Here is a 54,340-nt window from a genome sequence, read left to right as displayed (position 1 = left end):
GCTGGCCACCGCGCAACCGTCAGGCATCCCGCCCGGCCCGCCCACCTGGGACTTCGGCCGGAACCTGGCGTACACGCTGATGACCGGATACGCGATGCGGATGGCGGCGGTCTTCACGGCCTCCATGTCCACGATCGGGCACCGCCTCGGGCTCCTGCCGCGGTGGCTGACCCTGCTGGGCTTCCTCACCGCGCTGACCCTGCTCTTCGTCTCGACGAACTTCCCCTGGTCCGAGCTCGTCTTCCCGGCCTGGTCGCTGATCATCAGCCTCCACATCCTGGTGGCGAACCGCCGGCCCCGGTCGGGAGCCCCGGCGGCCTCCTGACGCGGGGCCGGGTGCCCGCTGACGCGGGGCCGGGTGCCCGTGCGCCGGTCACCCCTTCGGCGGACCTCGGCGAGCGTCGTCCGGCCCGGTCTTCGATGCTGTGGCGTGGGGGGAGATGACCGCCGTCCGGCGGGTGCCGCCGAGCGGGTGGTGCCGTGACGGACCTGGCCCCGAAGGGGCGGAGCGTTGATGAGGCTTGTCGTCGATCTCAACAAGTGCCAGGGATACGCCCAGTGCGCGTTTCTCGCGCCGGATGTCTTCGCCATGCACGGCGAGGAGTCGCTCGTCTACGACCCACGGGCCGAGCAGGAGCAGCGGGAGAGGGTGGCGCGCGCCGTCGCGGCCTGCCCGGTGCAGGCGATCACGGCCGACGGACTGGACGAAGCGGGCGACCCGCCCGCCCGGCCCGGCGAGGAGGCGGCCCGTGATCGGTGACACCTTCCTCGACCGGCTCAGACGCGAGGGTCGGATCGTGATCGTGGGTGCCTCGCTGGCGGGCTTGCGGGCCGCCGAGACCCTGCGTGCCAAGGGCTTCGCCGGATCGCTCACCATGATCGGTGACGAACCGTACGAGCCCTACGACCGTCCGCCGCTGTCGAAGGCCGTCCTGCTGGGCCGGGCGTCTCCGCAGCACACCGAGTTGCCCCGGCGCCGGGAGATCGACGTGAAGTGGCGCCTCGGCGTCGCGGCGACCGGCCTCGACCTGCGGGCCAAGCGGGTGCGGCTGGCCGACGGGGACGAGGTGGAGTACGACCGGCTGCTCATCGCCACCGGCGTACGCGCCCGGCCCTGGCCGAAGGAGGCGGAGGCCCGGCTGGACGGGGTCTTCGTGCTGCGGACCCGCGACGACGCGGTCGGCCTGCAACGGCGGCTGAAGGCCTCGCCGCGCCGGGTCTTCGTCATCGGCGCCGGTTTCACCGGTTCGGAGATCGCCTCCGCCTGCCGGGAGCAGGGCATCGCGGTCACCGTGGCGGAGCGCGCCGGCGCTCCGCTGGTGGGCGCCCTCGGCGGGGTGATCGGCGCGGTGGCCGCGGAACTGCACCGCGAGAACGGTGTGGACCTGCGTACCGGTGTCATGGTCACCGCCCTGGAGGGCGACTCGGCGGGGCGGGTGCGGGCCGCCCATCTCTCCGACGGCACCGTCGTCGAGACGGATGTCGTGGTGGTCTCGCTCGGTGCGACCCGCAACACGGAATGGCTGGCCGGATCCGGGCTCGGGGCCGGCCCCCGGGGCATCGCCTGTGACGCGGGCTGCCGGGCCTTCGACTTCCGGGGCATCGTCACCGACGACGTCTTCGTCGCCGGCGATGTGGCGCGGTCCCCGCACCCACTGTTCAACTACCAGTTCCTGTCCCTCGAACACTGGGGCAACGCGGTCACGCAGGCCGAGGTCGCCGCGCACAACATGATCAGCGCCAGCGCCGAGCGGCGCCCGCACATATGGGTGCCCGCCTTCTGGTCGTCACAGTTCGGCGTGAACATCAAGTCGGTCGGGGTCCCGTCCATGGGCGAGCAGATCATGATCACGCAGGGGTCGCTCGCCGAGCGCCGTTTCATCGGGACGTACGGCTACCAGGGGCGCGTGATCGCCGCCGTGAGCTTCGACAACACACGCTGGCTGGAGTTCTATCAGCGGCTGATCGAGACGGGTGCGCCCTTCCCGCTGGAGTTCCCGACGGTGGACCGCCGTCCCGAGGGCCGGCAGCCGGTTTCGGCCGACTTCCCCGACCCGTCCCTGCCGACCCACGGCCCGACCGTGACCCTGAGCGGTTACTCGCCCGCCGACCGCCGGCTGGTCTTCACCCCGGGCCGCCACTGAGCGCCGGCCGGCGATCCGTCCCCAGCCCCCTCGGCCCCCACGCCCAAGGACCCCTCATGACGCCAGTCTCGCTCCTGCGCCAGATCACCGATTACGCCAACCGAGCCGACCCGTATCCGCTGTACAAGGAGCTGCGCAAGACCCCGGTGCTGCACGAGGAGGACGGCGGTCCCTATCTCGTCAGTTCCTACTGGGACATCGAGAGCCTGCTGCACGACCCGCGGATCAGCTCCGATGCCGCCAACCTCGCCGCCGCGGGCGCCGACGAGATGGGCGGGCCCGAGGCCACGGGACTGCCACCCAGCTTCATCCGGCTCGACCCCCCGGAGCACGATCGGCTGCGGCGCATCGCCAACCGTCCCTTCGGTCCGCCGCACAGCCCCCGCAAGACGGAGTCCATGCGCCCCGAACTCGCCGAGATCGTCTCCGGCCTGATCGACGGTCTGGGGGACGTGCGCGAGGTCGACCTGGTCGACGAGTTCGCCTACCCCTTCCCGGTGACCGTGATCTGCCGGCTGCTCGGGGTGCCGCGCGAGGACGAGCCGCGCTTCCGTGCCTGGGTCGACCCGATTGTCGCCGGCCTGGATCCGGACACGGGCAGGAACGACGCCGAACGCCAGAAGGCCGCGCAGGAGGCACGGCTCCAGCTGGGCATGTATCTGGCCGGGTTGGTGGAGCAGCGGAGCAAGGAGCCCCGTGACGACATGCTGTCCCAGCTGGTGACGAGCCATGGCCCGGACGGCCCGATGACGACGATGGAGGTGCTCAGCACCGCGGTGCTGCTGCTGATCGCGGGCCATGAGACGACGGTCAACCTGATCACCAACGGCATGCTCACCCTGCTGCGCCACCCGGAGGTCCTGCAGAGGCTGCGCGACGAGCCGGGCCTGGTCGTCAACATCGTGGAGGAACTGCTGCGCTACGAGCCGCCGGTGCAACTGGTGCCGCAGCGCACCTCCATCGCGGACATCGACGTACGCGGCATCACCATTCCCAAGGGCTCCAAGATCTGGCTCGTGCTCGCCGCGGGCAACCGGGACCCGGAGCGCTTCGAGGACCCCGACCGGTTCGACCCGGACCGCCGCGACATCCAGCACCTGGGCTTCGGCAGCGGCATCCACAGCTGTTTCGGCGCGCCGCTGGCCCGGCTGGAGGCGCAGATCGCCCTGTCCGAGCTGGCCCGCAGGCTCGACAACCCCCGTCTGGTCGAGGACCCGCCGCCCTACCGGCAGAACGCGGTGCTGCGCGGCCCGCGCCATCTCACCATCGGCATCGACGGTGTGCGCCCCTAGGGCCCCCGGACCGGGGCGCGGAGCCCTGCCGGGGGAACTGCGCGATCTGATCGAGTCCGGCCCCATGGCTCACCTGAGCACCATCAACGCCGACGGCAGCCCGCAGGTGACCGTCGTCTGGATCGGGCTGGACGGCGATGACGTCGTCAGCGGTCACATGGGCTGGTACCAGAAGCTGCGCAACATCGAGCGGGACCCGCGGGTCGTCCTGTCCTTCGACGCCCCGCGGGTGCCCGGCGCCTTCCTGAACGAGTACGCCGTACTGCGGGCGCACGCCACCGTGCGGCCGAGCGACCACACCTGGGACCTGCTCAACCGCCTGGCCAAGGTCTACGTGTCAGCCGAGGCGGAGTTCCCGGCGCCGAAGGGCCCCGGCTATGTGGTGCGCTACTCCGTCGAGCGCATCGGCGGCATCGGCCCCTGGGCGCCGGCCGCGCGGTGAGTCGCGGCCCGCCGGCCGCGTGCGTCAGTCGGTGTCGAACGTGTAGTGGGCCGTGTGGTCCAGGAGGTCGGCCGGGCGCACGTCGTTCCACGGCTTCATCGGCTCGTCGAGGTCGACGACGTCCGGTGTGCCGCGCACCGGCAGATAGCCGGAGCCCGGGTGCCGCCGCTGCCATTCGGCCCACAGCTTGTCGATGTAGGCGTGGTGCAGCCAGAAGACGGGGTCGTTGGGGGAGACCCCGGTGCCCATCTGGCCGCCCACCCACACATGGACGCGGTTGTGCAGGTTGACGCCCCGCCACCCCTCCAGATGGTTCCGGAAACCGTCCGAGGCACTGTTCCAGGGCGCCATGTCGTACGTGGACATGGCCAGCACCGAGTCGACCTCCGCCCGGGTCGGCAGCTCGCGTCCGCCGCCGCCGAGCGAGCGCCGCAGATAGGTACGGCCGTCCACGCGCACGGTGATCGGCCAGTTGCCGCCGGCCGCGGCGAACGGCCCGTCCATCACCCGCCCGTCGAGGCTGCGTCCGGTGCCGCCGAGGAAGTCGGGCGCCCACAGCGAGGAGCGCGGCGAGCGGTCGGTGGTCCAGTCCCAGTACGGCAGCGCGACCGAGGAGTCGACGGACTGCAGCGCCCGCTCGAACTCGATCAGGAATCTGCGGTGCCACGGCAGGAACGACGGCGAGCGGTGGCCCGTCCGCTCACCCGTGTCCGTGTCGCCGATGATGAAGGCGTTGTGGGTGGTGACGAAGGCGTCGTAACGGCCGCTGCGCTTGAGCGCCACGAGCGCGGCGACCAGCCGCCGCTTCTCGTCGGCCGTGAGGTTCGCCTGGTTCTTGCGTACGGTCATGTGCGGGAACTCTCCGGAAGTCCTGGGTACGGGCGGTCAGTTGAACGGGACGAGCGGGGCGCCCTGCAGCTCCACGACGGCGGCGCGTGCGGCGGCCCGGGGGCTCGGTACGGGCTCGTAGTGGTTGACCACACTGATCCAGCTGCCGTCCGCGTTGCGCATCACATGCAGTTCGACCCCGTCGATGAACACGCCGTATCCGGAGCCGTGATGATGGCCGCCCGCGGTCGGGCGCCCCTGTATCCGTCGGCCCTGGTACACCTCGTCGAAGGCCTCCGGCCCGCCGTGCTCGTGCCCGGAGGCGCCGCCGGGGGAGGGGTGCCCGGCGGCGGACGCCTGGGCAGCCTGTATCGCCAGGCCGGCGGTGGCGGTGACGGCGGCCCCGGCCACCAGGGCGCGGCGGCGGGTGAGTTCGGTCATGTGAAGCCTCCTGGGTCAGGAAGGGTGGACGACCCGTCCTGCCTATCCGCCGACCGGTGGGCCCCGGAAATCGCGGCGATCCGGTTGGCTGCGATCAGGACAACTGCCCACATGTCCTACAGAGTTGAACCAAGATGATCTTGCTGTGCGCGATGTCGGGAGCGCGCCGGACGGGGAAGTTCCGCCCCGTTGCCCGGTCCCGGAGCGGGATCTTTCGCGGTGGGCGCCCGGCTCGTGGCCCGGCTCACGTCCCGGACATGACGCGAACCGCTCCCCTCGGCCGCACGAGGGGGCTGCCTTCGGCCGCCGTCGTACGACGGGCGTGCCGCGGTGGGGAATCCTTGGGTGAATGGCCATTCACTCGATATGGTGAATTCCTATTCACCTGAATTTCCGCGCCGACCGCTGGAGCGCCCCATGGCCCCGATACCCGCATCGTCCGAAGGGTCCGTCGCCCCCGCGGGAGCGGTCGGGCGGACGGGAGTGCGGGACCGGCTGACGGTTCCCGTGCTGGCTCTCGGCGGCACCCTCATGGCCGTGATGCAGACGGTGGTCGTACCCCTGCTGCCCGACCTTCCCCGGCTCACCGGCGCCTCCGCCGGCACCGTCTCCTGGATGGTCACCGCCACACTGCTGTCCGGCGCGGTGCTGACCCCGGTGCTCGGGCGCGCCGGGGACATGTACGGCAAGCGGCGCGTGCTGCTGACCGCCCTCGGGCTGATGACACTGGGCTCGGTGCTCTGCGCGCTCTCGTCCGACATCGGCGTGCTCATCACGGCACGTGCCCTGCAGGGCGCCGCGGCGGCGGTCGTTCCGCTGTCGATCAGCATCCTGCGCGACGAACTGCCGCCCGAGCGCACCGGATCCGCGGTCGCGCTCATGAGCTCCACCGTCGGTATCGGCGCGGCACTCGGCCTGCCGCTGGCCGCGCTCGTCATCCAGTACGTCGACTGGCACGCCATGTTCTGGGTGACCGGCGGCCTCGGCGCCGCGGGTCTCCTCCTGGCCTGGTGGGCGGTGCGCGAGTCGCCCGTCCGGGCCCCTGGCCGGTTCGACGTCCTCGGGGCGCTGGGGCTCGCCGCCGGGCTGGTCTGCCTGCTGCTGGCCGTCTCACAGGGTGGCCAGTGGGGGTGGGGGAGCGCCAGGATCGTCGGCCTGTTCCTCTGCTGCGCGCTGATCCTGACCCTGTGGTGCCTGCAGCAACTGCGCGCCGAGCGGCCGCTGGTCGACCTGCGGCTGGCGTCCCGCCCACGAGTGGCCCTTCCGCACCTCACGGCCCTCCTGGTCGGCTTCGGCTTCTACGCCAACTCGCTGGTGACGGCCCAGCTCGTCCAGGCGCCCAGGGCCACCGGCTACGGGCTCGGCCTGTCCATCGTGGGCGGCGGTCTGTGTCTGCTGCCCGGCGGTGTGACCATGCTGCTGTTCTCGCCGGTGTCGGCCCGGATCTCGGCGGCACGCGGTCCCCGGGTCACCCTCGCCCTGGGCGCGGGCGTCATCGCCCTCGGCTACGCCGTACGCATCGCCGACAGCCGGGACCTGTGGATGATCATCGTGGGCGCATCCGTCGTGGCGACCGGTACGACGCTGGCCTACTCGGCGCTGCCCACGCTGATCCTGCGCGCCGTGCCGTCCGGGCAGACCGCCTCCGCGAACGGCGTGAACGTGCTGATGCGCACCATCGGCCAGGCCACGTGCAGCGCCGCGGTCGCCGCGATCCTGGTCCACCACAGCGGCCTCGTGGCCGGCACGCCCGTGCCCACGCTCCACGGCTATCTGCTGGCGTTCGCGGTGGCGGGTACCGTCGCACTGGTGGCCTGTGCCACCGCCCTCACCATCCCGGGGAGCGGCGCCGGCGGCATCCGCCGTCTTCGCGGGCGTACGGCGCCATCCCCCGACGAGGCGCTGGAAGGAGCGTGAGCACGGTGACCACGTGGCCCGCCACCGCCCCCACGGGCAGCCCCACCCAAGCAACCCCACCGACGGCACACGAGGTGCCGCCGGCTCACGGCGACGCCGAGACGACCACCGCACCTCCCACACCAGGCGCCCCGAACGCGTCCGCGGCGCCTGGCACCACCGCGGCGGACGCCCCCGCTCCCAGCCCGGCCGATACGCGGGACGCTCCCGCTTTCGGCCCCGTCGATACGCGGGACGCTCCCGCTTTCGGCCCCGTCGATACGCGGGACGCCCCCGCTCCACGCCCCCGCGACACGCCCCGCTCTCCCGGCCGCCGTGAGCCCCAGGAAGCCAGGCCTCCCGCCCGCCGTGACGCCGAGGTGACCAAGGCCGCCATCCTGCGTGCCGCCCGTCACCTGCTGGCCCGGCACGCCCACGCGGACATCACGCTCAAGGCGGTCGCGGACCGGGCCGGGGTCAGCCCGCCGCTGATCCTGAAGTACTTCGGCAACAAGGAGACGCTGTTCTCCCAGGTCATGTCCTTCGAGACGGACGCCGAAGCGCTGCTGGACGCCCCTCTCGAACGTCTCGGCCGGCACATGGTCCGTCACGTCCTGGTGAGCCAGACCGAACACGGCGCGGACCCCCTCCTGCGCATCGTGTTCGCGCCCCTGCACGGTGAGCAGGGCGACATCCTGCGCGCCAACTTCCGCACGCAGGTCGGCGACCGCCTCGCCGCACGCCTGAGCGGCCCCGACGCGGGCCTGCGCGCGGAACTCGCGGTGGGCACGCTGCTGGGCCTCGGAGTGATGTTCGGCATCGCGCGCGGTACACATCTGCGCGCCGCCGAGCTCGACGAGATCGTGGACCGCTGCGCACCGGTCGTCCAGGCGCAGCTGACCCCCTGACCCGGGTCAGTTCACGCCCTGCGGCCGGAACTGGATGCTGATCCTGGGCCCGGTCGCCCGTGAGGACTTGGGGATGGCGTGCTCCCATGTCCGCTGGCAGGACCCGCCCATCACGATCAGGTCGCCGTGCCCGAGCGGGCGCCTGATGGTCTCTCCGCCACCGCGCGGCCGCAGCGCGAGATCGCGGGGCGCGCCCACGGAGAGGATGGCGACCATGGTGTCCTGGCGTGCGCCCCGTCCGATCCGGTCCCCGTGCCAGGCCACGCTGTCGCGACCGTCGCGGTAGTAGCAGAGCCCGGCGGTGACGAACGGTTCCCCCAGTTCCGCCTGATAGTGCGCGGACAGGGCGTCGCGCGCCTCCTCGAGAACGGGGTGCGGCAGCGGATCGCCGGCGCGGTAGTAGGCGAGCAGCCGCGGCACGTCCACGGTGTGCTCGTACATCTGCCGCCGCTCGGCGCGCCACGGCACCTCGGCGGCCAGCTTCTCGAACAGCGTGTCGGCCCCGCTCAGCCAGCCCGGCAGCAGATCGATCCACGCTCCGGCACGGAGCGGGGTGCGGCGCAGCCCGTCGAGCGGGGCGAGCCGGAGGTCGTCGGCCTGGTCGAACAGCGAGCCCTGGAGATGCGGGGACATACCAGGCAGCGTACCCCCTGTTTCGAAAGTGTGTTCTGTTTACCGGTGGGGTGTCGGCGGCACGTGCGTGGCGTGCGTCAACTCCTTTGCTGCGAAGCAACCTTGGGGGCGTGGGTGACGTCCTGATCAACAACGGGCGGTCGCGCAGCCGGTCGGTGGACGAGCTCCCGGGCGGATGTCCGGGATGCTATACGCGCGATGTATAGGTGCTATGTATACGCGCGGTGTATACATGCCGTGTATACACCGCGTGCGCAGGCGCCGCGTGCACAGGCGCGGACAGCTGATCCGTCGGTGTGCCTCCCGTCGTTGACAGCCCCATCCCGCCGGCCGCGCCCGTACGTGCCGGTCGGCGGCAGACCGAAAGGAACTCATGTACGGCAAGGCCTTCGCCCCGGAGTACCAGGGCGCTCTGACCTCCCTGTCGGTGAACTCCTCGCTCACGGACGTGCTGGCCGCGGGCACCGAGCAACTGCGCGCCGCCGAGCGCGCCGGAGCCCGGGAGGAGGCCGCCCGCTCCGGCCTGGCGGTCGCCGAGGCACATCGCAGGCTCGGCCAGGTCGCCGACGCGGACCGGGCCTGGAAGGCGAGCTACCGCACCGCCCGAGAGGCCGGCGACACCGCGGCGATGGCCTGGGCCCTGTGGAGCGGCGGCACCCTGGCCCGGCAGCGCGGCGCCCTTCCCCTTGCCTGGCGGCTGCTGCGGCTCGCGGCCGACCTCGGCGAGCGGGCGGGCGATGTCGTCGTCCGTGGGTATTCGCTTGCGGGAATGGCCGAGACCGGTCGCATCCAGGGCGACTACGAGGCCGTGACCGCCCTGCACGAACAGCTCCTGGCCGAGGCGCGCCGCCGCGGCGAGGCGCGCCACACCGTGTGGGCGCTGGAGGGCATCGCGCAGATACACCGCAACACCGGCTCCTACGACACCGCGTACGCCATGTTCGAGGAGGCGGCCGGGATCGCCGCGCGCGCCGACGACCGCCGCGGCCACGCCTGGGCGTTGCGCGGCCTCGCCGACATCCTCTCCGTCCGCGACGGGGACACCGAGGGCGCCCTGGAACTGCTCTCCGAGGCGGAGGCCACCTGCCGGGAGATGAACCTCGCCGGCGCGCTCGCCTACAACCACAAGATGCGCGGCAACGTCCTCTACCGCGCCGGACGCTACGAGGAGGCCCGCGATGTCTACACCCAGGCGCTCGCGGAGTTCGAGGGGATGAGCGAGCCGCGCGGGCGGACCCTCGCCCGCCTCGGGCTGGTCAAGTCGCTGGCCCGGCTGGGCCGCGACCGCGCCGAGACCTCCGCCGACCTCGACGAACTCGCCCGCACCCTGGAGGGAATGGGGCTGCGGCACGGCCGTGAGATGGTCCTGCGGGCGTACCAGGAACTCGGCCTCGCCCCGGCCGCGGGGGCGGGCCGATGACCGCCCCCGTCACGGCTGACGTCCTCGGCACCCCGCGGACGGACCTCGACGCCGGACGCATCCTGCGCCGCGCCCGGGATCTCATCGCCCCCGCCCTCGCTGAGGCGGTCGCCACCCTGCACCCCTGGGTCGCCGAGATGGCCGACTATGCGCTCGGCCGCGGCGAGGGAGACTCCGGCCGGCGTCAGGGAAAGGGCGTCCGTCAGACGCTCGCCGTCCTCGGCGCCGAACTGGCAGGCGCGCCCGCGAGCGCCGCCGTACCGGCCGCGGTGGCCGTCGAACTCGTGCACACCTTCTCCCTGTTGCACGACGACATCATGGACGGCGACGCCCTGCGCCGGGGTCGTCCCGCCCTGTGGAAGGCGTACGGGACCGGCCCCGCCGTCCTCGCGGGCGACGCGCTGTTCGCCCTCGCGGTGGAGACGCTGAGCACCGCCCCGGCGGCCGTACGCCGGCTGACCGGCGCCCTCGGGGATCTGGTCCGCGGCCAGGCCGACGACCTGCTCTTCGCGCACCGCCCCTGGACCGGACCCGAGAGGGTGACCGTGGGGGAGTACGAGACGATGGCCGAGCACAAGACGGGAGCCCTGCTCGGCTGCGCCCTCGCCCTGGGCGCCCACTTCGGCGGCGCGGACGAGGAGACGGCCTCCGCGCTCGACCGGGTCGGCCGCCACCTCGGTGTGGCGTTCCAGATCGTCGACGACCTGCTGGGCATCTGGGGGGATCCAGGCCTCACCGGCAAGCCCGTCCACGGCGATCTGCGCGAGGGCAAGAAGACCCTTCCGGTGCTCGCCGCCCTGGACACTCCGTCCGGTCCCGAACTGGCCGAACTGCTCGCCGCCCGCGACGACCTGGGCGTACTCCGGGCGGTGGCCCTCGTCGAGGAGGCGGGCGGCCGTGCGGCCGCCCTGCACGAGGCGCGCCGTCATCTCGCCGCCGCGGACTGCCTCCTGGACTCGGTGCCGTGCTCGCCCCGGCCCGCCGCCGAGCTGCGCACCGTGCTCAGGGCCCTGACCCGGCGCACGGTCTGACCTGCCCTCGCCTCCGGCTTCCGTCGGCGAACGGGGCCGGAGGCGATGCGATGTCGGTCACATGCGTCCCTTGAGGCGCCGGTGAGCGCAACCGTCCCGGACGCCCGCGCATCTCCCCCTTCGACGCACGATGGGTGATCTTGCGGTCACCCAAACATGAACATTCGTAAAGAGATCGCCTTGAAAGCCGTAAAAGGGATCTTTCGTCTTTACATGTACATGGCGAATCCATGAGGGTGGCGCACCGGGGCCCGACCAGCCCCCACGGCGCTCGAAAGCGCCGTGCCAGCGGGCGGTTGGCGACCCCGCCGCCCCGGCTCGAAGGAACTCCGTGCGCCGAACCCACATACGCAGCCTGGCCGTCGCTGTCACCGTGACGACGGCGGCCACACTGCCGGCCCTCCCCGCTCTGGCCGACGCCCCCGCGGCGGCAGCGGCCTCCTCGCCGGTCGACGCGGCCCGGGCCGCCGCGTTCGCGCACGCGTCCGCCACCGGTGTCAGCAGTGGGGACACTCTGCAGGCGAAGGACGTCATGACCGACCCGGACGGCAAGCTGCACGTCCGCTTCGTCCGGACCCACCGGGGGCTGCCCGTCCTCGGCGGCGACCTGGTCGTCCACCTCGACAAGCGGGGCGGCTATCTGGGCGTGACGCGCGCTGCCGACCACATGGTCAAGCCGGCCACCACCGAGGCCGAGTTGACGGCCGCGCAGGCCGAGCAGAAGGCCGCCGCGGCCGCGCAGGGCGACGCCGGCACCGCCGAACTGGTCGTGGACGCGCGCGACGGCGGCAGCGCCCTCGCCTACCAGGTGCCCGTCACGGGCAGCCGCACCGCCGCGACCGACGGCACCCGTACGGTCGTCGTGGACGCGCTGACCGGCCGGATCCGCAGCAACACCCCCGACAGTGAGGAGTTCATCTCGCCCTCCCTGAAGGAGACTCTGCGCAGGCGGGGCGAGTCGGCGAACCCGGGGACCGACGCGGCTCCGGCCGCCTCCGGCCTCACGGCGGCGACGGCCTCCGCGGCCGCCCACTACCCGGCCCCCGCGAACGGCACCGGCTCCTCCCTCTTCGTCGGCAAGGTGCCCCTCACCACCACGCAGACGGCCCGCACGAGCTTCCTGCTCAAGGACCCCACCCGCTGGAACACCGAGACGAGGGACGCCAAGGGCCGGGAGCTGGAGGCGTTCTCACGCGGCACCACGTTCACCAGCACCACGGACAAGTGGGGCACCGGGGCCGTCTCCAGCCGTGCCACGGTGGCGGTCGACGCCCAGTACGGCATCACCAAGACCCTGGACTTCTACAAGAAGACCTTCGGCCGCAAGGGCATCAAGAACAACAGTGCCGGCGCCCACGCGATGGTCCACTTCGGCAACAAGGTCGGCAACGCCTTCTGGGACCCCACGTGCGGCTGCATGCTGTACGGCGACGGAGACGGCGACCTGTTCAAGAGGCCGCTCGTCGTCCTCGACGTCACCGGCCACGAGCTGACCCACGGCGTCGTGGGCGCCACCGCCGGTCTGGAGCCCACCCGGGTGGACCAGGACGGCAACCAGTACGGCGAGCCCGGCGCGCTCAACGAATCGCTCGCGGACATCTTCGGCACGGGCGTCGAGTTCGCCACCAACAACCCGAACAACCCGCCGAACTACCTGATGGGCGAGAAGCTCGGACTGCGGCAGAAGTTCCTGCGCCGCCTCGACCACCCGTCGCTCGACAAGCTGGAGCAGACGATCGACTACTGGTCGTCCGCGGCGTACGACACCGAGGTGCACGCCGGCTCCGGCGTGTCCTCGCACGCCTTCTACCTGCTGGCCGAGGGGAGCGGCAGGAAGACGATCGGCGGCGTGGCGTACGACTCGCCGACCTACGACGGCTCGCGGGTGACCGGCATCGGACGTGCCAAGGCCCTGGCGATCTTCTACCGGGCGCTGACCCGGTACATGGTCTCCACCACGGACTTCCACGCCGCGCGCACCGCGACGCTGCAGGCCGCCGCCGACATCTACGGCGCGAGCAGCACGGAATACCGGACGGTCGACAAGGCCTGGGCGGCCGTCAACGTGACCGCCGCCAATACCCCGTCGGCAAGCGGACGCTGACGAACGGGGCCCCGCTCTCCGGGCGGGGCCCCAGGTCAGCGGTGCTCAGTGGTGCTCCCTCTGCGGGGTCAGCTCACTGGGCCGCACGACCACGTACCCCTCACCCTCCAGTTGCAGCTGGACGGCCTCGCCCGAACCGCCGCGCAGCATCGAGCCGATGGATTGCGACCGGTGCAACGAGGTGTGCAGCCGGGCCGTCCAGCCCACCACCGCGTCGGTGTCGACGTACACCGGCTGCTGGGGCGAGACGGGTATGACGAGCGGGTTGCCGTCGCAGACCAGCCCCAGCCTGCCGTGCCCGGTGAACACGCTGTTGAACAGCCCGCCCCCGGTGATCCCCGCACCCTTCACGGTCCGGATCTCGTACGACACAGTCGCGTCGAAGCACAGCACGTTGCGCCCGTTGACCGTGAACTCGTCGCCCGGCTCGACGTCCACGATGAAGCAGTTCTGCGCCTCGTGCGCGAACCACGCCTCGCCCTGCCCGCGCACGGCCATCAGCGGCAGCCCCTCACCGGTGACCGCCCGTTTGAGCATGCCGCCCACGCCCTGGCCCTTGCGCTCGAACTGCAGATCGCCTCGGAAGGCGACCATCGCCCCCTGCCGCGCGAACATCTCGCCGTTCACGACATAGCGGATGGACTTGGCGTTCTGCACGGACATGCCCGGCGCGGCGGCCGGCTGCACCACGTGGTCACTGGAAAAGAGATCACCCTTCATGCGGGCATCCTGGCCCGGAGGAGGGAGTTCCGCCAAGAACGTGGAGGTCCTGAAACCGCAACAACTGGGGATGGCATGCGCGCGGGCGGCCGCCCGACGCGCGTGGCACCGGCTTCTGCGTTTCGGCCGGTGACCGTCGCGCGAGCGGGGAACGATGTCCCGGGAGTCTCGAGGCGGAGGACGGCAAGGCATGACGGTGCTCGGTGTCGACATCGGTACGTCCAGCAGCAAAGGTGTGCTGGTCGGGGCGGACGGGACGGTTCTGGGCGTCGCGGTGCGCCCGCATACGGTCAGCCGTCCCAGGCCCGGCCACGTCGAGATGGACGCACGCGTGTGGTGGGACGAGTTCACCTCGCTCGCCCGGGAGTTGGTCACGCCCGGCACCGTCGTCGACGCGGTCGGCGTCAGCGGAATGGGCCCGTGCGTCGCCCTGGCCGACGAGACGGACACGCCGCTGCACCCGGCCATCCTGTACGGCGTCGACACCCGCGCCACCGCCCAGATCGCCCGGCTCGACGCCGAACTGGGCCGCGACGCCGTCCTGGGGCGCTGCGGCTCCCTGCTGTCCACCCAGGCGGTCGGTCCCAAGATCGCCTGGCTCGCGGAGCACCGCCCCGACATCGCCGCCCGCGCGCGGCGGCTGTACATGCCCAGTTCCTACCTCGTGCACCGGCTCACGGGCGCGTACGTCCTCGACCACCACTCGGCGAGCCAGTCCGTACCGCTGTACGACTCCACCGCACAGGAGTGGTACCGGCCCTGGGCGCGCCGTATCGCCCCGGACATCGAACTGCCGCCCCTGCTGTGGCCCGGTGACATCGCCGGCCGGGTCACCGCCGAGGCGGCCGCCGTCACCGGGCTCCCCGCCGGTGCCCCGGTCGTGACCGGAACCATCGACGCCTGGTCGGAAGCGCTGAGCGTAGGTGCACAGCACACCGGCGACCTGATGCTCATGTATGGCAGCACCATGTTCCTGATCAACACGGTGTCCGAGCGGCTTCTGGTGCCCCAACTGTGGAGCACGGTCGGCGCGTTGCCGGGCACGCGCAGTCTCGCGGGCGGCATGGCCACCTCCGGTGTGATCACCGACTGGCTGCGGGACCTGTTCGCCGCCCCCGGCCACGATGCGCTGCTCGCCGAGGCCGAGGCGTCCGGCCCCGGTGCGAAGGGCCTGTTGATGCTGCCCTACTTCGCGGGCGAGCGGACCCCGGTCGCCGACCCGGACGCCCGCGGAGTGGTCGCCGGGCTGACCGTGGAGCACACCCGCGGCGACCTCTACCGCGCGGCGCTGGAGGCCACCGCCTTCGGCGTACGGCACAACGTCGAGGCGATGCGCGCGGCCGGCGCCGACATCCGCCGGGTCGTCGCCGTCGGCGGAGGGACCCGGGGCGGCCCCTGGACCCGTATCGTCTCCGACGTCACGGGACTGGAACAGGAGATCAGGGCCGTCACCCTGGGCGCGAGCTACGGCGCCGCGTTCCTGGCCGCGAGCGCGATCGACGACCCGGACATCGACACCTGGAACCCGGTGCGTGAGCGCATCGCGCCGGATGAGCACCGGGGGCGGGTGTACGACGACCTGTACGACCTCTATCTGCGGCTGTATCCGGCGACGCGCGACATCGCCCACGCCCTCGCCCGCCATCAGCGCTCCGTCGGTGTGCCGCGCGCGTGAGGGCCGCCCGGCCGCCCGGCCGCCCGGCCCGACAGCACGGAGGCCCGACGGCACGGAGGCACGGAGACTCGGCGGCCCTCACCCGATGGGCCGATTCAGCCCTTGATCTCGGTCCACGCCTGGACCCACTTGGAGTAGGGCACGCACTTGACGTCCGTACGCCCGTCGAGGCACTGCTCGATCGGCGTCGTCCAGAACGCGATGTCCTTCCAGTAGCTCTCGTCGGTGGCGTGGAAGGTGTCGCAGAACGTCGGGTCGCTGGTGTGGTCGCAGGACTTGATGTTGGAGGGCGCCTCGCCGAAGTACTCGGCGACCTCGGCGTTGACCTTCGGGGAGATGATCCAGTCCATCCACTTGTAGGCGCAGTTGGGGTGCTTCGCCTTGGCGGAGAGCATCCAGGTGTCGGACCAACCGGTGGCACCCTCCTGGGGCAGGACGGCCTTCACCTTCGCGCCCTCGCTCTTGGCGAGGTTCGCGATCACCTGCCAGGTCGTGCCGACCACGGAGTCGCCGCTCTTGAAGGCGGAGACCTCCTTGAGGTAATCGCCCCAGTACTCGCCGATGTTGGGCCTCTGCTGCTTCACCAGGGCCACGGCGGCGTCGAACTGCTTCTGGTCGAGCGCGTACGGATTCTGGATGCCCAGCCCCGGACGGGTCTCACGCAGATACAGCGCGGCGTCCGCGATGTAGATCGGTGAGTCGTACGCCGTGACATGTCCCTTGTGCTTCGAGGCGTCCTCGAAGACGGCGGACCAGGACATGGGGGCGGGCGAGACCTGCTGCGTGTTGTACATCAGCAGATTGGCGCCACGGCCGTGCGGAATGCCGTAGGCCGTGCCGTTGACGGAGTTCCAGCTCTGGTTCTTCAGCCCGAAGAAGACGTCCTTGTAATTGGGCACCAGGTCCGTGTTCACCGGTGCCGCCTCGCCGGAGGCGATGAGCCGGAGGGACGCGTCACCCGACGCGGACACGGCGTCGTACGCACCGGTCTTCATCAGTTTGACCATCTCGTCCGAGTCGGCCGCGACCTTGTTGTGGACCTTGCACCCCGTCTGTTTCTCGAAAGGAGTGACCCAGTTCGCCTTCGGGTCGCTGGAACCGTCCTCCACATAACCCGCCCAGGCGACCAGGTTCACCTGTCCCTCCGTCGCGCCGAGCTTCGACTGCGCCTTGAGGTCCGGCGGGTTGAAACCGGACGAGTTGGACGCGCTCGATTCGGCGAACAGCCCGCAGCCGCTGATGAGCAGGAGGGAGGAGGCGGCAGCCGTCGCTTTGAAAGCTCTGTTCAAACGCAAGGAAATCTCCACGGTGTGGGGGATCAGGGGGGATGGGGGCAAAGTTGTGACGGCGGGTGACAGCGGGTGCGTGGGCGTGCAGGATGCAACGCGGGTGAAGATCGCGGCCGTGAGGCCGCGAACCGCACCCGGCGTCGGATGGCGTGGTGGCCGGAGTCGATCCGGGCGCCATGGGTCACGGCGGCGCGCACGGACGAGACTCCAGGCCCGTGGACAGGCCGTCCGGCCCGCCCGGGGAGCCCGCCCGGGGGGCGGGGTGGCGCCCCCGGGCGAACGTCATGGCCAACACTTTACGGAGCGTTGCCAATTCGATCAACTCCGTTCTGTGCGAAGGTGGTTGACGGAGAGTCAAGATGCGGTGAAGCGAAAGGGGCGTATACGGTCGCGGTCATGTCCGACTCCCTGCAGCAGCCCGGCACCTCGCCCTGCCTCGTCCCGTTCCCCGTTCCGACGGGGCCGAGCACGGCCGTGAGAGACAGCGGCCGTCACTCGGGCGCGGCGATGGCGACGCTCGACCCGGCCACGGAAGCAGGCGTGGCGGCCCAGGTGCGCCGGACCCTGGAGGCCGTCTTCGACACCGTCGCCCACACCCGGGCCGACGCCACGGCGCTGCTGACCCGTATCGCCGCCCAGGGCCGCCGCCCGGCGACCGCCGACCTCGCGGCGCTGCGCCCCGGCCTCCACCTCCATCTGGCGCGGCAGAAGCTGGTCTCCGGCGTCGGTTTCATCGCGGCTCCGGGCCTGCTCGGCGACGTACCGTCCTGGCTGGAGTGGTGGCAGACCGGCTCCGACGGAGCGCTACGGCCGCTGCAGCTCGACCTGGACCCGCGGCAGTCCGCGTACTCGGACTACACGCACTGGGACTGGTTCGCACTGCCCCGTGACACCGGCCGCCGTGCGGTCGCCGGGCCCTACGTCGACTACCTCTGCTCAGACGAGTACAGCCTGACCCTGTCCGCTCCGGTGCAGGTCGAGGGACGCTTCGCCGGGGTCGCCGCGGCCGACGTCTATCTGCGGCACTTCGAGGCAGCCGTGATGCCGCTGCTGCAGGAACTGCCCGGACCGGCCCATCTGGTGAACGCGCGTGGCCGGGTGGCGGCCTCCGCCGACCCGGCCCATCTGGTCGGCTCGCTCACCAAGGGGCCCGACTTCGGCGCGCTGCTGGCCGCAGGGAGACCCGGCCGTCACGACGGGCTGCGGCTGGTCCCGTGCGACGACATCCCGCTCGTCCTCGTGGTGGCCGAGGGCTGACCCGGGGGCCCAAACGCCGAGGGAATCGGCAACCAACCATCCGCCCTCCCGCTCAGATGTCCAGCACATCCTCGGCCGCCGTCACGACCGCCATGGCCACCGCGGCCGGCGCGGGGAGTCCAGCCTGCGAAACCCTGGTCCGCGGAGTCGGCGCCCGAGCCGCGAAGGGGCCCCCGGGTGCCGTGGTCACAGCCGGGTCGGTGATAGTGAACCCCGAAATCGAAAGGTGTACGAGGCAGTCAGGAACTCCGTGGACACGAGCGAGAGCAGGACCGGCAGCGGAACGGCACCGGAGGGCGACGAGCCGGAGCAGGCGCCGCCGCGGCGCCGGGGCTGGCGCCGCTGGGCGATGGACACCCGGCCGCTGCGCCGTCCCGCCTACCGCAGGCTGTGGTCGTCCACGATCGTGACGTCCATGGGAAGCCAGCTCACCGCGGTGGCCGTGCCCAAGCAGATCTACGACATCACGGGTTCCTCGGCATGGGTGGGCTACGCGAGCCTCGCGGGCCTGCTCCCCCTCGCGCTCTTCGCCCTGTGGGGCGGCGCGATCGCCGACAGCATGGACCGTCGCAGGCTGCTGCTCATCACCAACTGCGGCCTGGCCGTCACCTCCGTGCTCTTCTGGGGGCAGGCCGTCACCGGCCTCGACTCGGTGTTCGTGCTGATGACGCTGCTCGCACTCCAGCAGGCCTTCTTCGGCCTCAACGCCCCGGCCCGCAACGCCTCCATCGCACGTCTGGTTCCGGCGGACGAACTCCCGGCGGCGAATGCGCTCGGCTCCACCGTCATGCAGACCGGCCTGGTGGCAGGCCCCCTCCTCGCCGGTGCGCTCATCCCCGTCATCGGCCTGTCCGACCTCTATCTCATCGACGCCCTGGCGCTGTGCGTGACAGTGTGGGCGGTCGTCCGCCTCCCCGCCCTGCCGCCCCTGACGACGGCGGGGAAGCACCGGTCCGGCCGGCAGGCGATAGCCGAGGGCTTCCGCTACATCTCGCTGCACAAGGTCCTTCTGCTGTCGTTCCTCGCCGACATCATCGCGATGGTGCTCGGCATGCCCCGCGCCCTGTTCCCGCAACTCGCGGCCCGGACGTTCGCGCCCTATGGGGAAGGCCTCGCGCTCGGTCTGCTGTTCGCGGCGATCCCGCTCGGTGCGGTGCTCGGCGGCCTGCTGTCCGGAACCTTCTCCCGGGCCCGCCGCCACGGACTCATGGTCATCGCCGCGGTGATCGCCTGGGGTGCGGCCATCACCGGTCTCGGACTGACCACGAACCTCTGGGTGGCCGTGGCCTTCCTCGCCGCCGCCGGAGTCGCCGACATGGTCTCGATGGTCTTCCGCGGCGCGATCCTGCTGTCCGCGGCCACCGACGAGATGCGCGGCCGGATGCAGGGCGTTTTCACGGTCGTCGTCGCGGGCGGCCCGCGCCTCGCCGACGTCCTCCACGGCACGGCCGGCTCGGCCCTCGGGGCGCGCGCGGCCATCGCCGGCGGCGGCCTCCTGGTCATCGCGGCCGCCCTCGCCCTGGCACTGCTGACACCCGCCCTGCGCACCTACCGGATCTGAGTTCCCCGCAACTCCGAATTCCCCGGACGCGAATTCTCCAGGGGCAATGCGAATTCAACGGGGGTATCGTCATGGCATGAATACGGCGAGCTATGTAGTACTGGCTGTATCGCATCAACAACTCAACGTGTTCTTCGCCTTCATCGGCGGCATGGTCGTCTCGGGGGCGCTGATCTGGGCCGTGCGGCTGGGCATGGCCGTACGGGACCGGGAACCGGCACCGCCCAGCCCGGAGGAGCAACCCCATCTGCCCGACGGCGGAGCGGTCCACGAGGAACGGGAAGTGCGGGAGCCCGAAGAGGTGCCGCACGCCGCGCAGGAGAGCGAACGGCTCATGCCGTACCAGCTCCACCACGCGGCGAGCAAACGATGCGATGATCAGGAGCGCAAGCGCTGGCTGCCGGGATCCAGCGGCGCGTTCGGCAGCGGCGGTCCCGGCCATGTGTGAGCCGCCGGCGACCGCCCCGGCAACGGGGGTACATCGGGCGACCCGACGGCCGCTCAGGGAAGATCGGCCGCCGAGTCCTCCGGTGCCAGATCGGGACGCAGCCGCAGCCATGACGGCTGCCTGAGCAGCCCGGCCCGGGTGCGGGTGCCGTAGCGGACCTCGCCGACGAGTCTCGGCAGGACCCAGTGGGCACCCGGCACCCTCGGGTCGCGGTCGAAGGGGCATGTTCGCGTCTCCACGACCCGCAGCAGCCGGGCGAGTTCGACCCGTTCGGCCTCGCTCCAGCCCGTCCCCACCCGGCCGACATAGCGCAGCCGCCCCGCCTCCCGCTGCCCCACCAGCAGCGCTCCGGGCAGCCCCGACAGCCGTCCCCGGCCGGGCAGCCAGCCGCCGACGATCACGTCCGCGGTCCGTACGTTGCGGATCTTGATCCAGGACCGGGACCGCACACCGGGTTCGTACACCGAATCCAGCCTCTTGCACACCAGCCCCTCCAGGCCGCTCTCCCGGGTCGCCTCCAGGGCCTGTGCCCCGTGCCCGACGAGGGCTCCCGGAGTCGACCAGTGCGGTCCGGCCAGCGCGAGCCCCTCCAGTGCGTGCCGCCGCCGGGCATAGGGCAGCGCGGTGAGATCACGCCCCAGGAACATCACGTCGAACAGCACGAGGTGCACCGGCGTCTCCGCGGCCCGGCGCGCCGCCATCGCGGGGGAGTGGGCCAGCCCCATGCGGGACTGCAGCCGCTGGAAGTCACCGTGCCCCCGCTCGTCCGGGGCCACCACCTCACCGTCCAGCACGGCGGGCATCGCGCCCAGGACGCCGCCCAGCGGACGCAGTTCCGGGTACGCACCGGTGATCACCTCACCCGACCGCGCGCGCAGCTCCAGGCTGCCGTCACCGGGCAGATAGACCACCACCCGCTGGCCGTCCTGTTTCGTCTCGTACGCCCATCGCGCGTCCTGCCCGGCGGGCGGCAGGGTGCCGGGAGTGGCCAACATGGGGGCGATCAGCGGCAGTCTCACGGGTCAGTTGTGGACGGTGCCGCCCGCGCTCACGCGTCCCGGCCGGGCGATTTCCCCTGAACGGCGCCTCCGCGCCCCGGGCGCCTGCCCTCACCCCTGCCCGCCCTGTCATCCCTGCCTTCCCTTACCCCTGCCTGCCCGTTACCCCTGCCCGCCTGGTCACCGCTGCCCGGACTGTCACCCCTGTGCGGCCTGTGCGATCAGCTCCTGCAGCCGCAGGCCACGCCAGGCGTCCAGGGCACCGGGCACCCCGGTGCGCACGGCGGTGGCGAACTCGCGGCGCAGCACCGGCCAGGCCTCCTCGTAGTCGAGCCCGGCCGAGTCGTACACCAGCGGGGGCTGCGGTCCGAAGAGTTCGATGCGGGTGCCGCCGTGCGGGATGTCCACCGAGCCGGACAGCGAGCACTGGCTGACCGCGCCACTCGCGTGCTCGCAGGTCAGCTCGATCCAGCGGCGGGGGTCTCCGGTGCCCCGTACGCGGACGACCGGGCCGATCGCCGCGTCCAGCAGATCGAGCAGATGCGGCCCCACGTCCAGCAGCGCGCCGTGTTCCAGACGCCACGGGGTGGCGAAGTCGCCGCCCAGGAACGCGCCGCTCAGCCCGCGGGAGCGCGCACCGGCGACCTCCAGGGCCCGGGCGGCGGCCAGGAACCGCCGGGCGGCCGGGTGGTAACGGTTGCTCAGGACGAGCTGGGAGACGACCCCCGCCTCCTCGACCGCCTCGGCCACCCGCCGCGCCGACGGCAGATCCGACCCGAGCGGCTTCTCCAGCAGCAGCGCCTTGCCCGCCCGCGCGGCCCGGCAGGCCAGTTCGGCCTGGACCGCGGGCGGAACCGAGAAGGCCACCGCGTCGCACCCGTCGAGGAGTTCCTCGAACCCGGCGGCCACCTTCGCGCCGTAGGGGGCCGCGGTCTCGCGGGCCGCCTCCTCGCGGCGCGCCCACACCGCCGTCAGCCGGGTCTCGGGCCCGGCCGCGAGGACCCGCGCGTGCACGGCGCGCGCCCAGGGCCCGGCACCGACCAGCCCGACCCGCACCGGTTCCCCGGCCCACGGCAGTGAGACGTCCGTCATGGGCGAACTCCATCACGACTCCACGGCCTTGAACAGAGGTGCCCGCCGAGCCGCGTGAAACGCCCGCGACACCAGGGAACTTGACCGGACGGAGCCGCTGCGGGGACGGGAACCGCCCTTAAGCTGACCGCCAGTGATCATCCCCCAGCCACAGGAGCCACCGTGACGCCATCCCGTCGGCAGACCCGCGGACGCACCACCGTCCTTCCCAGACAGGTCGTGGCCGGGGCGGTCCCCGTCGCCCTCGCCGCCCTGTTCGCGGCCGCGGGCCCGGCGGCGGCCGGCACCATCGGCGCGTCCGGGGCGGGCGATCCGTACTTCCCGCTCGCCGGCAACGGCGGCTACGACGTACGCCACTACGACCTGACCCTCGGCTACGACCCGGGCAGCCGTCACCTCGACGGCCAGGCCGTCCTGCGCGCCCGCGCCACCCAGCGCCTCACCCGCTTCGACCTCGACCTCATGGGCCTGGAGGTCACCGGAGTCACCGTCGATCACGTCAAGGCGTCCTTCCGCCGGGACGGACAGGAACTCGTCGTCACCCCTCGGCAAGCCCTGCGCCCGGGCCAGGACTTCCGCGTCGCCGTCGGCTACCAGGGCACACCGAACCCGGTCACCGACCCCGACGGCTCGCTCGACGGCTGGATCCCCACCGACGACGGCGCGTTCGTGGCGGGCGAACCGCAGGGCGCCATGACCTGGTTCCCCGTCAACGGCCACCCCAGGGACAAGGCGTCGTACGACATCACCATCACCGTCCCCCAGGGCCGCACCGCCGTCTCCAACGGCGTCCTCGTCGGGCAGCGGACCGCCCACGGACACACCACGTTCCACTGGCGCCAGTCCGAGCCGATGGCCGCCTACCTGGCCACCGCGACCGTAGGGACGTTCGAGGTCGAGCAGTTCACCACGCGGGACGGAATCAAGGTCTACAACGCCGTCGACCCGCGCGAGGCGTCCGCCGCGGCCCCCGTGCTCAGGCAGCTGCCGTCCGTCCTCGACTGGGCGAGCGGGCTCTTCGGCCCCTACCCCTTCCGCGCGGCCGGAGCCGTCGTCGACACGGCACCGAACGTCGGCTATGCGCTGGAGACCCAGACCCGGCCCGTCTACGACAGAGCGCCCGGCCTGAGCACCCTGGTCCACGAGAGTGCCCACCAGTGGTTCGGCGACTCGGTCACCCTCACCCGCTGGCAGGACATCTGGCTCAACGAGGGCTTCGCCACCTACGCCGAGTGGCTCTACAGCGAGCAGCACGGCGGCGAGACGGCCCAGCAGGCCTTCGACGCGCAGTACGCCCGCCCGGCGACCGACCGCTTGTGGGCGTTCCCGCCCGCCGACCCCGGCAGCGGGGCCCACCTCTTCGACACGCCGGTGTACGCTCGCGGCGCCATGGCCCTGCACCAGCTCCGCAAGGCCGTCGGGGACACGACCTTCCGCCGCATCCTGCGCACCTGGGCGGCCGAGCACCGCAACGGCCACGGCACCACGGCCGGGTTCATCCAGCTGTCCGAGCGGCTGTCGGGCCAGGATCTCGACGCCCTGTTCCACACCTGGCTCGCCACGGCGGGCAAGCCGTCCGCCCCCTGATTCAGGGGCGCCGGAAGATCGTGATCGAGTGTCCGACATCGTCGATCGCCCTGCTGCCGCTGAGCAGCTGTGCAAGCCGTCCCTCGGCCTTGGCGATCGACGTGTCCGACACGACGAGCAGCCCGTGCACCCGGCTCGGGGGCACCTTCAGCGGGTCGTGTCCGTGGATGCCGTACCAGGACGGGACACCGCTGCCCTTGTAGACGAGCCAGACGTCCTTGTCGTGGGGGTAGCGCTCGCGCAGCCGGGCGGCCAGCCGGCCGAGGTCCTGTCCCCAGTCGACGTTCGAGTCGTGCAGCCGCAGATGCGTGGCCGACGGACCGCCGAACGCCTCGTTGGAATACGGCAGATAGTACGGATATGTGCGCAGCGAACTCACCGCCACGCACCCGACCAGCGCCGCCGTCACCGCGTACGCCCACCGCCGCCGCAGCGCGAGCACACCGGCGGCGGCGACGGCCAGGAACATCGGCACGAAGAGCGCGTAGCGCACTCCGAGGTCGCGCGAGCCCTGCATGGCCGCGGCCAGCAGCACCGCCGGGAGGAGCAGCACATACGGGACGGCGGAGCGCAGCCGTGGCACGGCCGCCATGGCCAGGGCGCCGCCGCACCACAGGGCCAGCATGCCCAGCGGCGTCTTCACCAGCAGCGCGGCCGGCAGGTAGTACCACAGGGACCCGGAGTAGAGCCGGCCGAACAGATAGCCGTGCCACGTCGCGCTCTCGAAACCGAACTGGATGCGCATTCCGTCGCCGTACGCGTCGGGAAAGGGCAGCCAGTCGAGCAGCAGGGCGCGCAGGCCGTGCACGGCGGGCACGTTCGCGGGCGTCGCCCACCGCAGCCGGGGATCGACGACGAGATACGTGGCCCACACGACGCCGACCAGAACCAGCGCGACGCCGACGGCCGCCACCAGGGAGTGCGTCGCACGCCGCGACCGTGGCATCGCGTCCCCCCGCGCCTGCCAGTACGACCACCCGGTCAGCACCAGCAGCACGGGCACCGCGGGCAGGGTGCTCATCTTCGTGGCCACGGCCGCACCCGAGGCCACCCCGGCGAGCGGCAAATACAGCAGGGGCCGCCGCCTGGCCCGCCACAGCATCCACGCCGCCGTCACCACGAACCCCGCCGCGGGCACGTCCAGGGTGGCCAGGGCACCGTTCGTGATCAGATCGGGCGAGAACGCGTACAGCGCGAGCGCGGCCAGGCCGCCCGCCGAGCCCAGGAGATCACGGGCGAAACCGAAGACGACCAGCCCGAACAGCAGTGTCACCACCATCACCGGCAGCCGGGCCCAGAACATCACCCGCCAGGGGTCGTTGCCCGACTCGTACAGCAGCCGCCGCCCCAACCGGCCCTGGTCGCCCTGGAATCCGGGGTCGAGACGAGGGTGCGCGAAGACCGTGCCGGTCGCGATGATCAGCTTGCCCAGCGGTGGGTGCTCGGGGTTGAACCGCAGGCTGTGCTCTCGGACGTAGACGACGGACGTGCCCACGTACACGGGCTCGTCGATGGTCGGGGACTGCTCCAGGGCGGTCGTGACCATGGCGAACGCCATCTGCATCAGCAGCACGCACACCGCCGACAGGAGCAGTGGCCGCCGATGGCGCCGGGGCCACGCCCAGCGGCCCCGGTCGTTCCGCGCCGGGGGACCGGTCGCGTGCGTACCGGCCGGCGCCGTCCGCGCGCCGCCGTCGGGCGTGCGGAGCGGCCCCTGTTCGTACGTCATCGTCCGTGCCCCCCGGTGTACGTCCAACCCGGGTCGCCCGCGCTCCCGGCGCCCCTGCATGCTGCCATGTCCTGTGCTACGTCAGCGCGGCAGGAGGTTGCTCAACCCAGGGCGTGTCGTGATCCACAAGGCCCCCGCACCGGCCGCGGGCGGACGGGCGTTGCCCGGACCGCTCACGGGCGGGCGTACTCCTGCCGTACGGCGACGGCGAGTTGGGCGAGGGCCTCCTCGGCTCCGGTACGGTCCGCCGCGTCGAGCACGGCGAGCGCGTCGGCCGCGGCCTCGCGCACCGGCTGGGGCACTTCGTCCAGCGCGGCGGTCCGGTAGGCGAGCGTGCGCCGCGCGGCACGTTCCTCGGGGGTGACTCCCGCGGGCCCCGTGCGCGGGAAGACCGCGGCCTCGTACGCGGCGACGTGGAGGAGTACCCCGTGCGCGATGCCTTCGGCGTAGCCGCGGGCCCCGGCCTGCCGCCGGGCCGTCGCGAAGTGCGCCAGCGCACGTCGGCGGAAGAAGAGGGTGCCGAGCGCGCCTCCTGCGCCCGCGCACACCGCGGCGATCAGAGCGCTCCGGGCGCCGCCGTAGAGCGCGCCGATGAGGGCGCCGCTGGCGGTGGTCAGACAGACCAGCCCACTGACGAGCAGAAGCAGGGCGCGGGCGGGTGTGATCGTCGACATGGCGTGCAGTGTGCCAGCCATGGCTATGACACCCCGGCGGTTCGCGGATCAGGGCCGCCCGGCCGACCGGGGACGTGATGTGTGACACGTGCGCCTCCGCCCTCCGCTCGCCTCTCGGTGGGATCCTTGCTGCGCACGGCTTGATCGGCGATCAAGAACGGCAAATGCCCTCGACATGAGGACTTCCGTGCGTTTGACACCTTGTTGCGTGCGCGGATAGGAAGCATGGCGCGGAAGTGGAGAGGTGGACAGTGCGCGAGCCCAATGTGATCGGCGACTGGCAGGAATGCGCAGACGAGCATGCCGGTCTGCGTGTGCGTGTCCATGGCCTGGACATGGCGGAGCCGCCGCGCGGGCGTGACGAGGCCGCCGAGGGTCTGACCTATTTCCGCTTCCGGGTGACCGTCGAAAACCGTATGCGGGAACCGGTCGGAATCCATCTCGAAGACGGTCAACTCGACATCCGGACGGGCCCCGACGGCGAGAGCGCATTTCTCGACTGGCGCAACTCGCAATTCATCGAGGGATTCGATCTCTATCCGCTGCGCCGCGCGACCGCTGTTCTGTACGCCGCCGCACCGGAGAGCTTCCTGCATCGCGTCGACATTCAGGTGCAGTTGAAGGCGGACGACGACTGGGCCGACCGATACCTGTGGTCCGGCGACATGACCGTGCCGGACGGCCTGCCCGGCACCGGCGCCCGGGCCGACGGCGGACCCGAGAGCCTGGCCTGCCAGATCAGCAGCTTCCTGCGCGAGCAGGCGGAACGAGGGCCGGGCTGAGCCGCTCCCGCCATGCGGCCGGACGCACTCGGGCCTCTCACACGCTCCTCACACGGGAGCGTTCTACCGTGGGACGCATGCGGGTGCTGGTCGTCGAGGACGAGGTGCGCACGGCGGGTCTGCTGCGACGTGGGCTGGAGGAATCCGGTTACGCCGTCGACATCGCCGCGGACGGTCAGGAGGCGTTGTGGCGGGCCGCTGAGTTCCCGTACGACGCGATCGTGCTCGATGTGCTGCTGCCGAAGCTCGACGGTTTCGAGGTGTGCGGCGAATTGCGCAAGGGTGGCTGTTGGGCGCCCGTGCTGATGCTCACGGCCCGGGACGCCGTGCCCTACCGGGTGCGCGGGCTCGATGTGGGGGCGGACGACTACCTGACGAAGCCGTTCAGTTTCGCGGAGCTGTTCGCCCGGCTGCGGGCTCTGATACGCCGCGGAGCGGCGGAACGGCCCCCGGTGTTGCAGGTGGGGGACCTGCGCATGGATCCGGCGAGCCGTCGCGCCTGGCGCGGAGCCGTGGAGCTGGAGCTGACCGCGAAGGAGTTCGCACTCCTGGAGCTGTTCCTCAGGCATCCGGGGGAGGTTCTGACGCGGACACGCATCCTGGAGAGCGTGTGGGACTTCGCCTACGACGGTGCGTCCAACATCGTGGACCAGTACGTGGCCTATCTGCGACGCAAGATCGACCGGCCGTTCGGCGTCGAGCAGCTGCAGACGGTACGCGGCGCGGGTTACCGCCTGCGCGACGGTGCGTCGGCGCCCGGGTGACTCGCCATGCCGCTGCGGCTGCGCCTCGCGTTGCTGTCCGCGCTCGGTGCGGCGGTGCTGATGGCCGCTGCCGGTCTGCTCTTCGTCACCCAGGTGCAGAAAGGGGTCAACGCCTCGTTGGACGCGTCGCTGCGCGCCCGGTCGGACTCCCTGGTCGCGCGCCTGGCCACGTCCTCGCCGCCGCAGCCGGACACCCTCACGCCGCAGTCCCCGTCCCCCTCCGAGGCGCAGTCGGGGGACCAGCGGGGGGACCAGCAGGGCCCGGCGCAGGGTGTGGAGGAGATCGCGCAGGTCCTCGGGCCGGACGGCACGGTGCTCCAGTCGACGACGGGAACCAAGCCGTTGGCGCCCTCCGGTCGGCTGCGTGCAGCGGCGCGGGAGGAGCAGGCGTTCACGGTCTCCTACGGCGGGGAGAGGTTCCGGCTGCTCGCGGTTCCGGCCCGTAGCGGTTCCCGGCAGGTGATGGCGGTGGTCGGTACCAACACCGAGGTCAGCGATGCCGCCGTGCGCGATGTCCGCGACACTCTGGTGATCGCGGGGCCGCCGACGGTCCTGGTGGCCGGATGCGCGGCGTGGCTGCTGTCGGGAGCGGCGCTGCGGCCGGTGGACCGCATGCGGCGCCGACTGGCCGAGATCACCGAGCGGAACACCGGCGCGCGTCTGGAGGCGCCCGGCACACGGGACGAGATCGCGGCGCTCGCGGGGGCCATCAACGCGGTGCTGGAGCGGCTGAGCCGCGCCCTGGAGCAGGAACGCGCCCTGGTCGCCGACGCCGGACACGAGCTGCGGACCCCGTTGACGGCGCTCAAGGCCGAGCTGGAGCTGGCGGCGCGGCCGGGCCGGACCCGGCAGGAGCTGGCCGAGGCCGTCACCGCGGCGGCGGGCGACACCGAGCGCCTGATCCGGCTCGCCGGGAACCTGCTGCTGCTCGCCCGCAGCGACGAGGGCACCGCGTTCGTGCACCCGAGGCCGCTGGTGCTCACCGATGTCCTCGACCCGGCGGTGCAGGCGGCCGCTGCGCTCGCGGCCGGACGCGGCATCGAGGTGCGCCTGCGGTCGGAGGGGCGTATCGGCCTGTGCGCAGACCCGGACGGGCTGCGGCAGGCGGTGGACAACGTGCTGGACAACGCGCTGCGTCACTCGCCCGACGGCGGGGTCATCACGGTCACGGCCGGCACCGCGCGGGCCGGGCGGAACCGGCAGACGGCGGTGATCGAGGTCGGCGACCAGGGTCCCGGCTTCCCACCCGAGTTCCTGCCGTACGCCTTCGAGCGGTTCCGGCGCGCGGATCCGGCCCGGGCGCGGTCGGGCGGAGGCGCCGGGCTCGGCCTGGCGATCGTCCGGTCCGTCGTCGAAGCGCACGGGGGCCATGCCGCCGTCGGCAACCGTCCGGGCGGCGGCGCCGTCGTACGCCTGGAACTCCCGACCTGCGAGGGACCCGTGGCGGGACTCGGCGCCACCGACGGGCGGCCCCCGTCCATGTGAACGCCGCACATCCGCCACACACCGCTGTCTCAGCGCCGAAGGCGCAGGGTCGACTTGTAGGTCCCCGAGAACCACTCATCCGGAAGGTCGAGATCATGCCATTCACGACCATGCGGCTCAGGCGCAGGATCGCCGCCATCGGCGCGGGTGTCCTCGCGCTCGGCGGCGCGGGTGTCGGCAGCGCGATCGCCGCCTCCCCCTCGGCCGCCGCGGCAACTCCCTCCTCGGTCGTCCAGCAGTCCGGTCCCGCGGACCCGGACAATGTCCAGCAGGGTGACCAGACCTCCCCCGACACCGGCGCGGGAGCCGAGCAGGAGAACGAGAGCGCGGGCGAGCACGAGACGGAGGGCGTCTCCGACGGGCCCGGTGGCCACGCCGACGCCTCCGGCGACGTTCAGCACGAGGCCGGCGCCTCGGAGCGGTAGCCGACTGCTGGATCCGCCGACACGGACAGCCGCCGGGTGCGGACCATGCACCCGGCGGCCTCCTGCGCACCTCGCCGCGGAGATCCGTCAGAAGGGCCTAGTCCCCGCGATGCCGCCAGTACCACACCGCGCCGACCACGAGAGCGAGCAGGAGGACGAGCGGCACGATCAGGCCGGGGATGCGGGCCGGGTTCATGGGGTGGCCCGGGCGGTCGAGCGGTGGAGCGGGTGCGTGGATGGCGCCATGGCGTGATGGTGCCCTGCTCAGGGCACGTGTGGCCATGGTCTTGACGCGAGCACTTGCGTACGACGGCGTCCCCGCTGCCCCCCGTGCCCGGGCACGCGCGGGATTGGCCGGAGATGGTTGTTCCGCTCGTGCGCCGCAGTACATACGATGCGGTCGCCCCCGGCGCCTTCACAGCTCTTTCACGGCCGGGGCGATGCCCATGCGCGCTGTATGGCATGTGCATGACATACACGCCGCACGCACACACCATCTGATCCAACGCACTGGTCCGCGACGACCCCGCACGGATGTGTGGAGTCGCACCCCCCAACACCCGGCGGCACAGGCCGCCGGAACACCGATGCAACGGATGGGAGAACCATGGCTGGTGGACTGCTCCTGGGCGGCGCGATAGCGGCGCTCTTCGCCACCGCACTGCCCGCGCAGGACCCCTCCTCCGGTATCACCGACCCGCCGCCGGACAAGATCGTGATCAAGATCGCCACGGTGAACGGCTCCGGCTGTCCGCAAGGCACCACCGCGGTCGCCGTGTCCCCCGACAACACCGCCTTCACGGTGACCTACAGCGACTACCTCGCCCAGGTCGGGGGCAACTCCGACCCCACCGCCTTCCGCAAGAACTGCCAGCTCAACCTCGTCGTCCATGTGCCGCAGGGCTTCACGTACGCCATCGCCCGCGCGGACTACCGTGGCTTCGCCTCGCTGCAGCGCGGTGCCAGTAGCACGGAGAAGGCGTCGTACTACTTCCAGGGGTCGTCGAACACGGCGGCGATCACCCACCCGTTCACCGGTCCGTACAACGACAACTGGCAGGGGACGGACACCACGGACTGGGCCCAGCTGGTCTGGGCGCCCTGCGGTGTGCAGCGGAACTTCAACATCAACACCGAACTCCGCGTCAACGCCGGCACATCGGCGTCCGGCAGTACGAGCTTCATGACCATGGACTCGACGGACGGTGACATCAGCACCGTCTACCACCTGGCCTGGAAGCAGTGCCCCGCGTCCTGACGCCCCGCTCGGCATGCCGTCACCGGCTCCTTCGCACCGGAGTCGGTGACGGGAGGGGCCGGTGGTCGGCCCTCGGTCCACCGTCGTTCACATGTGGATCAGTGGGTTGTTCAGATTTGGAGAAGAGGGTAGCGTGAAGTCATCCAAATTTGGATGACATGGCCGCCGGCCGCCGCGTCACCTCTGCTCCCCTCTTCCTTCTGCCTGGAGAACGCCATGACCGTCGCCGTCGAAACCGGACTGTGGCAGCTCGACCCGACCGCCTCCACCGTCGCCGTACGGCACAGGACGATATGGGGCCTGGTCACCGTCAAGGGCTCCTTCACCGCGCTGAGCGGCCGGGGTGAGGTCAAGCCGGACGGCACCGCCGAGGGCACCGTCACGGTGGGCGCCGCCTCCCTCGACACCAAGAACGCCAAGCGTGACCAGCACCTGCGCTCGGCCGACTTCTTCGACGTCGACCGCCACCCCGAGATCATCTTCGTGGTGGGCGCGGCCGAGGCGCGGCCCGGTGACACCGCTCAGATCACCGGTCAGCTCACCGTGCGTGGCATCAGCCGGCCCCAGGCCTTCACCGCCCGCATCGCGCAGGCCGACGCGGACGCGCTCACGCTGGAGGCGGAGTTCACCGTGGACCGCGAGCAGTTCGGCCTGGTCTGGAACCAGATGGGGATGATGCGCGGCCTGACCACCGTCAACGCCACCCTCCGGCTCACGCGCACCGCGGAGTGAGCCGGCGCTGTAGCACGCCCACAGCAGGGAGCGCCGGGCCCCCGGCCTTCGGCGAGCTGCACCTCCTGCAAGTACGCCACGTCCGAGATCACCTACGTTGAGCCGGACCCGCGGCGGTGCGGGGCGCCCTGGGCGGCGCCGTGGACTTGGAACACCTTGCCGTTCGCCGGTGGCGGTCGGCGTCGCGCCGTCGACCGTCAGCTGCTGCGGGCGCGCAGGGCGGCCAGCGCCCGGTCGGCGTGGGCGCTCATCCGCAGTTCGCTGCGCACGACCTCCAGGACGGTGCGGTCCTCGCCGATGACGAAGGTGACGCGCTTGGTGGGGGCGACGGAGAAGCCGCGCTTGACCCCGAAGCGTTCACGGACCGTCCCGTCCTCGTCCGAGAGCAGCGGGAAGCCCAGTGTGTGGCGACCGGCGAACTCCTGCTGGCGGTCCACCGGATCGCCGCTGATGCCGACCGGCCGTGCGCCGACGGCTGCGAACTCCGCGGCGAGATCCCGGAAGTGGCACGCCTCGGCGGTGCAGCCCGGGGTGAGGGCGGCAGGGTAGAAGAACAGCACGACCGGCCCCTCGGCGAGAAGGTCCGACAGTCGTCGCGGTGTTCCGGTCTCGTCCGGGAGTGCGAAGTCCGCGACGTGGGTGCCTACTTCGATGCGACCGGTCATGACGGGGTCTCCGTGTTCTTGGCGATGCCGTTCGCCCACAGGACGAGTGGCACCTGCAGTGGAAGCCGGGCAAGGGCCGCGGCCCTGAGCGGTGCGGGGCGGTGCCGCCAGTCCACGGCCATCTGCACGTTGGCCGGGAACACGCCGACGAAGAAGGCGGCGGCCGCCCGGGCGGCGGCGCGACGCGTGCGGGGCAGCGCCACCCCGGCCGCCAGCGCCAGTTCCGCGGCGCCGCTCGCGTAGGTCCAGGTCCGTGGCTTGCCCGGCAGGGCGCGCGGGATGAGGGGGTCGAACCGCCGCGGCGCGACGAAGTGACCGACTCCCGCGGCGGCCAACAGGCCCCCGAGCAACAGCGGTGAGCGTTTCGATCGCGACACGGATCCTCCTTCGGGGCCTGCCCGCGCAGATATTACTGGACGGTATGCGCACCGGGGTACGACGCTTCCTCACCGCGGCGCGTGCGCGGGGCAGTTGACGCCGAACGGGTACTTCCTTCGGGGACTGGCACCGGCAGACGCCGCTTCTCTAGGATGGGGTCCCCGCCGAGCCGGCTCCGACGGCGCGGCCCGGATTGGGGGGACGATGCAGTCTGGCAGGCAGCTGTCCACGTCGATCGACGCGACGGTGCCGACGGCGGCCCGAATGTACGACCACTACCTGGGTGGCAAGGACAACTACGCGGTCGACCGGGCCGCCTGCGAAGAGCTGGACGAGGTCGTTCCCAGCACTCGGGCGCTCGCGCTGAACAACCGCCGGTTCCTGCAGCGGGTCGTGCGGACGATGGCGGAGGAACACGGCATCCGGCAGTACCTCGACCACGGATCCGGACTGCCCACCCGGAACAACGTCCACCAGGTCGCGCAGCGCGTCGAGCCCACCTCCCACGTGGTGTACGTGGACAACGACCCGATGGTGCTGGTGCACGGCCGGGCGCTGCTGGAGCAGGACGAGCGCACCGCCGTCATCCAGGCCGACATGCGGGACACCGAGACGATCTTCTCCCACCCGGAGACCCTGCGGCTGATCGACTTCTCACAGCCGGTGGCGGTGCTCTTCAACTCGGTGATGCACTGCATCCCGGACAGTGACACGGACGGGCCGCCCGCCCTGGCCCGCCGCGTGGCCGAACGGCTGGTGCCCGGAAGCCTGATGGTGATGTGTCAGCTGGTCAGCGAGGATCCGGAGGTCCGGGACTTCGTCACCGACTTCATGGACCGTGCCACGCAGGGACATTGGGGACGCGTCCGTCAGGAGAAGGACGTCGCCGCCTGGTTCGAGGGGATGGACATCCTGGATCCGGGCCTGGTGGAGGTGTCCACCTGGCGCCCGGACACCGAAGTGGCACCCCGCCAACTCACCCAGGAGTGGATCGAGTTCGGCGGAGCGGGCCGCATACGCTGAGACCCACGCCCCGGCTCACCGGGCGGAGTACCGCTCTTCCAGCGTCTTCCGCAGCAGCGCCAGTGACTCACGCGGGTCGAGTGCCTCGTCGGCGAGCCGGTCCAGTGCGACCCGGTACTCCTCGGTCTCGTCGCGGTCCTCCAGGAAGTGGGCGCTCCTGATGTGCTCCAGGTAGACGATGTCGGGAAGATCGAGGCCGCCGAAGCGCAGATAGGTGACAGGGATCGCCGGGGCGGACGCGTTCGTCACGTCCAACGGCACGATCTGCACGGTGACATGGGGGCTCCGAGCCATCTCGACGAGGTGCTCAAGCTGTTCCCGCATCACCTCCCGGCTGCCCAGCACTCGCATCAGGACCGACTCGTCGACCACGGCCCACAGCTGAGGAGCGTCCGGACGCCGCAGCAGTTCCTGCCGCCGCATCCGCAGCTCCACCCGGCGCTGCACCTCGGCCGCCGACGCCGTCGGCAGACCGCGTTCCACCACGGCCCGGGTGTAGGCCGCGGTCTGCAGCAGCCCGGGAACGTACTGGATCTCGAAGGTACGGATGGCGGCGGCCGCCTCCTGCAGTCCGACCAGGCGGTCGAACCACTCGGGCATCAGCCGCTTGTCATAGCGCTGCCACCAGCCCGGCTCACCGGCCCGGTGCAGCAACTTGACCAGCACCGAGGCCTCGTAGTCGTCGGCCCCGTACAGTCGCAGCAGCGCCCGCACATCGCCTTCCGTGGGCGGCCTGCGTCCCTTGCCCGCCTCGATGCGTGACAGCTTCGCCGGGCTGAACCCGAGGGCCCGTGCCGCCTGCTCCTGGGAGAGCCCCGCGTCCTCCCTGATGCCGGCCAACTGCACGCCGACCAGCATCTTCAGAAGAGTGGGGGCGGGCTCCGACCGGTTCAGATACGGTTCGAGGCGGGAGATGCGGTGCGACTCGGCGGACATCCTTGCTCCCAGCTGGCCGGCAGACAACAGAACCGCAGTATCGCATTCGGCCAGGTCCTGCCGCACGGGTCGAACCGGACCAATCCGCATGGTCCCGCTCATACCAGATCGTCGAACTCCCCGTCCTTCGCCCCGGCCAGGAAGGCGGCGACCTCGGACGACGTGTACACGAGGGCGGGTCCGTCCGGATCACGTGAATTGCGTATCGCGATGGCCCCGTCGGCCAGGCCGGCCACCTCGACGCAGTTGCCCTCCGCAGTGCTGTGCCGGCTCTTGACCCAGCGGGCGTCCAACGTGCTGGCAGGCACTCCGTTCGACACTGAAGGCACCACCGTCTCCTCCCTGACGTTCTGCCCCGGGGCACCGGCACATCCGGGCGGAGTGCGGCCACGGGTCCCCTGACCTCTTACCCGTCGTGCAATTTCCCATGCAATTGCACGATGGCGCTGACTGCGTGGATAATAGCGGGGGCGTCAATCGCAGTAGAGGCGCCACATGCTGACGTCGCACCAGGGAGGTGCCGTGTCATCACCGCGCACGGGATGCCCGCCCTCTCGTCGACGCGACCCGGCCGGGGACGACCACCCTCGGGGCCTGGCCCCACACTGTTTGCGGGGAGCGGACATGGCCACACCACTCAAGGACCTTGGGCACGTGCCGTGGGACACCATCAAGGACTCCAGCGGCTCCGCGGAAGCCATCCCGATCCTGCTCCACGATGTCGCCCGGGGTGACGAACCCACGGCCAGAGCGGCACTCGGCGATCTGCGGGAACGAATCTGTCAGTACGGCTTCGTCGTGGACCAGGCGACGGCCGCCACGGTTCCGTTCCTGTGGGAGCTGGCCCGGCTTCCCCAGGTGAACTGCCGTGTGCAGATCGTCCATCTGCTCAAGAGCATCGCCGACGCCCGCCAGTGGGAGAGCACCGCCTCCGCATATCCCAAACTGCTCAACTACCCTCACAACTACGTGGGATGGGAGCGCGAGGCGCGCCGCGCCGTCCGTGCCGACCGAGGTGCCCTGCGGCAACTGCTCGCGGACCCGGACACCGAACTCGTCGAGGCGGCGAGCGAACTGGCGTCCACACTGGCCTCCTGAGGGGGAGGGCGACCGGTTCGGCGTGCCGAGCCGGTCGCCAGTACGCCGAACGCGAGATGGTTGCCGTACCACAACGGTCCCGTGGACGATCTGCCCCATGGCCTCGAATGCCCTTCTCGGTCGCGGGTATCCGCTGCGACACACCCACCGTGGAGGGAGCGTCGTGACCATCGAGAGTCCGTGGGCGTACCAGCCCGGAATCGGCCATACCGAGGGGCAGGAGCTGGCCGGCTTCACCGTGGAGGCCAGGGACGGCACCGTGGGGCACGTCGACCGGCAGGCCGACGGTCCGGGCATGCGGCATCTGATCGTCGACACCGGGGTGTGGGTCTTCGGCAAGAGCGTTCTCATTCCCGCAGGCCTCGTCACCGGTATAGACACCGAGGCGCGGCAGATCACGCTGGCGTGCTCCAAGGAGGAGGTGAAGGCCGCGCCCCAGTTCCGTACCGACCGCGAGACGCTGGACCCCGACTACCTGGCCAGGGTCGACGCCTACTACCGCACGCTGCCGCCGAGCGTCGAGTGACCGCGCTCGCGCAGGCCGCCCAGGACGCCGTGCCGCCCGGCACGGCGTCGCCCGTACCGGCAATGTGCGCTGCCGGACCCATGGCGCGCACACGGGCGGGTAGGCGAGGCTGGATGAACGCACACCACCACACCACGCCGCCCCTTGCGCCCCGGAAGGACGATCGCCGCTCCACCGGCGCCACGGGTGCCGCGGGGTCCGTCGTCCGCGCCGACGGCGCCGGGAGCGTGCCGGGTCTGTCCGCCCCTCCGGGGGCGCGATGAGGTCGATGGAACTGCCCTCACCGGACGGCGAGAGTGCGGTCGCCGTCGACGGGAAAGGGGCCGACGAGAGGCCGTACGCGTGCGCCCACCACGCGCTCGCGGGTGAGGCCGGGCAGGGCGGGACGCCGGCGCCCAGCTCCCTCGTCACCAGCGCGGCGTCGGCGCGTTCGCATGTGCTGGCGGCTCTGCGGAGTCATGGGGACGCTGCGGCCCTTCGGCCGACCGAGCAGGCCGTCACCGACCTGCTCCTCGTCACCTCCGAACTGGTGTCCAACGCCATCCGTCATGGCGGCGGACTCGTGGCCTTCGAGGCGAGACCCACGCGGGACGGCGTCCGGCTCTTCGTGCACGACCGCAGCGCGGACATCCCCTCCGCGGCCTTCGGCTCCGGCGAGCTTCCGCTCGGGTACGACGGGGGCGGGTACGGCTGGCCGTTGATCATCCAGCTGGCCCGCGACATCGCCGTCGAGCCGTGTCCGGGCGGCGGCAAGATCGTGAGCGTTCTGGTCTCCCTGACCCCCGGCCCCGCACCCGTCGGCCGGCGCACTCGGGGCGTCGTGCCTCCCACCGGCGGCCGAAAGGGGGCCGCTCGCCCCGGCAGGTGAAGCCGACGGGGTTTCCACCGGCGAAGTGGGGCAACGCGGAACGGGACACCCCCGTGGAGGGAGCTCCCATGATCGCCGTAGCCCTGCTCCTGCCGGCATCCATGCTCTGCCTGCTGCTGGCCCTTGGACGGTACGAGGAACGGATACTGCGTCCGGACGGCGACGCACAGGCCCAGGGCGCGCGGCGCGAGCGCCGACTGCGCGCCGTGCGCGAACCGGCCCCCGACGATCTCGGCCGGCAGGTACCCGAGGAGCCCGCGACACCGGAGAGCGGCGCCACCGCACCGGGAGACTCCGGGACGCGGTGGCGGGCCGCCTGACGCCCGTGCCGCGCCTACCAGGGAAGGAAGACGTGCACGTCCTTGCCGTCCGGCTGGACCACGACGCTCACCTGATCGCACAGCGTGTGCACGAGATGCCAGCCGATGCCTCCCGCCCGGCCGGGCTTGAAGGGCCGCGGGGAAGGGGGCGTGGTGCTGGTGTCGTGCATCGTCACATGAACCCCGTCGTACGTCGGCCGCATGCCCAGGGTGAAGGGCCCGGGCGCGTACTGCACGGCGTTGGCCGCCAGTTCGTCGACCACCAGCAGGATGTCGTTCCAGTGCTCCGGACTCGTCGGAGGCGAGGCCCGGGCAAGCCGGCGCAGAAACCCCTCGGCGGCCAGTCGTGCGTCCGTCACGTCGTGCAGTTCGCCGTCGAAGCCGATCATGAGGTTCTCGACCATCTCGAACGGCCAGGCCTTGTCCCAACGCGGCTCGGTCGCCATGCCGTCCTTCCCCCGGCCGGCACGCCGGCCGGTTGTCGTCGTTCGTCGCGCTGTCGCACGGCCCTCGTTATGACGGTTGCCAGAAAGCCGACGGCTACGCATCCGAGATCGTGACACGACCGACCGGCCCGCCGCGAGATGTCCGATCCGGTGTGCGGTGCAGTGATCTCGTGAAGAAGGGGGTACCCGGCGGCGTACTCGCGGGTGACCGGGGTAGGGGCGGCGATCGGGCCGACCGTGTCGGTGGACGCGAGGCGGGCCGATGTGGCAGGCGTGAGATGGGTGGTGGGAGTTGACCGTGAGGTGACGGAGGCAGAAGAAGCGGGCGGTCGTCCGACGGTGCTGGCCCGGCAGGTGGCGGATGCGGTGGATGCCCTGGTGGCGGTGTGGACCGAGGCGGCCGAGGCGATCACTCCGCGCTTGTCCACCCATCAGCTGAAGGCGCTGACGGCCGTCCGTCACCGCTCGGAGCTCAATCTCACCGCGCTCGCGGAGACACTCGGTATCGCGCTGCCCGCGGCGAGCAGGCTCTGCGATCGCCTTGAGGCCGCGGGGCTGCTGGAGCGGGTGCCTCATCCCCGTAACCGGCGGGAGCTGCAGCTGCGGGTCACCGCCCAGGGACGGAAGGTGCTCGCGGACCTCGCCGAACGCAGGTCCGCCGGCCTGGCCGCCGTGTTCGCCGCGATGACGCCCGCACAACGGACCTCGCTGGCACAGGGGCTGCACGCCTTCCGGGAGAGCCACGCGGCGGAGAGGGGCAGGGAGGGCTAGGGCCCTTCCGAACGGATCTCCTGGGCGTCGCGACGCCCGGCCGGACCGTCACGGACCTCCGGCGGGCGCAGGCCGCGGCGACGGTACCCACTCGCTGGTGATGTGACACAGCAGGAGGCATACGTCGTCGTCGCCTTCCGAGTCCTGCAGCATCGGGTCGAGCACACGGTCGGCGGCGTTCTCCAGGTCGCCGTCCAGCTCCGGCACCGGGAGCGCGGACAGCGCCTCGGTGAGACGTTCGATGCCCGGATCGATGCCCTGGGCCCGCCGCTCCACCAGGCCGTCCGTGTAGAGGGCGAGGGTCGACCCGGGCGGCAGCTGGACGGTGTGGTCCTCGATCTCCTGCCGCAGCGGAATGCCCAGCATGGCACCCGGCTTGGCATCGAGCGTATGGACCCGGCCGTCGGGCGTACGCAGGACGGGTGGCGGGTGTCCCGCGGCGGCCCAGGTCAGGACCGGTTCGTCGGGCCGGAAACGGGCGATGACCGCCGTGGCGTACAGGTCCGGCTGCAGATGGTGGAGGAACAGGTGCAGGCGGGTCAGGAGTTGGCTCGGGCTGCCTCCGTCGACGGCGTACGCACGCAGGGCCGTGCGCAGTTGGCTCATCATCACTGCCGCGTGCAGTCCATGGCCGGTGACGTCGCCGATCACCGTGATCAGACTCCCGTCGGGCTGGCGGAAGGCGTCGTACCAGTCTCCGCCGATGTTGAGGCCGTGGGTCGCCGGCAGATAGCGGGCCGCCAGTCGCAGCCCCGGGGTGGTGGGCAGGTCGGTGAGCAGCGCCCGCTGCAGCGTCTCGGCGATGTCGCGGCTGTGCTCGAAGCGTTGCGCGTTGTCGATCGCGATCGCGGCTCTACGGGCCAATTCGATCAGCATGACGGCGTCGTCCGCGTTCCACCGGTCGCCGGGCGGGGTGAGGATGAGGACACCCAGGGGCGCCCGCCGGGCCAGCAGGGGAACGCACAGCAGGGGGAGGGTGGGGTGCAGGGCCGAGGGGGGCCGGTCGTCCACTCCGGGCAGGCCACCTGGGTGGGCGGCGGCGTACTGCGGACGGCCGGTACGGGCGGCGACCACGGCGGCGGCGGGACGGGGACCGAGCCTCCGCTCCTCCTCCTCGTCGTCGAGCAGCCACACGTCGACGCTGCCCGCGTACGTCGGCGTCAGCAGCTCCGGGAGCAGGCGCACGATCTCCCCGTGGTTGAGGGACGCCGTCAGCGCCGCACTGGCGTCGGCGAGGAACGTCAGCCGCCGGCGCGCCTCCTCCGCCTCGGTGCGCGCGGCCCGCTCGGCGGCGAACAGGTCGCGCTGCGCCCGTCCGGCGGCGTCCAGTTCGGCGTGCAGCGCGAGGACGCCCTGATTGGTCTGATGGAGCTCCTCGCGGTGGAAGGCGACCAGTGCCTCCTGCTCCGTCAGGGCGTCCAGCACCCGAGCGGTGTCGTCGTCCGCGCTGAACAACGCCTCCGCGAGGGCCGTCGGCCCGGTGCGCACCGAGCCCGTGCCGACGCGACCACCCCGCTCCGTCGCCGGGACGGCGGCCCGCCAGGTGGGTGCGTCGCGGTTGTCCTCCGGGGCGGGGCCGAGGGTGAGCCGCAGCTGCGGCTCGGGCTTAGACGCGGGAGTGGTCTCCAGGGTCAGCCGCCAGACGCCGCCCTTGATGAGGCGCTGCCGCAGTTGGGCGGTGAGGCCGGTGACCAGCCGGGTGCGGTCGAGGACGGACACACCGTGCTCGGCCGCGAGCCGGGCGGTGGCGATCCGGGCCCGGGCGGCGTCGACGACGGTAGTGATCTGCCAGGTGTGGGTCATGGTTCACGATTCGACGGTGTGGGGGACAGCACGGTCACCGCGGTGTCGTCGCGGACGGGCCGGGCGGAACTGCTGGCGTCGCGCACGATCAGGGCTGCCGTCACTCCTGGGTCCAGGACCGCCGAGGGCACGTCCGGACGCAGCGACCATCGGCTCGGCAGGCCGTCGCTGTGCAGGACGAGAAGGCAGTCGGAGGACCAGGGCAGCCGCAGGTGGGGGATGCGCGCCGGTCGGTGGGCGCCGACTATGCCGGGATGCGACAGGAGGTGCTGCCAGTTGTCGCCGGTGCGGAAACGGGCACCGATGTTACCGATGCCGGAGAACTCCAGACGCTCTGCGGCGAGGTCGAGTTGGGCGACCGCGACCGCGGCGCCCCGAGTGCTGCGCAGCGCGCCGTGCAGCACCGCGAGCAGTTCCGGGGGCGCCAGATGGGCGCTACGGCGCAGCTGCCGGACGGCGGCGTCGGAGGCCTCGGCCGCTTGGGGGCCGTGACCCAGCCCGTCGGCGAGGAGCAGGGTGACGCGCTCGCCGGACCGTACGCAGGCCCAGGCGTCGCCCGAATGACCCGCGACGAGGGGGACGTTGACTCCTCCCGCCCACACCGGCCCGGGGCTGCGCCGGGACTTCGGTCCGCTCCTTCTGGAGGCGTGTATCCGGGCCAGGGCGACGGTGCCGCGCCCGGGCGAGCTGTGCACCTCGAAGTCGTCCGCCAGACGTCCGCACGTGCCGAGGCCCGCGCCCAGCGAGGCCGTGGTCGAGAAGCCGTCGCCCAGCGCGGCCGAAAGGTCGGGGATGCCCAGTCCGTGGTCGATCGCGACGATCTGCAGCGCGGGCTGCGGAGCGCTCGCACCGGAGCCGAGCTCCGCGTCCACGGTCTCCAGGAGTATCTGCCCGCCTCCGGCGTGCTTGAGCAGGTTGGTGGCGAGTTCGGTGGTGACGAGCTCCGCGGCGGCCCCCCGGTCCTCGTCGAACCCGGCACGGCCGCAGACTTCCTTCGCCGCCACCCGGACGTCCCTGAGCCGTGTCGAGTCGTGCACGGGCACGTCCCAGACCCGGGTCATCTCATCTCCTCGCGGGGACGCGGCGGTCCGGCCGCCCAGCACACGACGGTGACGGAGGTGCCGGCACCGGGACGGGTGTCGATCGTGAACTCGTGCACCAGCCGCCGGGCGCCGCCCAGCCCCAGGCCCAGACCGCCGCCCGAGGTGTAGCCGTCGGTGAGGGCCCGCTCGACGTCGGCGATGCCCGGGCCCTCGTCGGTGAAGGTCAGGCGCAGGCCACGGGCACGTCCGTTGTCCAGGAAGGCGGACTCGACGTGTCCGCCTCCGCCGTGGACGAGTGTGTTGCGCGCGAGCTCGCTGGCCGCGGTGATCAGCTTGGTCTGCTCCACCAGACCGAAGTCGAGCTCGGCAGCCGCCTGCCGCACATGCTGTCGTACCCACGCCAGATCCATGTCCGACCGGATGGGCAAGCATGCGGCCACGCGGCCCGATGTCTCCGTCACGCGTTCTCCTGGCGTCCTGGAGGGCCGGACAGGGGCGTGGACGCCTGCGTCAGCATCCGTAGGGCCTCGTCGGCGTCGAGGGCTGTGCGAAGGCCCGGCAGGGTGAGGCCGAGTTCCACCAGGGTGATCGCGACCGCGGGCCGCATGCCGGCCACGACGGTCTCCGCGGCGAGGAGCCTGGCGTTCGCGGCGATCTCGGCGAACACACGGCCGAGGAAGGAGTCGACGATCTCGACACCGGAGACGTCTATGACGACTCCGGCGGCGGAGCTGCCGGCGATGGCCTCGCCGATGTCCTGCTGGAGCTGTTCGGCCGCCTTGTCATGCAGTTCACCCTGGAGAGTGACGAGCAGGACGTCGCCGAGCTGGAGAACGGGGACATGGGCGCCCACCGGCCCCTCGGCGCCCCAGGTCATCGCGGGCCTCCTCCGTTGCCGGCCCGGTCGACGATCACGGCGCCCTGCTGGTGCAGGGCGTAGGCGAGGGCGTCGTCGAGGCTCGTACGGGTGATGATGGAGCTCAGGTCGATGCCCAAGTGCACGATGGTCTGGGCGATCGCCGGCCGGATGCCGGAGACGATGCACTCGGCGCCCATGAGACGTGCCGCCGCGACCGTCTTCATCAGATGCTGCGCCACCAGTGAGTCGACCGTCGGCACTCCGGTGATGTCCAGGATGGCGAACCGGGCCTGCTGGGTGACGACCGCCTCCAGCAGGCTCTCCATCACGACCTGGCTGCGGGCGCTGTCCAGGGTGCCGATGAGTGGAACGGCGACGATGCCGTTCCACAGTTTGATCACGGGCGTGGCCACTTCGAGCAGTTGCAGGCGCTGCCGCTCGATGATGCCCTCGCCCGCGCTGAGGGCCGTCTCCATGACGAACACGCGCAGCGTGCCCAGCAGGACGGTGAGCGCGACCACAGGCGCTTCGGTCGCTGCGCCGTCCGCCCCGGACAGGTCGGCCCTCAGGAGCGCCGTGACCGAGTGGCGCAGAGCCGCCACCTCGTCGGCGATCTGGCCGGGTGCGGCGCCCGCACGCGCCCGCGAGGCCGCCATGCGGGCGAGTTGTTCGGCCACCCCCGCGAAGCCCGGGGCCCGCAGGTCCTCGATCCGTCCCGAGGCGGCCACCACGGCAAGCGCTTCCACGAGAGCGCCGGCCGCTTCCACCGCCTCGTCGCGGGAGACCGTGAACACCGTCCGGAACAGTGTCTCGTCGGCCCAGCGCTGGCAGATCTGTTCCCGTCGGCGCAGCAGGAAGTCCCCGACCACGGTTGCCGACGCCTCTCGGTTCGCTGCCGAGTCCTGGTCCGTCACGTCCCTGTCTCCTTCGTACGTACGCCCCCCCGGCTGTCAGGGAGCCTCCTCGGAGAGCGCGGTTCATTGTCGCGCGACAACTGTAATCATGGGAGTTCGCGCATGACACCCGTGCCTGCCCGGAAGATCGTCCAACGAACGAGGGACACGGCCAACTGCCGTCCGTATGCATGACTTCGGGCGTCTCGGGTACGACACCGGCGCACGCGGAGCGGCTACGAGCCGCCCAGCGGCCCGAACCAGTCCAGGCACACCACGATCGCGTCGTCCTCCGGGTCCGGCCCGCCGCGATGACTGGACAGCTCCCTCAGGACGGCGCGCGGCACCTCCGCCGCCGGAAGCAGCCGCGTCGAGGCGATGGCCTTGGCCAGGGCCTTCTCGCCGTACTTCTCGCCCCCCGGTGCGGCGACTCCGTAGACGCCGTCGCTGGCGAATACGAGCCGGTCGCCCGGTTCGACGTGGAGCTCCTGCGAGACATAGTCGGTCTCCTCGAACATGCCGAGCGGCAACTGGGCCTCGAAGTCGACCGGTTCGACGGTTCTGCCGCGCAGCCGCAGCATCTGCGGGGAACCGGCGTCCACGACCTTCACCCGGCCGGTGGACAGCTCGAAGTCGAGGAGGAGCACCGACAGGTAGGAGGCGCCCCGGTAATGGGCGTAGATGGCCTGGTCGGCGAGGGCGGCCTGGTCCTCGATGGAGATCCCGGCGCGCCGGGCGTTGCGGAGCGCGTTGATCCCGAGGTCGGTCAGCAGCGATGCCTCGATGCCCTCGCCCATCCCATTGGTGATGTAGAGCATCAGCCGGTCGGAACCGGCGGACCAGTCGAAGTTGTCCCCGAAGATCGCGTAGGCGGGCTCCAGTTGCGCGCCGAGCGCGTACTCCCTCCGCGCACACGCCCGGCCCGGCAGCAGCTGCCACTGCATCTCGGCGGCGAGCGTCAGCCGGTCCCTGCGCCTGGCCTGCAGATAGACGTCGGTGTCCCGATCGGCCACGATCACCTCGTGGCCCAGGACCTCCGCGATCTCGACGAGCTCGGGGAGGACCTCCGCGCTGCCCTCGGACGGCAGTGTGACCCTCAGCACGCCGAGCCGGTCCCCGCGTACCGTCACCGGCAGATGGACCCGGGACAGGTCGCCGATCTCCTCGATGATCGGGTCCTGTGCGCCGAAGGCCCGGCCGGCCGTGCTGCCGTGCATCGATACGGGTTCGGAGATGTCGGGCCGCGCGGAGACGGGCTGCAGGACGGTGAGCCCGTAGTCGGCCATCAGCAGTTCCACGGACTCCGCCGCGTACTGACTGCGCAGCACTTCGCGGAGCGCGTCCACCAACCGGTGGGGAGACGCGTTCCGAAGCGCCCTCTCGGCTGCCACGAATCTGTTCACGATGTCGGATACGCCATTCTTCTGCTAGTACGATTCCGGCCCCGCGCCCTGGACGGGGCGTGCATCCGTGTGTCGGTGTCCGTATCTATCGTTGTGTGTGAGCTGTGGTCCCGGCAGGCCGACAGCATTCGAGAAGCCTGGGAGAGTGAGACGGTGACTTCCTCCAGCCCGCGTCCCGGGCCGAGCGAGGTGGCGCGGGTGACGTCAGAGGCGGCGGAGCTGCTGGAAGTCCTCTGGGGGCGTGCCTCGACGGCTCCCGTCTCCGCCTCCCAGCTGCGGGTGCTCTTCATCCTGGAGCACCACGAGGGCATCAACCTGCGGACGCTCGCCGACGCCCTGGCATCGACTCCGCCGTCGACGAGCAGACTCTGCGACCGTCTGCAGGCCGTCGGGTACGTCGAGCGCACGGCGAGCTCCATCAGCCGACGTGAGCTGCGGCTGCACCTGAGCCGACGGGGCAGATCCTTCCTGGCCGAACTGCGGTCACGGCGCGAGAGTGCCCTGGAGTCCGTCCTGGCCCAGATGCCCGCGGCCAAGCGCACGGCGCTCCTGCAGGGACTGGAGGCCTTCTGTGCCACCGCGGCGGCACAGATCCACGAGGAGGACGGAACCGACGCCCGTACGGCGTGAGCCGAGCGCGGACCGGTCCTCCCCGCCGGTGTGCCGAGCGCCTGCCGTGGTCGGTCGGCGCGCGGAGCCGGCTCCGCCCACCACAACATCCCACTTCCCTCCGTGTGTTCGATGCTCCCCACACTTTGTTGCCTCATGACTACAGTTGTCAAACGGCAACTATTACCGCCGAACAAGCCATCTACGTGCGCGAACGCCCACGCAAATGGCCTGTCGAGTCAGGGGTTCGCTCCCGCGCGCCCGGCCAGGAGGGTCGACGCCCGCGGAAGCGCCCGTTCCGCTACGGCCGGCTCACCGCGTCGCCCACGCCGGCGAGCGCGTCATCGGCGCTCTCGAAGGACGGGACGGTCAGACTCACCCCCGTGAGGTCGAGGATGCGCTGTACGGCCGGGGCCGGGTCGATGAGACCGACGGAGCCGCCGACCTGCCGGGTCTCCTTGTAGGCCTTGAGGATGATGTTGATCCCGGACGAGTCCATGAACGGCACGGACGAGAGGTCGAGCAGTAGATGCCGTCGCCCGTGGTGCACCTGATTGGCGAGGTGGTGGTGCAACTCCGTCGCCGTGTCGACGTCCAGGTAACCGTTCACGATGACCAGCGCGACCTCCTCCCGGGGCATCGTCACATCGATGGACAGGGGGGTCTGCTCAGCCGACACAATGTCCTCCCATACGTACCGCGTGCGGGGCTCGTCTACCCCGGGGCGGGCACTCGATGCACCGCGGGCCGCGCTCCGGAAGTGATCAACCTCTTGCCGCCGAAGCGGTTCCCGGCGGCGATTCCAGCTCCGGGTACCCCCCGAATCGAACCCCACGCACGGCAGTTGCGGACCTGGATCAGGCCATGCCCACCGCCCCGGCGCGGGCGTCCGGGGAGGAGTGACGGCGGTCACTCGCACAGGGCGGCGCATACTCCGAACCAGGCGGGCACCAGCAATCGCAGACCGCTCGGGAAGCCCACCCCCTGGCAACCCCGAGCCGCTCGGCCCCGCCGATGCCCTCCCCCCGGCACTCGGCGGGGCCCTTTCCGCCGGGCATCACCGGCAAGCGACCCATGGTCGCGCAGAACCTGGCCGCCGGACCCGCCGGACCCGCCGGTCACCCCGCGCCCGGGACCGCTTCGGCCAGGCTTCGAAGCAGCCGAGGGCGACGACGACCGTGACCGCCGCCGTCCACGGCAGCCGCAGACGCTCGTAGCGGCCGAGAAGAGCTGCCGCCGCATGGCCCGCATGCCTCTTCATGCCGGTTCCTCCGGTCATCTCGCCCTCCCGTGACGACGGCGGCCGTGCGCCGGCGACCCTCGCCGTGTGCGCGACACGCTGCGGCGGTCAAGAGGGGACGCGCCCGCGGATCGGCGGTTCGGAGAGCAATCACGCGGAAGATCGGCACGGTCCGAGAGCCCCGGCGCCCCGCCGCACCCGGGAATGCGCAGAACCGGTCGCGTCCGGTCCCGGCCCAGGGGCGGCGGACAGGGCTACCCCCGCTTACCGGCGTCCGTCGGCTCGGTCGAGGGACCGGCGACGGAGGTCTCCCCGTCGGGGTCGGTGGTGCGGGGCGCGTGGCCCTCGCTGCTCGGCGTGCGGAGCAACTTGGCGCCGTCGCGCACGCGTTCCAGGGGCTTGGCCAGGGTGCGCAAGGAGAAACCTTCCCGCTTGCGCTCTTCCTGTCGCGGTGGCGGCAGGGTGCCGGACTCCTGGTACGCCGCCAGTGCCTCATGGGCGAGTTCGGCCGCCTCCCGGTACAGGTCGCGCGACTTCGTCATGGCGTCGAGTGCCTCGGCGTAGGCGGCGAGCTGACGGCGCGTCTGGGCCAGTTCCTCCTCCAGGGTCGTCAGGTGCCACTGCTCGCGCAGTTCGGCCAGGGCCTCCTCGGCCCCGTCGGGCAGGGGGGCGGGCCGCTCGGCGTAGCGCCGCACGGTGTCGATGAGATCCGTGGGCTCCGTGCCGTCGAGGAAGACCGTGCGCACGCTGAAGCCGTTGTCGTCGGTACCGGGACCGGCGGGCACCGCCGGGAGCACCACGGCGCCGCCGCGGGGCACCCGCACCCCGAGGTCGTACAGCGCCCAGTTGACCACCTGGAACTGCTCGGGCGCGGCCCGGTGCTCCACGACGCGGTGGCGCAGGCTGGGTGGCAGCATCGGCGCCAGGGGGCGCCGTCCGCGCTCATCGGTGGTCATCGCCTCGTGCACCACCACATGGATGCTCCACGTGTGACGCGCGCACTCCTTGAGGAGGCGCCGAAGCGCCCGGTCCTCCGTGGGCAGCGGATTGATGTCGCGGAACCGGAGATCCGGAACCACGTCGTGGTCCCAGGGGGCATCCGCGTCCTCGGGCCAGAAGACGGTGGCGGGCGAAGGCCAGTCGAGGTCCCAGGCCCGGTCCGCCTCGGCCACCAGCACCCAGTCCTGTGTGCCGTCCCTGACGTCGGGCGCCCCCACGTTCAGACGGGCCCGCACGACGACGTCCCCGTCGACCAGCCAGCGGGCTTCGAAGGCGCGACCGGGTGTGCCGTCACCGGAGCCGTCGAACTCGAACCGGTCCTGGATGACCGCGCCGCTCTTCAGCTCCCGCAGTCGCTGCCGGACTCTCTCCTCGGCTCCCGCGCCGAGATGGCGTCCGCGTGCCAGCCACACGGTGTCGGGAGCCGAGGCACGGGCGGTGGAGGACTTAGCCATGGATCACTCTGAGGGGATGGGGACGAGGGGCGCCTCCCAGTATGGTCCGCGCACACCAGGGGACCGGAGGCCAGGTCGGTCGTGATCGCCTGTCCCACCGTATTCCCCACCGATGGGTGGATGTACGCCGCATCGACGGCGCGATCTCCCGCCGCGGGGCCGATCCGCACCCAAGGGGCGCGTGAATCGATCGTCGTGTCAACAGCGAGCTGGTGCGCTGATCCACGTCGGAAGGGCCCTAGGCTGGGTCGCCGACCAGCGGGAGGAACAGCGTGGACGATGACGTCGGGCGGCTTCGACCTGTTCGTGGAGGTCGTCTGCGCCGGCCCTCGTGAACTGCTCGACTTCGTCAGGTAGGGCGGGGCCGGGAGTCGAGATCGTGCCAAAGTGCCCCCGTGCGGAAGGAGTTGCGCATGACTCGCCCGTGACGGGGCACACGCCTCAAAAGTCGAGAGAGAGGGCCTCACTGTGCTCGTTCCGGATGCGAAGGTCGTTAGAGGGCTGCTGACCCGGTACGCCACCCTGCAGATCGCGCTCGCCGAGAGGGAGACGCCCGAAACGGTACGGCAGCTGGAGGACGTCAGCTACACGCTGTGCGTCATGACGGGGACCCACACCGTGCACGAGGCAGTGGCGGCCGCGGACGCGCTGCTCGTCGCGGCCCATCGCACGGACACGGCACAGGAGACGGACGGCGGGAGCGGCCTGCCCGTGGCCGTCTGACGGTGATGCTCCCGGGACCGGTGAGCGGCACGGACTCACCGGTCCCGGGCCTCACCGACCCGGAAGCGCCCTAGGGCAGAAGCTTGTCGATCGCGGCCCGCCCCTCGGACGCGAGCTTGCGCTCGGCCCAGGCGAGGGCCCTGGGGGTGATGTCCCTGCCCGAGGCGAGCACCAGGTCATCCGGTGCGGCCTCCGGCGGAGCCACGTGCAGCAGCTCGTCCGGTGTGACACGGTCATCGGACGGACGACGTGACGCATCAGGTTGTGACGTCGACATGTGGTCTCCTATGCGAGTCGATCCGCAGTGGTGGCACCCGGGGGCCGTCGCGAGGGCGGCACACCACCCTTGTCATCACCTTTCAACGAGATGGAGCCGCGCGCATCCCGAACGGCCCGGCTCCCCCTGGAGCCGAACTCAGCGTGTCCGCACGGACACCCTGGGTGGTGGGAGCCGGTCGTGTTCGGCGTGCGGCGACCGGACGACGGCCGCCGCGGGCCACGGCGGTTCAGCCGCTGTCGCGTTGGGTGCGCCCCCGGCGGCGCAGCAGGAGCAGGCCGCCCGCGACGGCGGTGACGCCCGCCGCGCCGGTCCACAGGGGCAGGTCCGAGAAGCCGGTGGCGGCGAGGTCGTCGCCGTGTCCGCCCTGGGCACTCGGACTGGCCGGGGACGACGGCCGGGCGGACACGGCCCCGGAGCCGGAGGCGGGCGTGGGGGACGCCGATGCCTCGGCGGCGGTCGCCCGGTCCCGGGTGAACGTCAGCGTGCCGAAGCCGAGTCGGTCGTACCCGCCGCTGTTGGGGCCGTAGTCCCCGCCGCCGCCCTCCGGAGCCGCCTTGGCCGCGATCCGTGTGACATGGGGCGCGTCGAGGCCCCGGCGCCTGGTGTAGTGGTTGGCGATCATGGCCCAGATCGGGCGTGTCATGGCCGGATCCACGGCGGCCGCCCTGCTCGCGGTCTCCATGCCGGACCAGATACCGGGCGCGCCCTTCTTCCGTGTGTTCGACGTGTAGGGCACGGACCCGCCCAGGCTCCACTTCGCCACGTACTCGGCGCCCTTGAGGAAGCGGCTGTCGTCGTGGCCGTACAGGTCGATGCCCTGGTTCCAGGCCATCTCGCAGATCGTGCCCATCAGCCCGACGCCGAGCAGGGCGTGGCCCTGGTCGCGGCCCGCCTCGACCCACTCGGCGAGTCCGCCGGAGTACACCACCGGGATGGCGTTCCTGATCGAGCCCATCCCCGCGCCGTGCCGGAAGTAGGAGACCACCCGGTCGACCGAGGCGCGGTCGTCGCAGAGGATGCCGACGGCCAGGACGCAGGCCATGGCCGTCAGGTCCCAGTTGGTCCAGTAGTTGGTGACGTAGGCGCCGTTGTGGTGGGTGAGGAAGTCCGAACTGACCGGCAGGAACGCACTCCGCATCATCTTCTGGAAACGGGCCAGCTCGAACCCGTCGCGGTCCCGCACCAGTTCCGCCGCGTTGGCGAACTGGTAGCCGTACAGGCCGGCCGCGAGGAACCGGTCGGCGGTGCCGTCGAGCCTGGTCAGCGTGGCCGACCAGGCGTTGAGGATGGCGACGGCGGTGTCGGCGTGTGCGGTCTCGCCCGTGATGTGCCAGCGCAGGGCGTTCTGGTAGGCGGCGTGGATGTCGTTGTAGAGGAGGGCGTAGTTCTCGGGTGTGCCCGATCCCCGGTAGACGGTCGCGGCCGGCCGGGCCGCCCAGCTGCTCTGCGCGTGCCGGTTCGCGGTCAGCCTGGCGAAACCCGCCGTGCAGAGGGCGGCGCCCGCCTTCACCTTGGCCGCCATACGGTCGAGGTCGGCCCGGGTGTGCAGCAGTCCGGGGTGCGCGAAGGCGGCGCGAGCCGCCGACGCCTGGGCCGTGGGGACGGCGGCGGTGACGGCGGCCGCGCCCGCGGCGGTACCGGCGATCTTCAGCAAGCTCCGGCGGCTGATCTGTGCTCTCACGTGCTTGGGTCCTAGCGTCTCGGGGGTGTTCCATGTGGAGGGCTTCGCACGGGAGACGCGTCGGGGGCTGGGCGATAACAGAAAGTCGCGCCGTGCTCGGTGTGGGCGCTCCGGGCGGGACGTGGGTGTAGGGGCGGGACGCACATCCGGAGCTTCCTCGCCTGCGCCGAACTTCGTACGGCTTACCGTGGACCCATGGACATCGACGCACTGGACCGTGCTCTGCTGCGGGAGCTGCAGGACGACGCACGGCAGACCAACCGGGACCTGGCCGCCAAGACGGGGGTGTCCCCGTCCACCTCGCTGGAGCGGGTGCGGCTGCTGCGCGAGCGGGGCGTGATCACGGGTTATCACGCCACCGTGGACCTGGAGACGGTCGGCCGCCCGGTGCAGGCCCTCATCTCCGTCCGTATCCGCCCGCCGGCCCGCCCCGTCATCGAGGGATTCCGCGAGTGGGCCGCCCAACTTCCCGAGACCATCGGCCTGTTCGTCACCTCCGGCGCGCACGACTTCCTCATCCACATCGCCGTCCCGGACATCAACGGCGTCTACGCCTTCGTCATCGACCGTCTGACCGAACGCCGAGAGGTAGCCGACGTGCAGACCACCATGGCCTATGAACACGTCCAGTCCCGCCGCGTCGAACCCGCCGCCGAACGCGCGCCCGAGCGGCGCCGGACCCGATGACGGGGACGCGGAGCGCCCCCGCACATCCGACGCCGGATGCGGCGGATCGCCGTACGAAGTGCGCCGTGGTCGGCTTCCGTCCCTGCCCTCGCCGCACACCATTCGACGCCGCTGGTCGGTAGGCACACGTGTGCCTAGGCTCCTGGTCTCTGTCCGCAGAAATGCCGAGGAGATACGGAAATGGCCGAAGGCAACACGTCCACCGCCATCGATGTCGCCCCCGTCGGGTTCGCTCCCGACGAGATCGACCCGACCCTCTCGACCCGCGCCGCGCGGCTGAAGTGGGTCGTGGTGGTCGACCGTGGCCTGCCGCCGGGACGGGCCGTCAACGCCGCCATCTGCGCGGCGGCGGCGACGCAGTCCTCGGTGACGGGCCTGCTCGGTGACGACGTCGCCGACGCTGAGGGCACCGTCCACCCGGGGCTGCCCTGGGCGGGGTGCTCGGTCCTGGCGGCCGACTCCGGCGCGCTGCGCGCCATCCGCGCCAAGGCGGCCTCGTACGCCGACACCTTCGTCGCCGACATGCCGGCGCTCGCCCAGGAGACGCTGGTGTACGCGGACTACCGCGCCACCCTGAGCAGGACCGCCGCCGCCGACCTCGCCTACTGCGCCGTGAGCATCGTCGGACCGCGCAACCGCATCAACAAGATCGTCGGCAAGCTCCCTCTGCTGGCCTGAGCCGGCGCACGGCGGCACGCACCCTGCACCGAGCGTGCCGGACCGGCCAGGTCAGGAGACGGCCTCGACCAGGGTGGCCAGCGACGACGCGAGGCGGTTGAGGCCCGGCCCCGCGGCTCCGCCCGGTTCGGTCATATAGGTGTCACGACGGATCTCCACCATCAGCGCGGTGACCCGCGGCTGCCTGCCGTGGAACTCAAGGGGCACATACGACCCCGAGAACGGGCTGTCGACCTCCGTCCCCCCGAACCCCGCGAACGCCTCGCGCGCGGAGGCGAGCAGCTCGGGCGGCGTGTGAACGGGGTCGGTCCCCAGGCAGATCGGCGGCCGGGGGCCGTCGCCGTGCAGCTCGTAGGGCAGTCGGGCGGTGGGGTAGGAGTGGACGTCGATGACCACGGCCCGCCCCGTGGCGGCCAGGCGGTCCGCCACCGCCGCGGTCATCGCTCGGGCGTACGGGTGGAAGTAGCGTCCGAGCAGCGGCCGTGGATCGGTGTCGTCCGGCCTCAGGGGGCGCCGGTGCGTGGTGCGGGTGTAGACCGCGCCCATCCCCACGGCGGCCATCTCCTCCCGCTCGTCCGGGAACCGCTCGGGGTCGACCACCAGCCGCGACAGCCGGTTGACGAACCGCCAGGGCGTGACCGTGGCGGCCTCCGCGGCGAGCTCGGCGAGCTCGGCGGTGTGCGCGTCCGTGATGTGGTCCAGTTCGCGGGCGAGGGCCGGGTCGTCGAGGAGGATGCCCTCGCGTGCGGCCGGCGGTATCCGGCGCGCGGAGTGCGGCACATGAAGAAGCACCGGCGAGTCATCGGCACCGGGCAGCAGTTCGAACGGTGCGGTGGCGCCGGACATGGGGGCTCCTTCCGATGCGGTGACCGGGTGACCGTACCCCGTCCCGCGGTCCCCGCCGAGCCGTTGGTGGTCAGTCGGCGAGAGCCGCCCGTGCCGCCTGCAGGGCCTGCACGCCGTAGCCGCGTCCGAACAGCACCGCATGGACCAGCAGCGGGAAGAGCTGGTGCAGGCTGACGCGGTCCGTCCAGCCGTCGGCGAGCGGTGCCGCCTCCTGGTAGCCGTCGAGCACACGGTCCAGGTGCGGACAGCCGAACAGCTGGAGCATCGCCAGGTCGGTCTCCCGGTGTCCGCCGTGCGCGGCGGGGTCGATGAGCCAGGCCTGTCCGTCGGCGCCCCACAACACGTTGCCGTTCCACAGATCGCCGTGCAGCCGGGCGGGCGGCTCGGCGGGCCCGGCCAGATCGGGCAGCCGGTCGCAGACGCGTTCGATGACGCTCGCCTCCGCCCGGCGCAGCACGCCGTCGTCGACCGCGCGGCGCAGATAGGGCAGCACCCGGTGCTCGGCGTACCAGCTCGGCCAGTCGGGGACCGGGACGTTGCGCATGGGGGCGAGGCCGATGTACGCGTCCGCGGGCCCGTCAGGTGGCGGGGCGCCGAACGCGAGCGCGCCGCGGGCGTGCAGGGCGGCCAGGTCGCGTCCGAACCGGGCCGCCGCCTCGGTGCTCGGCCGGCCGGCCGGGACGCGGTCGGTCACCAGCCAGTGCGGGTCGTGGCCGCGCACAGCGGGGATCCCGACCGTCCCGGCCTCCGCCAGCCAGCGCAGCCCCGCCGCCTCGGCCCGTACCGTGCCCGGATCCTCACCGTGCTTGACCATCACCACGTGGCCGTCGTCGAGCGTGACCTCGGTGAGCGCCGCGGACACCGGACGCTCACCGGTCACCGGGCGCCCGGTCAAGCGGGCCGCCGCGGCACCCGGGCCCTCGCCGGGCCGCGGCGCCGGAGGGGCGGTCATGCGTCGAGGCGCCCGTGGGCCCGGACGAGCGGGGCGGGCGTCGCGGCGTGGGTCATGGTCGGCACCTCGTCGATATCCCTCCGGCGGCGGTCGTACGAGGGCGGCTCGCGCGGATCGCCTGCCGCGCCCATGTCGGCCCGAGCCCCTTCGCCTGCCCACCGCGCAGCCCCGTCCGACGGCGGGACCATACCGTACGACTCCCCTGTGGGACGCGGCACAGACCTGGCGCACGGCACCGCGGGTCGTCGACTCGGGCGCGTGGGCACGGCAGGGAGGGGAACTCGTGAACCGTTGTGTGCGCGAGGATCCTGCTGACCGGGTGGTTCAGCTTCCTGGACGGTGAGGCCACCGCGGGCGACGTGCTCGCCCTGCGGCGGGTCGAGGACGTGCTGAGCCGGGAGTCGATGGACTACGACGTGGCCTGGAGCCCCGGGTTCCGGCCATCGGCGCTGCACCTGGACGACGTACAGCCGTCCGCGTACTCGCATCTGGTCTTCGTGTGCGGCCCGCTGCACGGCCCCCAGGTCGAGGAGCTGCACCGAC

The 54,340-nt window shown here is 71.8% G+C and carries 59 protein-coding genes (2 of these 59 only partly in view); 32 read left to right on the top strand and 27 right to left on the bottom strand.

What is annotated here, in order from left to right:
- The 5 genes from ASC56_RS10360 to ASC56_RS10340 form a co-directional block, all read left to right on the top strand.
- Positions 1–325, top strand: partial view of a hypothetical protein gene (locus ASC56_RS10360; protein WP_055490956.1) — the end only. 353 nt of this gene lie to the left of the window's left edge; only the last 325 of its 678 coding nucleotides appear in the window; its start codon lies off the left edge, out of view; its stop codon occupies positions 323–325.
- Positions 326–514: 189 nt separating this feature from the next.
- Complete coding sequence (locus tag ASC56_RS10355) at positions 515–760, top strand: ferredoxin (protein ID WP_055490955.1); 246 nt, start codon at positions 515–517, stop codon at positions 758–760.
- A complete protein-coding gene (locus ASC56_RS10350; protein ID WP_055490954.1) occupies positions 750–2,144 on the top strand; it encodes an NAD(P)/FAD-dependent oxidoreductase in 1,395 nt (464 codons plus the stop codon). The genes ASC56_RS10355 and ASC56_RS10350 overlap by 11 nt, the downstream gene beginning before the upstream one ends.
- 56 nt (positions 2,145–2,200) lie before the next feature.
- Complete coding sequence (locus ASC56_RS10345) at positions 2,201–3,436, top strand: cytochrome P450 (protein WP_055490953.1); 1,236 nt, start codon at positions 2,201–2,203, stop codon at positions 3,434–3,436.
- Positions 3,423–3,878, top strand: a complete 456-nt coding sequence (locus ASC56_RS10340) for a PPOX class F420-dependent oxidoreductase (protein ID WP_267887620.1) — start codon at positions 3,423–3,425, stop codon at positions 3,876–3,878. Before ASC56_RS10345 ends, ASC56_RS10340 begins: the two co-directional genes overlap by 14 nt.
- Before the next feature lie 24 nt (positions 3,879–3,902).
- Here ASC56_RS10340 and ASC56_RS10335 read toward each other — a convergent pair whose 3' ends face one another.
- Together ASC56_RS10335 and ASC56_RS10330 are read right to left on the bottom strand one after the other, a co-directional pair.
- A complete protein-coding gene (locus tag ASC56_RS10335) occupies positions 3,903–4,727 on the bottom strand; it encodes a tyrosinase family protein (protein ID WP_055490951.1) in 825 nt (274 codons plus the stop codon).
- Positions 4,728–4,763: 36 nt separating this feature from the next.
- On the bottom strand, positions 4,764–5,147 hold the full coding sequence (locus ASC56_RS10330; RefSeq protein ID WP_055490950.1) for a tyrosinase cofactor: 384 nt from the start codon (positions 5,145–5,147) through the stop codon (positions 4,764–4,766).
- A gap of 417 nt (positions 5,148–5,564) precedes the next feature.
- Between ASC56_RS10330 and ASC56_RS10325 the strand changes: the two genes are divergently transcribed.
- The gene (locus ASC56_RS10325; RefSeq protein WP_079102407.1) at positions 5,565–7,064 is read left to right on the top strand and encodes an MFS transporter; all 1,500 of its coding nucleotides are present in this window, start codon (positions 5,565–5,567) and stop codon (positions 7,062–7,064) included.
- A 359-nt stretch (positions 7,065–7,423) separates the two neighbouring features.
- Positions 7,424–7,951 (top strand): TetR family transcriptional regulator, encoded by a 528-nt coding sequence (locus ASC56_RS10320; RefSeq protein WP_055490948.1) that lies wholly within the window; start codon positions 7,424–7,426, stop codon positions 7,949–7,951.
- 6 nt (positions 7,952–7,957) lie between these two features.
- Here ASC56_RS10320 and ASC56_RS10315 read toward each other — a convergent pair whose 3' ends face one another.
- Positions 7,958–8,584, bottom strand: coding sequence for an alpha-ketoglutarate-dependent dioxygenase AlkB (locus ASC56_RS10315; RefSeq protein ID WP_055490947.1), 627 nt, complete (start codon positions 8,582–8,584; stop codon positions 7,958–7,960).
- Between the two features lie 373 nt (positions 8,585–8,957).
- Here ASC56_RS10315 and ASC56_RS10310 point away from each other — a divergent pair, with 373 nt between their 5' ends.
- The 3 genes from ASC56_RS10310 (at position 8,958) to ASC56_RS10300 (ending at position 13,139) form a co-directional block, all read left to right on the top strand.
- On the top strand, positions 8,958–10,004 hold the full coding sequence (locus tag ASC56_RS10310; RefSeq protein WP_055490946.1) for a tetratricopeptide repeat protein: 1,047 nt from the start codon (positions 8,958–8,960) through the stop codon (positions 10,002–10,004).
- On the top strand, positions 10,001–11,035 hold the full coding sequence (locus ASC56_RS10305; protein WP_055490945.1) for a polyprenyl synthetase family protein: 1,035 nt from the start codon (positions 10,001–10,003) through the stop codon (positions 11,033–11,035). The genes ASC56_RS10310 and ASC56_RS10305 overlap by 4 nt, the downstream gene beginning before the upstream one ends.
- A 331-nt stretch (positions 11,036–11,366) precedes the next feature.
- The gene (locus tag ASC56_RS10300; RefSeq protein ID WP_055490944.1) at positions 11,367–13,139 is read left to right on the top strand and encodes a M4 family metallopeptidase; all 1,773 of its coding nucleotides are present in this window, start codon (positions 11,367–11,369) and stop codon (positions 13,137–13,139) included.
- Positions 13,140–13,184: 45 nt separating this feature from the next.
- Here the strand turns inward: ASC56_RS10300 and ASC56_RS10295 are convergent, their stop codons facing one another.
- Positions 13,185–13,859 carry an AIM24 family protein gene (locus ASC56_RS10295; RefSeq protein WP_055490943.1) on the bottom strand — a complete coding sequence of 225 codons (675 nt, stop codon included), beginning with the start codon at positions 13,857–13,859 and terminating at the stop codon, positions 13,185–13,187.
- A gap of 190 nt (positions 13,860–14,049) precedes the next feature.
- Here ASC56_RS10295 and ASC56_RS10290 point away from each other — a divergent pair, with 190 nt between their 5' ends.
- The gene (locus ASC56_RS10290; protein ID WP_055490942.1) at positions 14,050–15,534 is read left to right on the top strand and encodes an FGGY-family carbohydrate kinase; all 1,485 of its coding nucleotides are present in this window, start codon (positions 14,050–14,052) and stop codon (positions 15,532–15,534) included.
- Positions 15,535–15,629: 95 nt separating this feature from the next.
- On the opposite strand, the gene ASC56_RS10285 is transcribed toward ASC56_RS10290, so the two are convergent.
- Entirely contained in the window at positions 15,630–16,823 is a 1,194-nt protein-coding gene (locus ASC56_RS10285; protein WP_371330049.1) for an ABC transporter substrate-binding protein, read from the bottom strand.
- Between the two features lie 507 nt (positions 16,824–17,330).
- Between ASC56_RS10285 and ASC56_RS10280 the strand changes: the two genes are divergently transcribed.
- From ASC56_RS10280 to ASC56_RS10270, 3 genes are all read left to right on the top strand, one after another.
- On the top strand, positions 17,331–18,080 hold the full coding sequence (locus tag ASC56_RS10280; RefSeq protein WP_055491092.1) for a cache domain-containing protein: 750 nt from the start codon (positions 17,331–17,333) through the stop codon (positions 18,078–18,080).
- Positions 18,081–18,330: 250 nt separating this feature from the next.
- Positions 18,331–19,641 (top strand): MFS transporter, encoded by a 1,311-nt coding sequence (locus ASC56_RS10275; protein ID WP_055490940.1) that lies wholly within the window; start codon positions 18,331–18,333, stop codon positions 19,639–19,641.
- Positions 19,642–19,717: 76 nt separating this feature from the next.
- A complete protein-coding gene (locus ASC56_RS10270) occupies positions 19,718–20,089 on the top strand; it encodes a DUF6479 family protein (protein WP_055490939.1) in 372 nt (123 codons plus the stop codon).
- A 53-nt stretch (positions 20,090–20,142) separates the two neighbouring features.
- Here ASC56_RS10270 and ASC56_RS10265 read toward each other — a convergent pair whose 3' ends face one another.
- Positions 20,143–21,108, bottom strand: coding sequence for an ATP-dependent DNA ligase (locus tag ASC56_RS10265; RefSeq protein ID WP_055490938.1), 966 nt, complete (start codon positions 21,106–21,108; stop codon positions 20,143–20,145).
- Between the two features lie 177 nt (positions 21,109–21,285).
- A complete protein-coding gene (locus ASC56_RS10260) occupies positions 21,286–22,179 on the bottom strand; it encodes a Gfo/Idh/MocA family protein (protein WP_055490937.1) in 894 nt (297 codons plus the stop codon).
- A gap of 162 nt (positions 22,180–22,341) precedes the next feature.
- On the opposite strand from ASC56_RS10260, the gene ASC56_RS10255 reads away from it, so the two are divergent.
- Positions 22,342–23,766, top strand: coding sequence for a M1 family metallopeptidase (locus ASC56_RS10255; protein WP_055490936.1), 1,425 nt, complete (start codon positions 22,342–22,344; stop codon positions 23,764–23,766).
- Position 23,767: 1 nt separating this feature from the next.
- Here ASC56_RS10255 and ASC56_RS10250 read toward each other — a convergent pair whose 3' ends face one another.
- Both ASC56_RS10250 and ASC56_RS10245 read right to left on the bottom strand, forming a co-directional pair.
- Positions 23,768–25,495, bottom strand: coding sequence for a phospholipid carrier-dependent glycosyltransferase (locus ASC56_RS10250; protein WP_079102406.1), 1,728 nt, complete (start codon positions 25,493–25,495; stop codon positions 23,768–23,770).
- Positions 25,496–25,668: 173 nt separating this feature from the next.
- Entirely contained in the window at positions 25,669–26,169 is a 501-nt protein-coding gene (locus ASC56_RS10245) for a hypothetical protein (protein ID WP_055491090.1), read from the bottom strand.
- A gap of 251 nt (positions 26,170–26,420) precedes the next feature.
- On the opposite strand from ASC56_RS10245, the gene ASC56_RS10240 reads away from it, so the two are divergent.
- From ASC56_RS10240 to ASC56_RS10225, 4 genes are all read left to right on the top strand, one after another.
- Complete coding sequence (locus ASC56_RS10240; protein ID WP_055490935.1) at positions 26,421–26,951, top strand: hypothetical protein; 531 nt, start codon at positions 26,421–26,423, stop codon at positions 26,949–26,951.
- A gap of 77 nt (positions 26,952–27,028) precedes the next feature.
- Positions 27,029–27,715, top strand: a complete 687-nt coding sequence (locus ASC56_RS10235; protein WP_055490934.1) for a response regulator transcription factor — start codon at positions 27,029–27,031, stop codon at positions 27,713–27,715.
- Between the two features lie 6 nt (positions 27,716–27,721).
- Positions 27,722–29,200, top strand: a complete 1,479-nt coding sequence (locus tag ASC56_RS10230) for a cell wall metabolism sensor histidine kinase WalK (protein ID WP_055490933.1) — start codon at positions 27,722–27,724, stop codon at positions 29,198–29,200.
- Positions 29,201–29,295: 95 nt separating this feature from the next.
- The gene (locus ASC56_RS10225) at positions 29,296–29,625 is read left to right on the top strand and encodes a hypothetical protein (protein ID WP_055490932.1); all 330 of its coding nucleotides are present in this window, start codon (positions 29,296–29,298) and stop codon (positions 29,623–29,625) included.
- 97 nt (positions 29,626–29,722) lie between these two features.
- Here ASC56_RS10225 and ASC56_RS40550 read toward each other — a convergent pair whose 3' ends face one another.
- Positions 29,723–29,908 (bottom strand): hypothetical protein, encoded by a 186-nt coding sequence (locus ASC56_RS40550; protein ID WP_159039627.1) that lies wholly within the window; start codon positions 29,906–29,908, stop codon positions 29,723–29,725.
- Between the two features lie 324 nt (positions 29,909–30,232).
- On the opposite strand from ASC56_RS40550, the gene ASC56_RS10220 reads away from it, so the two are divergent.
- Entirely contained in the window at positions 30,233–30,883 is a 651-nt protein-coding gene (locus ASC56_RS10220) for a DUF4360 domain-containing protein (RefSeq protein WP_055490931.1), read from the top strand.
- Between the two features lie 216 nt (positions 30,884–31,099).
- Positions 31,100–31,615 (top strand): YceI family protein, encoded by a 516-nt coding sequence (locus ASC56_RS10215; protein ID WP_055490930.1) that lies wholly within the window; start codon positions 31,100–31,102, stop codon positions 31,613–31,615.
- A gap of 197 nt (positions 31,616–31,812) precedes the next feature.
- Here ASC56_RS10215 and ASC56_RS10210 read toward each other — a convergent pair whose 3' ends face one another.
- Entirely contained in the window at positions 31,813–32,280 is a 468-nt protein-coding gene (locus tag ASC56_RS10210; RefSeq protein WP_055490929.1) for a peroxiredoxin, read from the bottom strand.
- A complete protein-coding gene (locus ASC56_RS10205; RefSeq protein ID WP_055490928.1) occupies positions 32,277–32,657 on the bottom strand; it encodes a hypothetical protein in 381 nt (126 codons plus the stop codon). The genes ASC56_RS10210 and ASC56_RS10205 overlap by 4 nt, the downstream gene beginning before the upstream one ends.
- A 205-nt stretch (positions 32,658–32,862) precedes the next feature.
- On the opposite strand from ASC56_RS10205, the gene ASC56_RS10200 reads away from it, so the two are divergent.
- The gene (locus tag ASC56_RS10200) at positions 32,863–33,681 is read left to right on the top strand and encodes an SAM-dependent methyltransferase (protein WP_055490927.1); all 819 of its coding nucleotides are present in this window, start codon (positions 32,863–32,865) and stop codon (positions 33,679–33,681) included.
- 15 nt (positions 33,682–33,696) lie between these two features.
- On the opposite strand, the gene ASC56_RS10195 is transcribed toward ASC56_RS10200, so the two are convergent.
- Together ASC56_RS10195 and ASC56_RS10190 are read right to left on the bottom strand one after the other, a co-directional pair.
- Positions 33,697–34,617 (bottom strand): helix-turn-helix transcriptional regulator, encoded by a 921-nt coding sequence (locus ASC56_RS10195; RefSeq protein ID WP_055490926.1) that lies wholly within the window; start codon positions 34,615–34,617, stop codon positions 33,697–33,699.
- A 98-nt stretch (positions 34,618–34,715) separates the two neighbouring features.
- Entirely contained in the window at positions 34,716–34,946 is a 231-nt protein-coding gene (locus ASC56_RS10190; RefSeq protein ID WP_055490925.1) for a DUF397 domain-containing protein, read from the bottom strand.
- A gap of 295 nt (positions 34,947–35,241) precedes the next feature.
- On the opposite strand from ASC56_RS10190, the gene ASC56_RS10185 reads away from it, so the two are divergent.
- The 4 genes from ASC56_RS10185 (at position 35,242) to ASC56_RS10170 (ending at position 37,429) form a co-directional block, all read left to right on the top strand.
- Positions 35,242–35,715, top strand: coding sequence for a hypothetical protein (locus ASC56_RS10185; protein ID WP_234376913.1), 474 nt, complete (start codon positions 35,242–35,244; stop codon positions 35,713–35,715).
- Positions 35,716–35,878: 163 nt separating this feature from the next.
- Positions 35,879–36,241, top strand: coding sequence for a hypothetical protein (locus tag ASC56_RS10180; RefSeq protein ID WP_055490923.1), 363 nt, complete (start codon positions 35,879–35,881; stop codon positions 36,239–36,241).
- A 268-nt stretch (positions 36,242–36,509) separates the two neighbouring features.
- Positions 36,510–37,109, top strand: coding sequence for an ATP-binding protein (locus ASC56_RS37795; RefSeq protein ID WP_063784947.1), 600 nt, complete (start codon positions 36,510–36,512; stop codon positions 37,107–37,109).
- 68 nt (positions 37,110–37,177) lie between these two features.
- Entirely contained in the window at positions 37,178–37,429 is a 252-nt protein-coding gene (locus ASC56_RS10170; protein ID WP_055490922.1) for a hypothetical protein, read from the top strand.
- Between the two features lie 14 nt (positions 37,430–37,443).
- Here ASC56_RS10170 and ASC56_RS10165 read toward each other — a convergent pair whose 3' ends face one another.
- The gene (locus ASC56_RS10165; protein WP_055490921.1) at positions 37,444–37,875 is read right to left on the bottom strand and encodes an ATP-binding protein; all 432 of its coding nucleotides are present in this window, start codon (positions 37,873–37,875) and stop codon (positions 37,444–37,446) included.
- Positions 37,876–38,178: 303 nt separating this feature from the next.
- Here ASC56_RS10165 and ASC56_RS10160 point away from each other — a divergent pair, with 303 nt between their 5' ends.
- Complete coding sequence (locus tag ASC56_RS10160) at positions 38,179–38,646, top strand: MarR family winged helix-turn-helix transcriptional regulator (RefSeq protein ID WP_055490920.1); 468 nt, start codon at positions 38,179–38,181, stop codon at positions 38,644–38,646.
- A gap of 48 nt (positions 38,647–38,694) precedes the next feature.
- Here the strand turns inward: ASC56_RS10160 and ASC56_RS10155 are convergent, their stop codons facing one another.
- The 6 genes from ASC56_RS10155 to ASC56_RS10130 form a co-directional block, all read right to left on the bottom strand.
- Positions 38,695–40,449, bottom strand: a complete 1,755-nt coding sequence (locus ASC56_RS10155) for a PP2C family protein-serine/threonine phosphatase (protein WP_055490919.1) — start codon at positions 40,447–40,449, stop codon at positions 38,695–38,697.
- Positions 40,446–41,510, bottom strand: coding sequence for an ATP-binding SpoIIE family protein phosphatase (locus ASC56_RS10150; protein WP_055490918.1), 1,065 nt, complete (start codon positions 41,508–41,510; stop codon positions 40,446–40,448). The genes ASC56_RS10155 and ASC56_RS10150 overlap by 4 nt, the downstream gene beginning before the upstream one ends.
- Positions 41,507–41,902, bottom strand: coding sequence for an anti-sigma regulatory factor (locus ASC56_RS10145; protein WP_055491089.1), 396 nt, complete (start codon positions 41,900–41,902; stop codon positions 41,507–41,509). The genes ASC56_RS10150 and ASC56_RS10145 overlap by 4 nt, the downstream gene beginning before the upstream one ends.
- Positions 41,903–41,949: 47 nt before the next feature.
- Complete coding sequence (locus ASC56_RS10140) at positions 41,950–42,369, bottom strand: STAS domain-containing protein (protein ID WP_055490917.1); 420 nt, start codon at positions 42,367–42,369, stop codon at positions 41,950–41,952.
- Positions 42,366–43,265 carry an STAS domain-containing protein gene (locus tag ASC56_RS10135; RefSeq protein ID WP_055490916.1) on the bottom strand — a complete coding sequence of 300 codons (900 nt, stop codon included), beginning with the start codon at positions 43,263–43,265 and terminating at the stop codon, positions 42,366–42,368. The genes ASC56_RS10140 and ASC56_RS10135 overlap by 4 nt, the downstream gene beginning before the upstream one ends.
- 215 nt (positions 43,266–43,480) lie before the next feature.
- Entirely contained in the window at positions 43,481–44,647 is a 1,167-nt protein-coding gene (locus ASC56_RS10130) for a PP2C family protein-serine/threonine phosphatase (protein WP_055490915.1), read from the bottom strand.
- 153 nt (positions 44,648–44,800) lie between these two features.
- Between ASC56_RS10130 and ASC56_RS10125 the strand changes: the two genes are divergently transcribed.
- Positions 44,801–45,277: a MarR family winged helix-turn-helix transcriptional regulator gene (locus ASC56_RS10125; RefSeq protein WP_199835955.1), complete on the top strand. Its 477-nt coding sequence runs from the start codon at positions 44,801–44,803 to the stop codon at positions 45,275–45,277.
- A gap of 280 nt (positions 45,278–45,557) precedes the next feature.
- Here the strand turns inward: ASC56_RS10125 and ASC56_RS10120 are convergent, their stop codons facing one another.
- Positions 45,558–45,896, bottom strand: coding sequence for an STAS domain-containing protein (locus ASC56_RS10120; RefSeq protein WP_055491088.1), 339 nt, complete (start codon positions 45,894–45,896; stop codon positions 45,558–45,560).
- An 854-nt stretch (positions 45,897–46,750) separates the two neighbouring features.
- On the bottom strand, positions 46,751–47,950 hold the full coding sequence (locus ASC56_RS10115; RefSeq protein WP_055490913.1) for a hypothetical protein: 1,200 nt from the start codon (positions 47,948–47,950) through the stop codon (positions 46,751–46,753).
- A 468-nt stretch (positions 47,951–48,418) separates the two neighbouring features.
- On the opposite strand from ASC56_RS10115, the gene ASC56_RS10110 reads away from it, so the two are divergent.
- Positions 48,419–48,673 (top strand): DUF5133 domain-containing protein, encoded by a 255-nt coding sequence (locus ASC56_RS10110; protein WP_055490912.1) that lies wholly within the window; start codon positions 48,419–48,421, stop codon positions 48,671–48,673.
- Between the two features lie 70 nt (positions 48,674–48,743).
- Here the strand turns inward: ASC56_RS10110 and ASC56_RS10105 are convergent, their stop codons facing one another.
- A complete protein-coding gene (locus tag ASC56_RS10105; RefSeq protein WP_055490911.1) occupies positions 48,744–48,950 on the bottom strand; it encodes a hypothetical protein in 207 nt (68 codons plus the stop codon).
- 229 nt (positions 48,951–49,179) lie between these two features.
- Entirely contained in the window at positions 49,180–50,634 is a 1,455-nt protein-coding gene (locus tag ASC56_RS10100; protein WP_199835954.1) for an alginate lyase family protein, read from the bottom strand.
- A 195-nt stretch (positions 50,635–50,829) separates the two neighbouring features.
- Here ASC56_RS10100 and ASC56_RS10095 point away from each other — a divergent pair, with 195 nt between their 5' ends.
- Positions 50,830–51,321: an Lrp/AsnC family transcriptional regulator gene (locus tag ASC56_RS10095; protein ID WP_079102404.1), complete on the top strand. Its 492-nt coding sequence runs from the start codon at positions 50,830–50,832 to the stop codon at positions 51,319–51,321.
- A gap of 180 nt (positions 51,322–51,501) precedes the next feature.
- Positions 51,502–51,999: a DUF2000 domain-containing protein gene (locus ASC56_RS10090; RefSeq protein WP_055490910.1), complete on the top strand. Its 498-nt coding sequence runs from the start codon at positions 51,502–51,504 to the stop codon at positions 51,997–51,999.
- A 51-nt stretch (positions 52,000–52,050) separates the two neighbouring features.
- Here ASC56_RS10090 and ASC56_RS10085 read toward each other — a convergent pair whose 3' ends face one another.
- A complete protein-coding gene (locus ASC56_RS10085; RefSeq protein WP_055490909.1) occupies positions 52,051–52,845 on the bottom strand; it encodes an N-formylglutamate amidohydrolase in 795 nt (264 codons plus the stop codon).
- Positions 52,846–52,915: 70 nt separating this feature from the next.
- Positions 52,916–53,797: a fructosamine kinase family protein gene (locus ASC56_RS10080; RefSeq protein ID WP_055490908.1), complete on the bottom strand. Its 882-nt coding sequence runs from the start codon at positions 53,795–53,797 to the stop codon at positions 52,916–52,918.
- 293 nt (positions 53,798–54,090) lie between these two features.
- Here ASC56_RS10080 and ASC56_RS10070 point away from each other — a divergent pair, with 293 nt between their 5' ends.
- Positions 54,091–54,340, top strand: partial view of a polysaccharide pyruvyl transferase family protein gene (locus ASC56_RS10070; protein ID WP_055490906.1) — the beginning only. Its footprint extends 665 nt past the window's final position; 250 of the gene's 915 nt are visible here — the first part of the coding sequence; its start codon is at positions 54,091–54,093; its stop codon lies beyond the right edge, outside the window.

The organism is Streptomyces sp. TP-A0356 (assembly GCF_001417775.1).
In the GTDB taxonomy this organism is placed as follows: Bacteria; Actinomycetota; Actinomycetes; order Streptomycetales; family Streptomycetaceae; genus Streptomyces.
Note: the sequence above shows the minus strand (reverse complement) of the source record. Positions and strands in the feature narration are given on the sequence as shown.

What these genes read in the sequence shown, in the direction of transcription:
- ASC56_RS10270 (WP_055490939.1), top strand. Translation starts at nt 19,718, where the DNA reads ATGAATACGGCGAGCTATGTAGTACTGGCTGTATCGCATCAACAACTC.
- ASC56_RS10295 (WP_055490943.1), bottom strand. Translation starts at nt 13,859, where the DNA reads ATGAAGGGTGATCTCTTTTCCAGTGACCACGTGGTGCAGCCGGCCGCC.
- ASC56_RS10315 (WP_055490947.1), bottom strand. Translation starts at nt 8,584, where the DNA reads ATGTCCCCGCATCTCCAGGGCTCGCTGTTCGACCAGGCCGACGACCTC.
- ASC56_RS10310 (WP_055490946.1), top strand. Translation starts at nt 8,958, where the DNA reads ATGTACGGCAAGGCCTTCGCCCCGGAGTACCAGGGCGCTCTGACCTCC.
- ASC56_RS37795 (WP_063784947.1), top strand. Translation starts at nt 36,510, where the DNA reads ATGGAACTGCCCTCACCGGACGGCGAGAGTGCGGTCGCCGTCGACGGG.
- ASC56_RS10210 (WP_055490929.1), bottom strand. Translation starts at nt 32,280, where the DNA reads ATGACCGGTCGCATCGAAGTAGGCACCCACGTCGCGGACTTCGCACTC.
- ASC56_RS10185 (WP_234376913.1), top strand. Translation starts at nt 35,242, where the DNA reads ATGGCCACACCACTCAAGGACCTTGGGCACGTGCCGTGGGACACCATC.
- ASC56_RS10225 (WP_055490932.1), top strand. Translation starts at nt 29,296, where the DNA reads ATGCCATTCACGACCATGCGGCTCAGGCGCAGGATCGCCGCCATCGGC.
- ASC56_RS10235 (WP_055490934.1), top strand. Translation starts at nt 27,029, where the DNA reads ATGCGGGTGCTGGTCGTCGAGGACGAGGTGCGCACGGCGGGTCTGCTG.
- ASC56_RS10165 (WP_055490921.1), bottom strand. Translation starts at nt 37,875, where the DNA reads ATGGCGACCGAGCCGCGTTGGGACAAGGCCTGGCCGTTCGAGATGGTC.
- ASC56_RS10230 (WP_055490933.1), top strand. Translation starts at nt 27,722, where the DNA reads ATGCCGCTGCGGCTGCGCCTCGCGTTGCTGTCCGCGCTCGGTGCGGCG.
- ASC56_RS10115 (WP_055490913.1), bottom strand. Translation starts at nt 47,950, where the DNA reads ATGGCTAAGTCCTCCACCGCCCGTGCCTCGGCTCCCGACACCGTGTGG.
- ASC56_RS10330 (WP_055490950.1), bottom strand. Translation starts at nt 5,147, where the DNA reads ATGACCGAACTCACCCGCCGCCGCGCCCTGGTGGCCGGGGCCGCCGTC.
- ASC56_RS10145 (WP_055491089.1), bottom strand. Translation starts at nt 41,902, where the DNA reads ATGGATCTGGCGTGGGTACGACAGCATGTGCGGCAGGCGGCTGCCGAG.
- ASC56_RS10140 (WP_055490917.1), bottom strand. Translation starts at nt 42,369, where the DNA reads ATGACCTGGGGCGCCGAGGGGCCGGTGGGCGCCCATGTCCCCGTTCTC.
- ASC56_RS10355 (WP_055490955.1), top strand. Translation starts at nt 515, where the DNA reads ATGAGGCTTGTCGTCGATCTCAACAAGTGCCAGGGATACGCCCAGTGC.
- ASC56_RS10280 (WP_055491092.1), top strand. Translation starts at nt 17,331, where the DNA reads ATGGCGACGCTCGACCCGGCCACGGAAGCAGGCGTGGCGGCCCAGGTG.
- ASC56_RS40550 (WP_159039627.1), bottom strand. Translation starts at nt 29,908, where the DNA reads ATGGCCACACGTGCCCTGAGCAGGGCACCATCACGCCATGGCGCCATC.
- ASC56_RS10170 (WP_055490922.1), top strand. Translation starts at nt 37,178, where the DNA reads ATGATCGCCGTAGCCCTGCTCCTGCCGGCATCCATGCTCTGCCTGCTG.
- ASC56_RS10220 (WP_055490931.1), top strand. Translation starts at nt 30,233, where the DNA reads ATGGCTGGTGGACTGCTCCTGGGCGGCGCGATAGCGGCGCTCTTCGCC.
- ASC56_RS10305 (WP_055490945.1), top strand. Translation starts at nt 10,001, where the DNA reads ATGACCGCCCCCGTCACGGCTGACGTCCTCGGCACCCCGCGGACGGAC.
- ASC56_RS10155 (WP_055490919.1), bottom strand. Translation starts at nt 40,449, where the DNA reads ATGACCCACACCTGGCAGATCACTACCGTCGTCGACGCCGCCCGGGCC.
- ASC56_RS10260 (WP_055490937.1), bottom strand. Translation starts at nt 22,179, where the DNA reads ATGACGGACGTCTCACTGCCGTGGGCCGGGGAACCGGTGCGGGTCGGG.
- ASC56_RS10150 (WP_055490918.1), bottom strand. Translation starts at nt 41,510, where the DNA reads ATGACCCGGGTCTGGGACGTGCCCGTGCACGACTCGACACGGCTCAGG.
- ASC56_RS10090 (WP_055490910.1), top strand. Translation starts at nt 51,502, where the DNA reads ATGGCCGAAGGCAACACGTCCACCGCCATCGATGTCGCCCCCGTCGGG.
- ASC56_RS10120 (WP_055491088.1), bottom strand. Translation starts at nt 45,896, where the DNA reads ATGCCCCGGGAGGAGGTCGCGCTGGTCATCGTGAACGGTTACCTGGAC.
- ASC56_RS10215 (WP_055490930.1), top strand. Translation starts at nt 31,100, where the DNA reads ATGACCGTCGCCGTCGAAACCGGACTGTGGCAGCTCGACCCGACCGCC.
- ASC56_RS10250 (WP_079102406.1), bottom strand. Translation starts at nt 25,495, where the DNA reads ATGACGTACGAACAGGGGCCGCTCCGCACGCCCGACGGCGGCGCGCGG.
- ASC56_RS10105 (WP_055490911.1), bottom strand. Translation starts at nt 48,950, where the DNA reads ATGTCGACGTCACAACCTGATGCGTCACGTCGTCCGTCCGATGACCGT.
- ASC56_RS10290 (WP_055490942.1), top strand. Translation starts at nt 14,050, where the DNA reads ATGACGGTGCTCGGTGTCGACATCGGTACGTCCAGCAGCAAAGGTGTG.
- ASC56_RS10195 (WP_055490926.1), bottom strand. Translation starts at nt 34,617, where the DNA reads ATGTCCGCCGAGTCGCACCGCATCTCCCGCCTCGAACCGTATCTGAAC.
- ASC56_RS10345 (WP_055490953.1), top strand. Translation starts at nt 2,201, where the DNA reads ATGACGCCAGTCTCGCTCCTGCGCCAGATCACCGATTACGCCAACCGA.
- ASC56_RS10200 (WP_055490927.1), top strand. Translation starts at nt 32,863, where the DNA reads ATGCAGTCTGGCAGGCAGCTGTCCACGTCGATCGACGCGACGGTGCCG.
- ASC56_RS10095 (WP_079102404.1), top strand. Translation starts at nt 50,830, where the DNA reads ATGGACATCGACGCACTGGACCGTGCTCTGCTGCGGGAGCTGCAGGAC.
- ASC56_RS10335 (WP_055490951.1), bottom strand. Translation starts at nt 4,727, where the DNA reads ATGACCGTACGCAAGAACCAGGCGAACCTCACGGCCGACGAGAAGCGG.
- ASC56_RS10325 (WP_079102407.1), top strand. Translation starts at nt 5,565, where the DNA reads ATGGCCCCGATACCCGCATCGTCCGAAGGGTCCGTCGCCCCCGCGGGA.
- ASC56_RS10245 (WP_055491090.1), bottom strand. Translation starts at nt 26,169, where the DNA reads ATGTCGACGATCACACCCGCCCGCGCCCTGCTTCTGCTCGTCAGTGGG.
- ASC56_RS10085 (WP_055490909.1), bottom strand. Translation starts at nt 52,845, where the DNA reads ATGTCCGGCGCCACCGCACCGTTCGAACTGCTGCCCGGTGCCGATGAC.
- ASC56_RS10080 (WP_055490908.1), bottom strand. Translation starts at nt 53,797, where the DNA reads ATGACCGCCCCTCCGGCGCCGCGGCCCGGCGAGGGCCCGGGTGCCGCG.